This window comes from Monashia sp. NPDC004114, from assembly GCF_053603855.1.
This window is the reverse complement of the sequence record NZ_JBSGGK010000030.1, coordinates 1-51,628: the sequence shown is the minus strand read 5'-3', so window position 1 is coordinate 51,628 and position 51,628 is coordinate 1. Positions and strand designations below refer to the sequence as shown.

Annotated in this window: 44 protein-coding genes; 25 read left to right on the top strand and 19 right to left on the bottom strand. The window is 70.8% G+C overall.

Annotated elements, in window-relative coordinates:
- Positions 1–133 precede the first annotated feature (133 nt).
- Entirely contained in the window at positions 134–439 is a 306-nt protein-coding gene (locus tag ACWEOW_RS24195; protein WP_452271809.1) for a PqqD family protein, read from the bottom strand.
- On the bottom strand, positions 436–1,338 hold the full coding sequence (locus ACWEOW_RS24190) for a nucleotidyltransferase family protein (protein WP_452271808.1): 903 nt from the start codon (positions 1,336–1,338) through the stop codon (positions 436–438). The genes ACWEOW_RS24195 and ACWEOW_RS24190 overlap by 4 nt, the downstream gene beginning before the upstream one ends.
- Before the next feature lie 67 nt (positions 1,339–1,405).
- Here ACWEOW_RS24190 and ACWEOW_RS24185 point away from each other — a divergent pair, with 67 nt between their 5' ends.
- Positions 1,406–2,050, top strand: coding sequence for a hypothetical protein (locus ACWEOW_RS24185; protein ID WP_452271807.1), 645 nt, complete (start codon positions 1,406–1,408; stop codon positions 2,048–2,050).
- A gap of 45 nt (positions 2,051–2,095) precedes the next feature.
- Here ACWEOW_RS24185 and ACWEOW_RS24180 read toward each other — a convergent pair whose 3' ends face one another.
- On the bottom strand, positions 2,096–3,229 hold the full coding sequence (locus tag ACWEOW_RS24180) for a glycosyltransferase family 4 protein (RefSeq protein ID WP_452271806.1): 1,134 nt from the start codon (positions 3,227–3,229) through the stop codon (positions 2,096–2,098).
- A gap of 142 nt (positions 3,230–3,371) precedes the next feature.
- On the opposite strand from ACWEOW_RS24180, the gene ACWEOW_RS24175 reads away from it, so the two are divergent.
- Positions 3,372–4,493 (top strand): glycosyltransferase, encoded by a 1,122-nt coding sequence (locus ACWEOW_RS24175; protein ID WP_452271805.1) that lies wholly within the window; start codon positions 3,372–3,374, stop codon positions 4,491–4,493.
- On the opposite strand, the gene ACWEOW_RS24170 is transcribed toward ACWEOW_RS24175, so the two are convergent.
- Entirely contained in the window at positions 4,486–5,073 is a 588-nt protein-coding gene (locus ACWEOW_RS24170; RefSeq protein ID WP_452271804.1) for a hypothetical protein, read from the bottom strand. The genes ACWEOW_RS24175 and ACWEOW_RS24170 overlap by 8 nt on opposite strands.
- Positions 5,074–5,126: 53 nt before the next feature.
- Between ACWEOW_RS24170 and ACWEOW_RS24165 the strand changes: the two genes are divergently transcribed.
- Positions 5,127–6,218 (top strand): LCP family protein, encoded by a 1,092-nt coding sequence (locus ACWEOW_RS24165; protein ID WP_452271803.1) that lies wholly within the window; start codon positions 5,127–5,129, stop codon positions 6,216–6,218.
- 9 nt (positions 6,219–6,227) lie between these two features.
- On the opposite strand, the gene ACWEOW_RS24160 is transcribed toward ACWEOW_RS24165, so the two are convergent.
- The 5 genes from ACWEOW_RS24160 to ACWEOW_RS24140 all read right to left on the bottom strand — a co-directional run bounded on the left by ACWEOW_RS24160 (position 6,228) and on the right by ACWEOW_RS24140 (position 10,888).
- A complete protein-coding gene (locus ACWEOW_RS24160) occupies positions 6,228–7,175 on the bottom strand; it encodes a hypothetical protein (RefSeq protein WP_452271802.1) in 948 nt (315 codons plus the stop codon).
- A gap of 180 nt (positions 7,176–7,355) precedes the next feature.
- Entirely contained in the window at positions 7,356–8,015 is a 660-nt protein-coding gene (locus tag ACWEOW_RS24155; protein ID WP_452271801.1) for an arsenate reductase/protein-tyrosine-phosphatase family protein, read from the bottom strand.
- Complete coding sequence (locus ACWEOW_RS24150) at positions 8,012–8,623, bottom strand: dTDP-4-dehydrorhamnose 3,5-epimerase family protein (protein WP_452271800.1); 612 nt, start codon at positions 8,621–8,623, stop codon at positions 8,012–8,014. The genes ACWEOW_RS24155 and ACWEOW_RS24150 overlap by 4 nt, the downstream gene beginning before the upstream one ends.
- Before the next feature lie 13 nt (positions 8,624–8,636).
- A complete protein-coding gene (gene rfbA, locus ACWEOW_RS24145) occupies positions 8,637–9,515 on the bottom strand; it encodes a glucose-1-phosphate thymidylyltransferase RfbA (RefSeq protein ID WP_452271799.1) in 879 nt (292 codons plus the stop codon).
- Positions 9,516–9,556: 41 nt separating this feature from the next.
- Complete coding sequence (locus ACWEOW_RS24140; RefSeq protein WP_452271798.1) at positions 9,557–10,888, bottom strand: UDP-glucose dehydrogenase family protein; 1,332 nt, start codon at positions 10,886–10,888, stop codon at positions 9,557–9,559.
- A 235-nt stretch (positions 10,889–11,123) separates the two neighbouring features.
- On the opposite strand from ACWEOW_RS24140, the gene rfbB reads away from it, so the two are divergent.
- The 6 genes from rfbB to ACWEOW_RS24110 all read left to right on the top strand — a co-directional run bounded on the left by rfbB (position 11,124) and on the right by ACWEOW_RS24110 (position 16,741).
- A complete protein-coding gene (rfbB, locus tag ACWEOW_RS24135; RefSeq protein WP_452271797.1) occupies positions 11,124–12,137 on the top strand; it encodes a dTDP-glucose 4,6-dehydratase in 1,014 nt (337 codons plus the stop codon).
- A 92-nt stretch (positions 12,138–12,229) separates the two neighbouring features.
- A complete protein-coding gene (gene rfbD / locus ACWEOW_RS24130; protein ID WP_452271810.1) occupies positions 12,230–13,117 on the top strand; it encodes a dTDP-4-dehydrorhamnose reductase in 888 nt (295 codons plus the stop codon).
- Positions 13,118–13,252: 135 nt separating this feature from the next.
- Complete coding sequence (gene aqpZ / locus ACWEOW_RS24125; RefSeq protein WP_452271796.1) at positions 13,253–14,068, top strand: aquaporin Z; 816 nt, start codon at positions 13,253–13,255, stop codon at positions 14,066–14,068.
- Between the two features lie 108 nt (positions 14,069–14,176).
- Positions 14,177–14,836: a SatD family protein gene (locus ACWEOW_RS24120; protein WP_452271795.1), complete on the top strand. Its 660-nt coding sequence runs from the start codon at positions 14,177–14,179 to the stop codon at positions 14,834–14,836.
- Positions 14,833–15,651 carry a hypothetical protein gene (locus ACWEOW_RS24115; RefSeq protein ID WP_452271794.1) on the top strand — a complete coding sequence of 273 codons (819 nt, stop codon included), beginning with the start codon at positions 14,833–14,835 and terminating at the stop codon, positions 15,649–15,651. The genes ACWEOW_RS24120 and ACWEOW_RS24115 overlap by 4 nt, the downstream gene beginning before the upstream one ends.
- A 100-nt stretch (positions 15,652–15,751) precedes the next feature.
- A complete protein-coding gene (locus ACWEOW_RS24110) occupies positions 15,752–16,741 on the top strand; it encodes a malate dehydrogenase (RefSeq protein ID WP_452271793.1) in 990 nt (329 codons plus the stop codon).
- Between the two features lie 163 nt (positions 16,742–16,904).
- On the opposite strand, the gene ACWEOW_RS24105 is transcribed toward ACWEOW_RS24110, so the two are convergent.
- From ACWEOW_RS24105 to ACWEOW_RS24095, 3 genes are read right to left on the bottom strand one after another with little or no spacing between them, the layout of a single operon-like run.
- A complete protein-coding gene (locus ACWEOW_RS24105; RefSeq protein ID WP_452271792.1) occupies positions 16,905–17,990 on the bottom strand; it encodes a glycosyltransferase in 1,086 nt (361 codons plus the stop codon).
- A 4-nt stretch (positions 17,991–17,994) separates the two neighbouring features.
- Positions 17,995–18,315, bottom strand: coding sequence for a DUF3017 domain-containing protein (locus tag ACWEOW_RS24100; protein WP_452271791.1), 321 nt, complete (start codon positions 18,313–18,315; stop codon positions 17,995–17,997).
- A gap of 9 nt (positions 18,316–18,324) precedes the next feature.
- A complete protein-coding gene (locus ACWEOW_RS24095) occupies positions 18,325–19,179 on the bottom strand; it encodes a bifunctional methylenetetrahydrofolate dehydrogenase/methenyltetrahydrofolate cyclohydrolase (protein ID WP_452271790.1) in 855 nt (284 codons plus the stop codon).
- Positions 19,180–19,463: 284 nt separating this feature from the next.
- On the opposite strand from ACWEOW_RS24095, the gene ACWEOW_RS24090 reads away from it, so the two are divergent.
- Positions 19,464–20,318, top strand: a complete 855-nt coding sequence (locus ACWEOW_RS24090; protein ID WP_452271789.1) for a hypothetical protein — start codon at positions 19,464–19,466, stop codon at positions 20,316–20,318.
- Between the two features lie 376 nt (positions 20,319–20,694).
- Complete coding sequence (locus ACWEOW_RS24085) at positions 20,695–21,471, top strand: hypothetical protein (RefSeq protein ID WP_452271788.1); 777 nt, start codon at positions 20,695–20,697, stop codon at positions 21,469–21,471.
- Between the two features lie 13 nt (positions 21,472–21,484).
- On the opposite strand, the gene ACWEOW_RS24080 is transcribed toward ACWEOW_RS24085, so the two are convergent.
- A complete protein-coding gene (locus tag ACWEOW_RS24080; RefSeq protein WP_452271787.1) occupies positions 21,485–22,750 on the bottom strand; it encodes an NAD(P)/FAD-dependent oxidoreductase in 1,266 nt (421 codons plus the stop codon).
- A gap of 100 nt (positions 22,751–22,850) precedes the next feature.
- On the opposite strand from ACWEOW_RS24080, the gene ACWEOW_RS24075 reads away from it, so the two are divergent.
- The gene (locus tag ACWEOW_RS24075; protein WP_452271786.1) at positions 22,851–23,498 is read left to right on the top strand and encodes a DNA-3-methyladenine glycosylase family protein; all 648 of its coding nucleotides are present in this window, start codon (positions 22,851–22,853) and stop codon (positions 23,496–23,498) included.
- 346 nt (positions 23,499–23,844) lie between these two features.
- On the opposite strand, the gene ACWEOW_RS24070 is transcribed toward ACWEOW_RS24075, so the two are convergent.
- The 4 genes from ACWEOW_RS24070 to ACWEOW_RS24055 form a co-directional block, all read right to left on the bottom strand.
- Positions 23,845–25,815 carry an ABC transporter ATP-binding protein gene (locus tag ACWEOW_RS24070; protein WP_452271785.1) on the bottom strand — a complete coding sequence of 657 codons (1,971 nt, stop codon included), beginning with the start codon at positions 25,813–25,815 and terminating at the stop codon, positions 23,845–23,847.
- Positions 25,812–27,710, bottom strand: coding sequence for an ABC transporter transmembrane domain-containing protein (locus tag ACWEOW_RS24065; RefSeq protein WP_452271784.1), 1,899 nt, complete (start codon positions 27,708–27,710; stop codon positions 25,812–25,814). The genes ACWEOW_RS24070 and ACWEOW_RS24065 overlap by 4 nt, the downstream gene beginning before the upstream one ends.
- A 218-nt stretch (positions 27,711–27,928) precedes the next feature.
- On the bottom strand, positions 27,929–30,940 hold the full coding sequence (locus ACWEOW_RS24060; RefSeq protein ID WP_452271783.1) for an oxamate carbamoyltransferase subunit AllG family protein: 3,012 nt from the start codon (positions 30,938–30,940) through the stop codon (positions 27,929–27,931).
- The gene (locus ACWEOW_RS24055; protein WP_452271782.1) at positions 30,933–31,862 is read right to left on the bottom strand and encodes an oxamate carbamoyltransferase subunit AllH family protein; all 930 of its coding nucleotides are present in this window, start codon (positions 31,860–31,862) and stop codon (positions 30,933–30,935) included. Before ACWEOW_RS24055 ends, ACWEOW_RS24060 begins: the two co-directional genes overlap by 8 nt.
- A 125-nt stretch (positions 31,863–31,987) precedes the next feature.
- Between ACWEOW_RS24055 and ACWEOW_RS24050 the strand changes: the two genes are divergently transcribed.
- From ACWEOW_RS24050 to ACWEOW_RS24020, 7 genes are all read left to right on the top strand, one after another.
- Positions 31,988–33,700, top strand: a complete 1,713-nt coding sequence (locus ACWEOW_RS24050) for a helix-turn-helix domain-containing protein (protein ID WP_452271781.1) — start codon at positions 31,988–31,990, stop codon at positions 33,698–33,700.
- Between the two features lie 278 nt (positions 33,701–33,978).
- Positions 33,979–35,427 (top strand): uracil-xanthine permease family protein, encoded by a 1,449-nt coding sequence (locus tag ACWEOW_RS24045; protein ID WP_452271780.1) that lies wholly within the window; start codon positions 33,979–33,981, stop codon positions 35,425–35,427.
- Positions 35,428–35,675: 248 nt separating this feature from the next.
- The gene (locus tag ACWEOW_RS24040; protein WP_452271779.1) at positions 35,676–36,650 is read left to right on the top strand and encodes an FAD binding domain-containing protein; all 975 of its coding nucleotides are present in this window, start codon (positions 35,676–35,678) and stop codon (positions 36,648–36,650) included.
- A complete protein-coding gene (locus ACWEOW_RS24035) occupies positions 36,650–37,213 on the top strand; it encodes a (2Fe-2S)-binding protein (protein WP_452271778.1) in 564 nt (187 codons plus the stop codon). Before ACWEOW_RS24040 ends, ACWEOW_RS24035 begins: the two co-directional genes overlap by 1 nt.
- Entirely contained in the window at positions 37,210–39,660 is a 2,451-nt protein-coding gene (gene cutA / locus ACWEOW_RS24030; RefSeq protein WP_452271777.1) for an aerobic carbon-monoxide dehydrogenase large subunit, read from the top strand. Before ACWEOW_RS24035 ends, cutA begins: the two co-directional genes overlap by 4 nt.
- Positions 39,657–40,352: an SRPBCC family protein gene (locus tag ACWEOW_RS24025; RefSeq protein WP_452271776.1), complete on the top strand. Its 696-nt coding sequence runs from the start codon at positions 39,657–39,659 to the stop codon at positions 40,350–40,352. The genes cutA and ACWEOW_RS24025 overlap by 4 nt, the downstream gene beginning before the upstream one ends.
- A gap of 1 nt (position 40,353) precedes the next feature.
- Positions 40,354–41,277 carry a carbon-nitrogen hydrolase family protein gene (locus ACWEOW_RS24020; RefSeq protein ID WP_452271775.1) on the top strand — a complete coding sequence of 308 codons (924 nt, stop codon included), beginning with the start codon at positions 40,354–40,356 and terminating at the stop codon, positions 41,275–41,277.
- A gap of 6 nt (positions 41,278–41,283) precedes the next feature.
- Here ACWEOW_RS24020 and ACWEOW_RS24015 read toward each other — a convergent pair whose 3' ends face one another.
- Entirely contained in the window at positions 41,284–41,958 is a 675-nt protein-coding gene (locus tag ACWEOW_RS24015; RefSeq protein WP_452271774.1) for an RDD family protein, read from the bottom strand.
- 7 nt (positions 41,959–41,965) lie between these two features.
- Positions 41,966–43,102, bottom strand: coding sequence for a hypothetical protein (locus tag ACWEOW_RS24010; RefSeq protein ID WP_452271773.1), 1,137 nt, complete (start codon positions 43,100–43,102; stop codon positions 41,966–41,968).
- Between the two features lie 654 nt (positions 43,103–43,756).
- Between ACWEOW_RS24010 and ACWEOW_RS24005 the strand changes: the two genes are divergently transcribed.
- The 6 genes from ACWEOW_RS24005 (at position 43,757) to bar (ending at position 51,514) form a co-directional block, all read left to right on the top strand.
- Positions 43,757–45,925, top strand: coding sequence for a hydantoinase/oxoprolinase family protein (locus ACWEOW_RS24005; RefSeq protein WP_452271772.1), 2,169 nt, complete (start codon positions 43,757–43,759; stop codon positions 45,923–45,925).
- A 1-nt stretch (position 45,926) separates the two neighbouring features.
- Positions 45,927–47,885: a hydantoinase B/oxoprolinase family protein gene (locus ACWEOW_RS24000; protein WP_452271771.1), complete on the top strand. Its 1,959-nt coding sequence runs from the start codon at positions 45,927–45,929 to the stop codon at positions 47,883–47,885.
- A 21-nt stretch (positions 47,886–47,906) separates the two neighbouring features.
- Entirely contained in the window at positions 47,907–48,572 is a 666-nt protein-coding gene (locus ACWEOW_RS23995; protein WP_452271770.1) for an NmrA family NAD(P)-binding protein, read from the top strand.
- A gap of 53 nt (positions 48,573–48,625) precedes the next feature.
- Positions 48,626–48,871 carry a DUF6458 family protein gene (locus ACWEOW_RS23990; RefSeq protein WP_452271769.1) on the top strand — a complete coding sequence of 82 codons (246 nt, stop codon included), beginning with the start codon at positions 48,626–48,628 and terminating at the stop codon, positions 48,869–48,871.
- A gap of 511 nt (positions 48,872–49,382) precedes the next feature.
- Entirely contained in the window at positions 49,383–50,366 is a 984-nt protein-coding gene (locus tag ACWEOW_RS23985; protein WP_452271768.1) for a carbamate kinase, read from the top strand.
- 5 nt (positions 50,367–50,371) lie between these two features.
- Positions 50,372–51,514: a barbiturase gene (bar, locus tag ACWEOW_RS23980; RefSeq protein WP_452271767.1), complete on the top strand. Its 1,143-nt coding sequence runs from the start codon at positions 50,372–50,374 to the stop codon at positions 51,512–51,514.
- Positions 51,515–51,628: the final 114 nt, after the last annotated feature.

Genomic DNA, 51,628 nt, shown 5'->3' with positions numbered 1-51,628 from the left:
GCCGCCCCGTCCCACCCGTCACCGACGAACCCGCCCCACCATGTCGGGCGCGTGGGACGGGGCGGCCACTCGACCAGAGACGTCGGGCAGGGTGGTCGGGCCCGCCCGTTGGGCGGTGCTCTAGGTCGGTCCGCTAGCGCGAGGCGTCGTGGGACCCGGCGGGCTGCCCGGTCGCCGGCTCGACCATCCCGCGCGCCTCGAGGTCGGCGATGAACCGGCGCACGTCTGCGTCGATGTCGTCCTCGGTCTGGTCGAAGGCCGTCGCCACGCGGCCCACCCAGCCCTGCTCGGGCCCGGTCGTCGCCTCCGTCCAGATCGTCGCGGCCACGCCGTCAAGCACGAGCAGCGGCCCGTCGGGCAGCTGAGCGAGGTAGACGTGCTCGCCGTCTGCCGGGACGACGACGCCGACGCCCTTGGCGGCCCGGAACGCCGGGCTCATCCGGCCTCCCCCGAGCCCTTGGACCGTCGCCGGGACAGCTGCTCACGCACTCCGCGGAGCGGCCGGCCGAAGAACTCGGCGACCACCTCGCGGCGTGTGACGGGGTGCCCGCGCACGATGGTGAGGTGCTCGACGTTGACGAGCATCGACCGTCCCACGACGCCCGCCTTGGCGCGCAGCCCTTGCGCGGCGCGCACCCGGGCTCGCCATTCCTCGAACCGCGTGCCCCCGCGGGCCGCGACGCGCCACAGGTCGTATGCCGGGTCGTCCGAGTGCTCGTCCAGAGTGCCGGTGATGACGGAGAAGCCGAGACCCGCGTCGAGCCGGTCGACCCAGGTGAGGATGTCCGCCCGCAGACCGTCGTCGGCCGTGACCCAGACCGCATCGATGTCCAGGGCGGCCTTCCGGTCGGCGCCGCCCCGCGCGGCGTGCAGGAGCAGCAGCGCCGCCTGCGCGCCGCGGGAGGGGACGGGGCAGGGCACGCCGCCGAGGTCGGTGAGGACATGCTCAGCCCAGAGCGCCGCGAAGGCCGCCTCCGGAGTCGGCCCGATGCCGGGGTAGATCCGATGCAGGTCGACCAGCCCGAAGTCCGTGTGTCGCAACGTCGCGGAGTGCTCGAACGACGAGCCGAACGCGAACGAGCTGATCAGGACCCAGCCGTGGCGCTGCAGCTCGGACAGGAGCAGCTCGACCTGGCCCGGGCGCACGAGCACGTCGGCATCGGAGTACATCCGCCCCGGGCGCAGGGTCGGGTCGAGCGCGGCGCCTTTGACATGCAGCACGTCGACGCGCAGCGCGTCCGCCAGCCACTGGACGGCCGCGTGCGCGAAGCCGATACGCACGTCAAGGGGGACCGTTGGTCCGTCCGTGGCGGCGTCGGTAGCCTCGTGGGCTGCCATCGCGTGACCCCCATAGACTGCAAGTGGACTGTTCGATCGCACCCTAACAGCCCGGCAGGAGGCGCACGTGTCGCACCGCGATCGTCTGCGCTGGGCCCTCGTCTCGGCCGGTGCGTGCGTGGGGTTCGTCCTCACCGCGCTCATCGCGGTCCGCACGTCGCCGGGCTCCCGGGTCGACCAGCTCTTCGCTGACGTGGTGCACAACGGGCTGCCCGCGTGGCCGCGCCAGGCGCTCGACGCGTTTGCGCGGCCGATCGTCATCGTGGTGCTTGCGCCGGTTGCGCTGGTGCTCGCCCTGCTCGCACTGGCGCGGCGGGCGTGGCTCCGGGCCCTTGCTGGCACGGTGATCGCCGTCGCCTCGCCGCTGCTGGCGCTCGACCTGCGCGACCGGCAGGCGCTCGGCGTGCCGGGGGATGCCTTCCCGTCGAACCATGCCGCTGCCGCATTCGGGCTGCTGGTGGCGGTTGTCGTGCTCTGGCCGGTTCGGGTCGGCGTCGTCGGCCTGCGCGTCGCTCTCGGCGGGGCCGTTGCCATCGGGCTCGGCAACGTCAGCTGGTACGCCCACGCACCACGCGACGTGCTGGGCAGTGCGCTGATCGTGCTGGCCATCAGCGCTGCCCTGTTCGCGCTGCTCGGCGGGGACACCCCGAACGTCCGCGAATGGCGGATCCTGGGCGAGCGCCCAACGGTCGAGACCGACGCTTCGACCTGACCGCTCGACCGGTGGAAGCAGGCGTAGCCGTCGTCGCGCCTGGTCTCACGGCGCCCAGCCGAGCTCGGCGAGCGTGATGACCAGGGTGTCCACCGAGGCGTCCCAGGTGTACCGCTGGGCGTTGCGTCGCCCGCGCTCGACGAGGTCGTCCCGCTCCGCGGGGTCGTCGATGAGCCGCTGGACCGCCGCCACGATCTCGTCCGGGTGGTCCGGGTCGCACAGGACCGCACCGTCGCCTGCGACCTCGGGCAGCGGGTCAACGCGCATCGCGACGACCGGGCAGCCAAGGCGCTGGGCCTCGACGACCGGGATTCCGAAGCCTTCGTAGACCGAGGGGAACACGAGCGCGCACGCGTGCCGGTACAGCCAGACGAGCTCCTCGTCCGTGAGCCGCCCCGCGAAGAAGGCGCGCGTCCACCGTCCGGTGCCGATGCCCGAGAAGACGCGCCGGTTGCCCCTGGCGCCGACGACCACGGACCGGACTCCGGCCATCTCGAAGGCGTCGAGCGCCGGGCTGACGTTCTTGTGCCGGGCGAAGGTGCCGACGCAGAGCACCCATCCCGGCTCGAGGGTGCCCGGCACCGCTTCCGGCAGCGCCTCGCACGCGGGCCGGCCCGGGTCCGGGCCCTCGCCCTGCTCGAACGGCGGCAGACCCAGGGGCGGTCGCACCGCCGTGACGTGGTCCACGTGGTCCGAGCCGTTGGGAACGACCGCGAGCCGCTCGGGACGGACACCGAGCACGTCCTCGACCTCCCGGGCACTGAACTCGGACACGGTGAGCACGCGCTCGGCGCGACGCGCGAGCACGACGTACATGGCGCGATACCAGGTGCGAAAGGCGCGGCTGTACGTCCTTGGATGACGGAAGACCGAGACGTCGTGCACGGTCGCCACCTGGCTGCGCGCGGCGAGCGGGGCGGGGCCACCCAGGCTGACGAGCAGCTCGCGGCGCGCGGCCCAGGGCAGGGCCACCTGCTCGAACAGCTGACCGGCGGCCCACGACTCGCGGACCACCGCGCCCGCGGCGATCTCGGGCGGCACGACGGCGCCCTTGGGGACGTGGATCACGACCTGCCCCGGGAACCGCTGGACCAGGCGCCGGGTCAGCTCCAGGGCGTATCGCTGCGTGCCGGTCGTGGCCTGCGTGAAGAAGCGCCCGTTGACCGCGAGGCGCCTCACCGCGCGGCTCGAGATGTGCGACCCGTGGCGGGCGCGACCGTGAGAGGATCGCGCAGGGCGTGGGTCGGGACCGCCTGACTGACTCTCGGCACCTGCCTGAATCTAGCGTCCCGGATTGGACCCCATGACCCGACGTCCACGTGTGGCGATCGCACACGACTACCTGACCCAGCGGGGTGGCGCCGAGCGCGTCGTGCTGGCGATGCACCGCGCCTTCCCCGACGCGCCGATCCACACGACGCTCTTCGACCCCGAGGGCACGTATCCGGAGTTCAGTGACGCCCGCATCCTCACGTCGCCGATCAACCGCATCGCGCCGTTGCGCCGCGACCACCGGGCGGCGTTGCCCCTGCTGCCGTATGCCGTGTCGCGCCTTCGCGTGGACGCCGACGTCGTCATCGCGTCGAGCTCCGGGTGGGCCCACGGCGTGCCGACCAGCGGCCGCAAGCTCGTCTACTGCCACGCTCCTGCGCGCTGGCTCTACCAGACCGACGCCTACCTCGGCGGCCCGGCGTCGGAGACGACCCGGGGCAAGGCTCTGCTGGCCCTGAGCGGCTGGCTCCGACGGTGGGACCGCCGGGCGGCCGAGTCCGCCGACCGTTATGTGGCGAACTCCACGGTGGTCCGCGACCGGATCGAAGCGGCATACGGGATCGCGGCGGACGTGCTGCCCGCCCCGTACGGCATCGACCCGCTCGGCGAGCAGACCACCGTCGCGGCGCTGGCCGACTGGGCGGACGGGTACCTGCTCCTGGTGTCACGGCTGTTGCCGTACAAGAACGTCGACGTCGCCATGGCGGCCGTGCGGGACCTGCCCGAGCGGCTCGTCATCGTCGGGTCCGGGCCGCTCGAGGCGCGGCTGCGAGCCGAGGCGCCCGCGAACGTCCGCATCGTCACCGGGCTCAGCGACGCGCAGCTGCGCTGGACGTACGCCCGCGCGCTTGCCCTCGTCGCGCCGAGTCTGGAGGACTACGGGCTGACGCCGCTCGAGGCTGCGGCGTTCGGCGTGCCGACGGTGGCCCTGCGCGCCGGCGGGTACCTCGACACGGTCGACGAGGCGGTCAACGGACAGTTCTTCGACACACCCACCGCGGAGGACCTGCGGGCGGCGGTCGTCGCCGCGCGGCGCCGAACGTTCGACACCGACGCCGTGAGGGCGCACGCGGAGCATTTCTCCGAGCCCGTCTTCCACCAGCGGCTCCGCGGCCACGTGGAGCAGGTCCTCGGCGGCAAGCCGCCGGTCGAGTCGCCGGGCTTCAGCTGATCGAGTGGATCGCGAGGACCCACGCGACGACGGGGGCGCCGATGACGAGGATGATCGCCAGGACGCGGTATGCCGCAGCGTGGACGTAGACCTTGGCCAGCACGGCGGCGAGGATCCCCACCGCGAAGACGCCGAGGGAGTACGTCGCAAAGGTCGCGCTCAGCTCGACGATCTCGGGCGACTTGGTGACGTTCGCGATGGTCGCTGCCTTGCCGGCCGGTCCCCACGGTGCCGGCAGCGGGGCCTGAGCCATCAGCAGGACGGCGAGGGCGAGCACGTCGGTCTTGACATAGGAACGCTGCTGGGTCCCGGCCCCCCGCCGGCTGGGGATCGACGACACCACCGTCTGCCTCGGGGGCGTCAGGGCTCGCGGGAGGGTCAGCAGGATGCCGGGGAGGCCGACGAGGACGGCGAGCAGGGCCGCGTACAGCTTCGGCCGGTTGTCGGAGGCGAACGCGAACACGCTGACGATCGGCTCGGTCGCCCGGGTCAGCAGCCACACGTACCCGACGAACAGGATGACGGCGCCGATGGTGAGGGGTACGTCGGTGCGCAACCGTCGTCGTCCACCTCGAGCCATGGCGGAAAGTGTAAGCAGCAGTGCAAAGTGCTCCCGCCACCTACACTTGCGCCGTGGACAGCACCCGTGAGGTCGAGAACGACCTGTTCGAGCCCGGCCTCGATGGTGTCGACGGAGGGTCCGGCGACGGACCCGGGGACGACGGCCCAGGCGACGCCGAGGAATCCGGCTCGCGCCGGGAGCGCAAGCGCAACCGCAAGGTCCTCATCGCTGCGCTCGTGCTGCTGCTCGTTCCGGTCCTCGCCGTGGGCGGCTACCTCGTCTGGCTTAACCAGATCGTGACGAACAACGTCCGCCAGGAGCTGCTCCTGCCCGACGGTCCTGCCGCAGCGGCACCCACCGACTCGTCCGGCAAGACGATCGACATCCCGCAGGGCACGGGGACCAACTACCTCATCATCGGCAACGACGCCGGCCCCGACCGCGTCGGGGCGCGCTCCGACGTCATGGTGCTCGTGCACGTCCCGGACGACCACCGCGACGTCACCCTGATCCACTTCCCTCGCGACCTCTACGTCTCGATCCCGGGCCATGGCAAGAACAAGCTCAACGCCGCCTACGCGTTCGGCGGCGGGCCGCTGCTCGTCACGACGATGCAGAACCTCCTCGGCGTCCGGATCGACCACGTCGCGATGCTCGGGTTCGAGGGCTTCAAGAACATGACCGACGCCGTCGGTGGCGTCGACGTCAACGTCGAGGAGGCGTCGGTCGGCGACAACAACACGGTGTTCCGCAAGGGCGTGCAGCACATGGACGGGGCGACCGCGCTGATCTTCGTCCGGCAGCGGCACACCCTCAGCGAGGGGGACATCTCCCGTGGCCGCCGCCAGCTGGCCTTCATCAAGGCGCTGATGCTGAAGACCCTGACCAAGGACGTGCTGACCAACCCGCTCAAGCTCAAGGACTTCATCGACGCCGCGACCAGCAACCTCACCATCGACCAGCGGCTCGATGTCGGCCAGATGCGGTCGGAGGCGTTCGCGATGCGTGGTCTGCGCGGCGATGACATCCACTTCATCACCGCGCCGTTCACCGGCTTCGGGACGACCGCAGCGGGCGCTTCGATCGACATCGTGGACACCGTGAAGATGGCCCAGCTCGGCGACGCGATCCGCAACGACGAGCTGGAGTCGTACCAGCAGTAGCGGTCGCTGTCAGGCCTTCTGCCAGCTGCGCAGCCCGCCGTCGGCGGTCCACGTCTCGCCGCCGTTGAGGATCCATCCGGCGTCGGCGGAGACCCACAGCCCGACGTCGCCTTTCTTCGGGGTGGCGGTCCGGACGCAGGTCACGACGGTCGCGTTGCGTCCCTTGACCACCTTGACGACCTGCAGGCCGTCACAGGCGCTGACGACACGCACGGCATACGTCGTGAGCACGTCGCCGTCGAGGAAGTTGCTGAGCGCGACGGCACCCGGCGCGGAGCCGGAGTCGGACCACGTCGTCCCGCCGTCATTGGTGACCTTGACGTCGCCGGACGCGCAGAGCGCCTCCGCCTGGGTGGATGACGTGCGCGACAGGTCGACCACGGCCTCGGTGTCGCACGGCTTCGCGTGCGCGTCCTTGGGGGTGAGCACCTCGCTGGGGGCGTCCAGCTCGCGTGCCCAGCCGTTGGAGACGTTGGTCGGTGCCTGCCAGCTGTCGCCGGCGTCCGCGGTGGTGAACTGCTTCAGGTTGCAGTCGGCGCCGGCGCCGATGAGGAAGGCGCGCTTGCTGTCGAGGACCTGGACGCGCGACACGGCGCGCGCCGGCGGTTTGAGCGTGTTCCACGTCTTGCCGGAGTCGGTGGTCAGCTCCACGGCCGAACCGCCTGAGCTGCACGTGCCGCTCTTGACCCGCCAGGCGGTCTGCCCGTCGAGGGCAGACACCAGCAGGCCGACGGGGACTGCGCCCGCGGCGGCGGTGCCGGTCGTCGTCGCCGAGGCCGTGCTGGTCCCCGTCCCAGTGGACGAACCGCCGCTTCCCGTGACCGTCGTCGGCGTCGAGACAGGGATCGTGGACGGCGGCTCGCTCGGGGTCCGGTTGGGCCGCAGCGCCAGCGCCACGAGCCCCACGTCGACCGCGAGGAAGGCCACGAGGCCGATGGTCGCCACCCGGTTCTTCATGCCGTTCTACCCCTCAACACATGCATCCTTCGCTGGTCCGGGTGACATCGTACGAGGCGCACCCGGTTCCCGAGACACGCTGCCCGAACTGTCCGGAGCGCCCACGCGGGCAGCGCAGGCCCTGATCCCTGGCAGCCGGGGCCGATCCGACGCCTCGGGCCGACGCCTCGGGGCCGTTCGTCAGCGCGCCGGCGGCCGCAGCGCACTCGCGACGACGAGCAGGTACGTCTCCACCTCGCGGGTCATCAGGGCATAGGCCTCAGCGCCCCGACCATAGGGGTCCGTGATGTCGGACTCCCCCGCTGGAAGGGCCGGCGACTGCCCACGCTGCTGGCGTGCCGCCTCGGCCACCGTGGTGGCCCAGGGCTCGTCCCCGTCCGGCGCGAGCTCGGCGGTGCGCAGCAGGTCGGCGAGCTCTCCGAGGCTGAACGTCCGGCGCAGGGTGCGCGGGTTGAGCGAGACCACGTCCCGGCGGTGCCGCTGGGTGGCCGTGATGACCAGGTCTGCGTCGTCGAGCATCGCGTGGGTCAGCTGACGGGAGATGAAGCCGGAGGCATCCGCGCCGACCGACTCGAGCGCCTCGTGCGACCCCTCCTGCATGTCCTGTCCCACCAGGGCGCGAGTCCCCGCACTCTCGATGAGCACGTCGGTGTCGGCGAGCAGCTGCGCGAGGCGACGCTCGATGTACGGCGAGCGGCATACGTTGCCGGTGCAGACGACCATGATGCGGCCGACCCGCGATGTGCCCAAGGCGGCCGGCGTCGCCGGCGTCGCCGGGAGGGACGCGGGCGCGGGGGTCGCCGGAGTCTCTGGGGCGGCGGGGCCGCTGGGCTCGCTCATGAGCCGACGCGGCCGGCCAGCGAGCGCTGGTAGTCGGTGCAGACGTCGAAGTCGGGCAGGATCCCGGCGTCGCGCGCGCCGCTCAGCGTCGGCGCTGAGGCGTCCTTGGGTGACAGCAGCGGCGTGATGCCGTCGGGTAGGGCCAGCCCGATCTCTGGGTCGAGCGGGTTGATGCCCCGCTCCGCCGAGGGGTTGTAGGTCGCCGAGCACAGGTAGTAGGCGGTCGTGCCGTCCTCCAGCGAGCAGAAGGCGTGGCCGAGCCCCTCCCCGAGGTAGACCGCGCGCCGGTCGACGGTGTCGAGCAGCACCGAGTCCCAGGTCCCGAAGGTCGGCGAGCCGACTCGGAGGTCGACGATGTAGTCGACGAGGGCCCCGGACACTGCAGTGACGTACTTCGCCTGTCCTGTAGGGACATCCGCGAAGTGGATGCCACGCACCGTCCCCCGCGCCGACACCGACACGTTGGTCTGCTGCACGTCCAGCGGGTGCCCGATGACCTCGGCGAGCCGGTCGCCGCGGAACGCCTCGAGGAACACCCCGCGCTCGTCGGGGAACTGGGTCGGGGTGATCTCCCAGGCGCCCGCGATGGCGAGCGGTCGGATCTGCATGTGATGGTTCCCTTCAGGGGCCGTCGCGGCCTTCGGAGAGCAGTGCGCGCAGGTAGAGACCGTAACCGCTCTTGGCCTGGTCGTCGGCGTGCTTGCGCATTCCGGCGTCGTCGAGCCACCCGTTGCGCCAGGCGACCTCCTCGACACACCCGATCTTCTGCCCTTGCCGGGCTTCGACGACGTGGACGTACTGGCTCGCCTCGATGAGTCCCTCGAACGTGCCGGTGTCGAACCAGGCCGTCCCGCGGGGCAGGACACTCACGGTCAGCGCGCCCCGGCGGAGGTACTCGTCGTTGACGGCGGTGATCTCGAGCTCGCCGCGGTCGCTCGGGACCAGTCCCTTCGCGATGTCGATGACGTCGTTGTCGTAGAAGTACAGGCCGGGCACGGCGTAGCTGGACTTCGGGCGGGTGGGCTTCTCCTCGATCGAGATCACCCGACCCGCGCCGTCGAACTCCACGACGCCGTATGCCGTCGGGTCGGCCACGCGGTACGCGAAGACGTGCCCGCCATCGACCTCCGTGTGCTCAGCGAGGCGCGTGCCGAGGCCCGGGCCGAAGAAGATGTTGTCGCCGAGCACGAGTGCGACCCGGTCGGCGCCGATGAAGTCGGCGCCGAGCAGGAAGGCCTGGGCCAGGCCGTCGGGGCTGGGCTGGACGGCATACGAGATCGACATACCCCACTGCGAGCCGTCACCCAGCAGGCGCTGGAACTGCTCGGCGTCACCCGGGGTGGTGATGACGAGGACGTCACGGATCCCGGCCATCATCAGCGTCGACAGCGGGTAGTAGACCATCGGCTTGTCGTACACCGGCATGAGCTGCTTGCTGATCCCCCGGGTGATGGGATGCAGCCTGCTCCCCGTCCCCCCGGCCAGCACGATCCCCTTCATGACGGGCAGCCTAGGTGGTCGAGCCCGACGGGGTGGTGGACTCAGCTGGTGCGGCCCATGCCGCGGTACTCCCAGCCGGCGTCCGCCCAGGTCCGCGGGTCGAGGACATTGCGGCCGTCGATGACGCGCGGGACTGCGACGAGCGACTTCGCGTGCGCGGGATCGATCCCGAGGTACTCCTTCCACGCGGTGAGGAGCATGACCAGCTCGGCACCCTCGAGGGCCTCGTCGACGGTGTCCACGATGTGCAGGTCGGGTCGGAGGCGGCGCACCGCGTCCGCGCCGGCCGGGTCGGTCGCCACGACGTCGGCGCCACGGCCCCAGAGGCGCCCGGCGATGTCGAGCGCGGGGCTGTCGCGGACGTCGTCGCTGTCGGGCTTGAAGGTGAGCCCGAGCACCGCAACCCGGACGCCGACGAGGCGCCCGCCGGCTATGGCGGCCGCGAGGTCGACGGCATGGTCGCGCCGCCGCATGTTGATCGAGTCGACCTCGCGCAGGAAGGTCAGCGACTGGTCCACGCCGAGCTCGCCGGCCCGGGCCATGAACGCCCGGATGTCCTTGGGGAGGCAGCCGCCGCCGAAGCCGATGCCGGCCTGAAGGAACTTGGGGCCGATCCGCTCGTCGTGGCCGATGGCCGCCGCGAGCTTGGTGACGTCGGCGCCCGCCGCGTCGCACAGCTCGGCCATCGAGTTGATGAACGAGATCTTCGTCGCCAGGAAGGAGTTGGCGGCGACCTTGACCAGCTCGGATGTCGGGTAGTTGACGAGCAGGCGCGGGATGCCGGCCGCGAGGATCGGGGCGTAGACCTCGTCGAGGACGGCCCGGCCGTGCTCGGCGGACGTCGCGTCGTCGGGCAGCCCGTAGACGACGCGGTCGGGGGTCTTGGTGTCCGCGACGGCGAAGCCCTCGCGCAGGAACTCCGGGTTCCACACCACCACGGCATCGAGGCCGGACTCGGCGAACCGCTGCGCGATCGCCTGCGCCGTGCCGACCGGCACAGTGGACTTGCCGACCACCACGACCGGGCCGTCGGCGTGCGGCCGGGCGTGCTCGATGATGTCCTCGACGGCTGTCCACACGTAGGTCATGTCGGCGGCGTAGCTGCCGTCCCGCTGGGGGGTCCCCACGGCGATGAAGTGGACGCGTGCGTCGCCGATGCGGGACTTGTCGGTGGTGAACCTGAGCGTGCCGGCCTCGACCCCCCTGCGGAGCACGGGCTCGAAGCCGGGCTCGTGGAACGACGGGACCCCGGCCGCGAGCTTCTCGACCTTCTCGGGCTCGACGTCGACCCCGACCACCTCGTGGCCGAAGTCCGCCATGCACGCGGCGTGCACCGCGCCGAGATACCCACATCCGATGACCGAGATTCGCACGTGGGCAGCATACGCAGCGGTGGGGACGCTTCTCGACGTCCGGGCGAACGCCAGGTGACGGGTGGTGGCCGGGAGTCGACCGGCCGGTGACGGCTCGGTGACCGGGCTTCGTACGCGAACGGCAGGCGGAGACAGGATGCCGGCGTCGGGGGCCGGCGTCGGGGCCGTCGTCGCGTGCGGGGCCGCTTGAGCCAGGTCGCTGCCGGGCCGCTGGGACGCCACTACCCTTCACCCCATGCGGGTCCTTGTCACCGGCGGTGCCGGCTTCATCGGGTCGAACTTCGTGCTGCGCACGCGCAGCACCCGGCCCGGCTGGACGCTCACCGTCCTCGACTCCATGACGTATGCCGCGAACCGCCTCTCGCTGGCACCGGTCCTTGCGAACCTCGGCGGGGACGGGTCCGTCGAGCTCATCAAGGGCTCGGTCGCAGACGCCCGGCTCGTGGACGGACTCGTGGCTGACCACGACGTCGTCGTCCACTTCGCGGCCGAGTCGCACAACGACAACAGTCTCGACTCGCCGTGGCCGTTCGTGGAGTCCAACGTCGTCGGCACGTTCACACTGCTCGAAGCGATCCGACGCCACGACAAGCGGCTGCACCACATCTCCACCGACGAGGTCTACGGCGACCTCAAGCTCGATGACCACGAGCGGTTCACCGAGCGGACCCCGGTCAACCCGTCGAGCCCCTACTCGGCCACGAAGGCCGGCGCGGACCTGCTCGTCCGGGCCTGGATCCGGTCCTTCGGCATCAAGGCGACGGTGTCCAACTGCTCGAACAACTACGGCCCCCGCCAGCACGTCGAGAAGTTCATCCCGCGCCAGATCACCAACATCCTGCAGGGCGTCCAGCCGAAGGTGTACGGGTCGGGGCTCAACGTGCGCGACTGGATCCACGTCGATGACCACAACGATGCCGTCGTGGCGATCCTCGAGCAGGGGCGCCTCGGCGAGACGTACCTCATCGGGGCCGACGGCGAGCGGAACAACCTCGAGATCGTGGCCATGCTGCTCGACCTCATGGGCCATCCCGCCGACTGGTTCGAGCACGTCGACGACCGTCCCGGCCACGACCTCCGCTACGCGATCGACGCAACCAAGCTCCGCCTCGAGACCGACTGGCGCCCACGCTACGGCGACATCCGCGCCGGTCTTGCCGACACCGTCGAGTGGTACACCGCCAACCCGGCGTGGTGGTCCGCCGCGAAGGTCGAGGCCGAGCGGACCTACGCCCGGCTCGGACGGTGAGCGACACCGTGAACGACACCGTGAACGACACCGTGAACGAGACGGGGAGCCAGACGGGGAGCCAGACGGCGAGCGAGAAGGTGACGGGCACGGTGACCGAGGCGCGGGGTGAGGCGGCGGGCGGCGCGGCAGGGGTCTCCCTTCGCGTCCTGGTCACGGGCGCAGGCGGCATGCTCGCGCGCGACCTGGTGCCGGCACTGCGCACCGCCGGCCATGTCGTGACAGCGCTCGGCCGCGCCGACCTCGACGTGACAGACGCCGCAGAGTGCGTGGCCGGGGTCGCGGGCCACGACGTCGTCGTCAACACCGCCGCGTGGACCAAGGTCGACGAGGCAGAGACCCATGAGGCACAGGCGTTCTCGGTCAACGCCACCGGAGTGGCCAACCTCGCGGGAGCAGCGACCCGAGCCGGCGCCCGGCTGGTGCACATCTCGACCGACTATGTCTTCGACGGCACCGCCACTGCGCCGTATGCCGCCGACCAGCCGCTCGCCCCTGCCTCGGCGTACGGCCGCACCAAGGCTGCCGGCGAGTGGGCGGCACGAGCTCTCTGTGCCGACACCTGGCTCGTGCGCACCGCGTGGCTGTACGGCAGCGGCGGTCCGAACTTCGTCGAGACCATGCTGCGCCTCGCCGCCCAGCGCGAGACGGTCTCCGTCGTCGACGACCAGCGCGGTCAGCCCACCTCGACCGTCGAGCTCGCGTCCCTCGTCACGCGCCTGCTCGCGTCTGAGGCTCCACCTGGCATCTACCACGGCACGGCATCGGGCGAGACGAGCTGGCACGGGTTCGCACGCGCGGTCTTCGCAGGCGCCGGGCTCGACCCGGAGCGGGTGCTGCCCACGACGACGCACGCCTTCCCCCGGCCCGCTCACCGGCCGGCATACAGCGTGCTCTCCCACGACACACTGGTGGCGGCGGGGATCGAGCCGGTCGGCGACTGGCGCGCGGGCCTCACGGCATACCTGTCGGGGCGCTGAGGTCCAGACGCCGCGAACGGCGCGGCCACGCCGATCCGTGAAGTCCTGGGTGCGCGCGCACGGCTCCACTACGCTGCCGACCACGGGGCTTGCCCGCTTTGCCAGCAGCAGTCGTCCGTCTCGGAGGGGATCCCGATGTACACGCCCAGGTTGAGCAAGCGGCTCGCCGTAGAAGCGCTCGGCACGTTCTGGCTCGTCTTCATCGGCTGCGGCGCGGCCATCTTCGACGCCAAGTTCGTCGTGCGCTCGCTGTCCGACCCTGCACCGGTGCAGCTCGGCATCGGGCACCTCGGGGTCGCGATCGCCTTCGGGCTGGCGGTGACGACGATGGCGTATGCCGTCGGGCACGTCTCGGGGGCCCACTTCAACCCCGCTGTCACCATCGGCGTCGCGGTGGCCAGGCGGTTCGAGTGGCGCGAGGTGCTGCCCTACCTCGCGGCTCAGGTCGTCGGCGGACTCCTCGCCGGGGGTGCGCTGGCCGGGCTGCTGTCCTCGCAGGGCCTTGCCACCGCGGGAAACATGGCGGCCAACGGGTACGGCGTGCACTCACCGGGCGGGTTCGGCCTCGGCGCCGTGCTCGTCGTCGAGGCCCTCGTCACCGCGTTCTTCGTCTACATCATCCTCGGAGCGACCAAGGACGACGCTCCACAGGGCTTCGCCCCCCTTGCGATCGGCTTCGGTCTGCTGCTCGCCCACCTCGTCGCGATCCCGATCAGCAACGCCTCGATCAACCCGGCCCGCTCGACCGCGGTGGCGTTCTTCAACGGCGAGGGCGCGGTCGGGCAGCTCTGGGCCTTCTGGGTGGCGCCGATCGTCGGCGGCCTCATCGCCGGCGCGACCTACGCGTGGATCACCGGCGAGCGGCGCGACGACATGGACATCAGCGGGTCGACCGACTCGGTCGAGAACGCCGAGCTCGACGACCAGGGGCACCCGGTCCTGGACAGCTGACTCGCGCTGACTCGCGCTGACGTGCACCGACTCAAAGTGTCTCGTTCGTCGGACGATCCTCGTGAAGCCCTGAGCTACATGTGCCATAAATGAAGTTATGATCTTCATATGGCGACAGTGAAGGCTCAGGCTTCACCTGTTGACCCGGTCGCGTTGATCGGCGATCTCGTCGAGTCGCGCTCCCGGCCGGACCGGCAGGCTCTGCACGACGAGCTCGAGGCGGCCCTGCAGCGGGCCCAGGCCACCGTGCCGGCCCTGGACCCGCCCGTGGTGACGGTCGGCGACGAGTTCCAGGGCGTCTACCGGACGCTGGGCGACGCCCTTACCGCGAGCTTCCACATCAGGGCCCTGCTCCACCCCGGTGCAGACGTCCGCTTCGGGCTGGGCCGCGGCGCCGTGACAACCCTCGACCCGGTCCGCGGCATCCACGACGGGCCCGCCTACTGGGCGGCCCGCGACGCGGTGGTCACCGCGGAGGAGCGCGCCCTGCGGGCACAGACGCGCACGTCACGGACGGCATACGTCTCGGCGGTCGACCCGCCGGGCATGTCCGACGCGGTGCAAGCCGCACTCGACTGTCTGGACTACCTGGTTGGCTCGTTGACGACCACCTCACGCACCATCCTCGGAGGACTCATGCAGGGCCACAGCCAGCACGACATCGCCGCCCGCGAAGGGGTCAGCCCGTCGGCGGTGTCGCAGCGGGTGCGACGGGATGGCATCGGGGTCGCCCTCGATGCCATGGCCACGCTCGGCAGGCTGCCGTGACCTGGCTGTCCATCGTGCTCGTCGGCCTTGGTGTCGGCGACCTGGTGCGCGCCTCGTCCTGGCCGCCGGGGCGAGTCGTCGCCCACGTGGCCACGCCCGTCACGATGGCCCTGGTCGCAGTTCTCGCCGGGGTCGTGGGCTGGGCTGACGCGCTCGCGCTCGTCCTCGCTGCGGGCGGCTGCGCACTGTGGCTCGAGCTGTCGAGGGACACCCAGCTCACGGGCCGGCGCGCACTCGCGCCCCTCGCCACGTTCGGAGTCGTCGTGGCCGGGCTCATCGCGTTCTCCGGGGCGGCGACACCGCCGGGCGGTCCGCTCGCGACCTGGCTCGCGTGGGCTGACCTGCCTGCGCCCACCACACCGCCCACGACACCGTCCGCCGCGCGCGTCCTGCTGCTCGCCGGACTCGTCATGTTCAACCTCGCGACCGCCAACGTCATCGTCCGTCTCGTCCTGCTCGCGATCGGCGCCCTGCGACCCGAGGCGCTCACGGCCGCCCAGCGCACGCCCTCCTCCCCGCCGACCCAGCCGGCGGACCGGCTCAAGGGCGGTCGGCTCCTCGGGCCGATGGAGCGGCTCGTCATCCTCGGCCTCGGGGTCGCCGGTGAGCTCGGCGCCGCGGGACTCGTCATCGCGGCCAAGGGGCTGCTTCGCTTCCCCGAGATCCAGGCCGCCGCGCGGGGGTCGGGGCCGAATGCCGCAGGGACAGCGAGCTTCCCGGGCGGACCGGTCGGCATCGACGACGTCACTGAGTACTTCCTCGTCGGCAGCTTCGTCAGCTGGCTGGTCGCCCTGGCCTCGCTCGGCCTGGTGTGACCAAGCGCTCATCCCCCGGCCCCGTGGGCATCCGGGAGCGTGCTGGGGCACTGATAGCGTCGGAGCGTCCAGCACCACACCGATGTGAAGGGCCATCCTCGTGAGCACAACCCCCGTCAAGGTCGCCGTCACCGGCGCCGCCGGCCAGATCGGCTACAGCCTCCTGTTCCGCATCGCGAGCGGCGCGCTGCTCGGGCCCGACACGCCGGTCGAGCTGCGCCTCCTGGAGATCACCCCCGCGCTCAAGTCGCTCGAGGGCGTCGTCATGGAGCTCGACGACTGCGCGTTCCCGACCCTCGCCAAGGTCGAGATCGGCGACGACGCCACGAAGGTCTTCGACGGCGTCAACCACGCTCTGCTCGTCGGTGCCCGCCCGCGCGGACCGGGCATGGAGCGCGGTGACCTGCTCGAAGCCAACGGCGGCATCTTCGCCCCGCAGGGCAAGGCCCTCAACGAGGTCGCGGCCGACGACATCCACGTCACGGTGACGGGCAACCCCGCCAACACCAACGCCCTCATCGCGATGTCCAACGCCCCCGACATCCCCACCGAGCGGTTCTCGGCACTGACCCGCCTCGACCACAACCGCGCGATCAGCCAGCTCGCGGCGAAGCTCGGCGTGCCCGTCACCGACATCCGCAAGATGACGATCTGGGGCAACCACTCCGCCACCCAGTACCCCGACCTGTTCCACGCCGAGGTCGCCGGCAAGAACGCCGCCGACGCCGTCGGCGACCAGGACTGGCTCGCCAACACGTTCATCCCGACCGTCGCCAAGCGCGGCGCCGCGATCATCGAGGCCCGTGGCGCATCCTCCGCTGCCTCCGCCGCCTCGGCGACGATCGACCACGCCCGCACGTGGGTCGAGGGCACCGCGGAGGGTGACTGGGTCTCGATGGCCGTCCGCTCGGATGGTTCGTATGGCGTGCAGGAGGGCCTCATCTCCTCGTTCCCCGTGACCGTCAGCGGCGGCCGGTGGAGCATCGTCCAGGGCCTCGACATCGACGAGTTCTCCCGGGGAAAGATCGACGCCTCGGTGCAGGAGCTCGCCGAGGAGCGTGACGCCGTCAAGGCCCTCGGCCTGATCTGACCCGCGGCCTTCATCTGACCCGCGGCCTTCATCTGACCCGCCGCTTCACCCCGCAACACACCGAGCAGTCGCAAGATTCGACGGTAATAACCGTCAGGGTTTGCGACTACTCGGTGTGTTGCCGTTGGACCGGGGCCGGGCGTCAGCGGCCTGCGGGGCGGCGTCAGCGGCGCCAGCCGAGCCGGGCGGCGCGTGCCTTGAGCGCCTCGGTGAGGCTGAGGGTGCTCCCCTGCGGGCGGACGTGCGTGCCGCGCAGCCGCCAGTACTTCGCCTCGGCCCACTTGGTCACCTCGCCGGGGTGCCGCCACCACAGACGCAGCAGCCGGACGCGGTGAACTACCTTCTCCCGCAAGAGAGTCGGTGGGGACACATCGCGGCGGTAGACCAGCTCGAGATCGAACCGCTCGTTGACGACCCGCGGGGAGATGCGCGAGCCGACAGTCATGTTGAGCAGGTTGGTCCCATGGATCACCTGAACCCACATCGGCGGGGCGCTCACCTCGCGCAGGGGTCCCGACTGGCGGGCGCGGGCATGCCGCGCGGAGTAGACGGTCCGCGGCGTGGCTCTCGGGTGCCGTCGCTCGATGAGCGTGAGGAACGGGCTGGAGAGCTGGTCGTAGAGGTAGGTCGAGCCGGTGCGGTCGATCTGGACGCCGCGCGGGAAGTCGACGAACAGCCCGTCGGTCGGCGTGAACTCGCGCTGTACCGCGGCCATGAAGTCGCGGGCGATGGCGTCGTCGCTGTCGAGCCGCGTCGTCAGCAGCCACGGCGCGGGCCGGTCGCCCGAGCCGAGGTCCGGGTCGTCCGGCGCGGCGGCTGCGATCGCCTGGCCGAAGACCGACGCCGACCACGGTTGGTGCGTCCACACAGGCGTGAAGGTGTCGACCGCGAGCGCCTCGATGTCCTCACGGAAGTCGTCGGGACACCGGTCGTCGAAGAGCACGAGCCACGTGAAGTCGGCGCCCTGCTGGGCCCGGACGGACGACCAGCAGGCGTCGACGAAGAACCCGAGCCGATACCGGAGCCACTCCGGCTGAGCAGGCACCGATGTCAGCACGGCACTGAAGCGCGTGAGCAGGACATGGTCGAACTGGCCGGGCGCTCCCGGTGTCGGTAGAGCCACTGACGCTGCGCGCGACTCAGCTGCGGAGGCCACCTCGGGCACCGACGACGGCGACCCGGCATACAGCCGTTCGGAAGACGAGGGCTCGGAAGACGAGGGCTCGGACGACGCGGCGGGCTGGGTCATCGGCTCAGCCGGTGCTGACGTGGCTGGTTGTGCGGCTCGGGACGTCCGCGTTGACGTTGACGGTCGCCGAGGCGATGAGGACCCCGATGCCGAGAGCCAGCAGGATGATGACGTCGAGGCTGCGCGAGCGCACGTTGAGGCCGCCTGCCTTGCGGGAGGGCCGCGCGATGAGCCGGATGACCGCGCCGACGCCGAAGGCCGCCGCCATGATCCGCCCGCCCCATCGCACATCCGCGAAGGCCATGACGAAGACCCCGACCGCGGCGACGCCCGCGACGAGGTACCACCAGCCGAGGACGACGAAGCCGCTACCCCGCCACTGCATCGAGGACGCTCAGGCGTCGATGGCGGCCAGGGCCTCGGCCGCTTCGACGATGTTCGTGAGGAGCAGGGCACGCGTCATCGGACCGACGCCACCGGGGTTGGGGCTGACCCAGCCCGCGACCTCGGCGACGTCGAGGGCGACGTCACCGGCGATCTTGCCGTCGACGCGGCTCACGCCGACGTCGAGCACAGCGGCGCCGGGCTTGACCATGTCCTTGGTGACGATGTTGTGGCGGCCGGCGGCCGCGATGACGATGTCAGCCTGGCGCACCTCGGCGGCGAGGTCCTTCGTGCCCGTGTGGCAGAGCGTGACGGTGGCGTTCTCGGACTTGCGGGTGAGGATGAGCCCGAGCGGTCGACCCACCGTGAGACCACGGCCGATGACGACGACCTTCGCTCCGGCGATCGGGACCTCGTAGCGCCGCAGGAGCTCGATGCAGCCCATCGGGGTGCACGGCAGGGGCGCGTGCTTGCCGAGCACGAGCCAGCCGAGGTTCATCGGATGCAGCCCGTCCACATCCTTCTCCGGCGACACCCGGGAGAGCAGGGCCATCTCGTCGAGGCCCGTCGGCTGCTGCACGAGGAAGCCGGTGCAGGTGGGGTCGGCGTTGAGCTCGTCGATGACCGCCTCTACCTCTGCCTGGGTGGCTGTGGCGGGCAGGTCGCGGCGGATGCTGGTGATCCCGATCTCGGCGCAGTCGCGGTGCTTTGCGTTGACGTACCAGTGGCTGCCGGGGTCGTCGCCGACGAGCACGGTGCCGAGGCCCGGCACGATGCCCTGGGCGCGCAGCCGCGCCACGCGCTCGGTCAGCTCGACCTTGATCGCCTTGAGGGTGGCCTTGCCGTCGAGGATCTGTGCCGTCACGGGGAACATCCTGCCACGCAGGGGTATGCCGTCCCGACCCCGACTGAGGACGTCGCGACCGCCTCCGGCTTTGCTGCCTGGAACACCGGGTCTGAAGATCGCGGACCTGACTGCTACTACGGCTTCGCCGACATTTTATACGGCTTCAACGACACTAAGCGAGCCTTGGAGCGTCTCACCGGATGAGGGCAGCGGTGCCGACTGGCGCCGACGTCCTCGCCCGGCCGGTCATCGAGATCGGCGACAGGGGTCCATCACCCATTGGAGGGCATGTGAAGTGTTCAATGAAGCGGTCGGCATCGGTCCTGCTGGCGGCGTTCGTCGCATCCGGCGCCCTCGGGGTCGGATCGGCCCTAGCTGAGGGCAACTCAGGCACTGGTGCGAGCAAGACGGACGTGCCAGGGGTAACTGAGGTGGATATCCCGGTTGTCGACGACCCATCGGCGATGGATGCGCTGGGCAGGCTCAAGTACGAGTCCGACCGGCCGGGGACGGACGGCTGGGTCCCGAAGGGCCAGCGGAAGAACGAGCTGCGCAAGCCGGAAAGCATCAAGGCAGCCCTGGGCGCCAGCCCCCTCAGCCTCCCTCCGGACCCAGGCGGCTACCCGTCGTCGGCGTACGTGAAGGCCAACCAGCAGGGTCAGCAGAGGGACTACTGGTGCGGGCCGGCAACTCTCGTCGAGACCCTGGGGCAGCACCCCGGTGCGACGACCGGCTCGCAGTCCTGGGCGGCCAGCCAGCTCGGGACGACGACCAGCGGCACGACCAAGGACGCCATGAACCGAGAGCTGAACCAGTGGGCGGGCGGCTTCCTCTACGACCGCGTCGACCTGCCGTTCACCCCCTCCAGCACCGACGTCGCGAACTTCAGGAGTCACCTCAAGGAGGACATCAACAAGACCGCTGGCCTCGCGGGTGTCGCGATGGAGGTGCCCGGCGGGCTGCGCCTGACGGGTCACCCCAAGTTCTCCGACCGGACCATCTACCACTACTTCGACATCCGCGGATACAGCAACGACGGGTCCACGACGCACTACGAGGACTCGGCCACCACCGTGTGGTCGACCGTCCCGGCGTACTCATACCTGGGCACGTCCACGATCGTCACCATCATGGGTGGCCGCGGATACCACTGGTGACTGGCTGGATTCCATGACCGACGCACGCCTCGGGCGCCTGGCTGCCGCCATCATGGTCACGCTCGCGGTCGGTGCCTGCACGGGCACCGCTCGCCCACTCTCAGACCCCACCCACGCGACCCCATTCACGACGCACCAACCCATCGACCATCGAACCCCGAGCCCGCCTTCCACCGTCCCGACCATCGGCCCGGACGGTGAGCCGATCGCGGATGACAAGCCCGTCTGCCGCACGTCAATGCCTGCCGCATGGAAGGCGGCGAAGATCCCTGAACCGTGGATGGTCGTGACAATGTCCGCGTCTGGCTCCGCCCGCTGGGCCCGACCCGACCTAACCTGGGTGGCGGCCCGCGGGAAGCGCTCACATATTGCCTCCATGCCCGACGGCCTTGCCATGGCTTGGCCCGTCGGCCACGACGTCGCATACGAGAACTTGCGCTCCGATCAGAACTGGGGCGACTGGGAGCTGTTCCTCTGGGACTCCACGAAACGTAGGAGGCCGGTCAAGCTCGACGAGAGCGACGGCGAGGTCCCCAACGCGCCATTCCTGCTCGTCACCACCGACGATTCGCGCCTGGCCTGGCTGCACCCGCTCAAGGACGGGCGCCGCGAGGTCCGCCTGCACGACGCCACCACAGGCAAGACCCGGGTCGCCCATGTCGGCCACGAAGGGGCCCCGTTCTTCGCAGGGGATCTGCTCGTTTGGCCCGAGGCCTTCGCCCCAGACGCCCCGACGCAACTCGTCGCGGTGGACCGGACGACGCTGAAGCCGGCAGCCCTACCCAAGCCGCTGGCCGAGCTGCGAGACCCGCAGGAGATGTCGACCGACGGGCGCACCTACGCCTGGGCGACCAAGGACCGCACCCGGCTCATGGCCTGGCGTGCCGGATGGCCGGCCCCCCGGCTCATCCGCCACATAGGTGTGGGTGACCCAGTCACCTGGCCCAAGGTAAGCGGGGACACCGTCTCCTGGGTCGAGGACCGGACGTACACCGCCGACCTGCGCTCCGGATCGTATGCGCCCATGACCAAGCAGGCGGGTGGCGCCGAAGTGTGGGGCACATTCCTGCAGATCGGGCTCCCCAAGGGGGCCGGAGCGAGCTTCCATCTCGACACCTCGAAGCTCCCGCCCCTGCCGACCTGCAGCAAATGAGTGCCGGTCCTGCTCAGCGCTTGGCGAGCTGGTCGAGCGGGACGTTCGGGTCGGTGAGGCGGTCACGGTCGACGACGACCCGGTTGCGCACGAGTTCCTGGACAGCGTCGATCGTGTCCCAGATGTTGACGTGCATGCCCGCGAGCACCCGGACGCCTGCTCCGTCCGGGACGACCCAGAAGGCCATGAACTCGTCGCTCGACGGGTCACCCCGCAGCACGACTTCCGCGCCTGCGTCCCGAGGGACGTGGCCGGCATACTCCAGTCCCGCGTCGTACTGGTCGGAGAAGAAGAACGGGATCGGGTCGTACGTTACGTCCTGCCCCGCCATCGACCGCCCCGCGGCCAGCCCGCCGTCGAGCGCGTTGGCCCAGTGCTCGACGCGGACGTTGGTGTCGAGCGTGGTGCTGCGCCAGTTCGCGACATCGCCTGCCGCCCAGACTCCGTCGGCCGACGTGCGCAGGGCGCTGTCCGTCAGGATCCCGTTGTCGACAGTGATGCCCGCGTCCACGGCGAGCGACGTGTTGGGGGTGATGCCGACGCCGACGACCACCGCGTCCGCCGGGATCGTGTCGCCGGACCTCGTGACCACGCCGGTGACGGACCCGTCACCCTCGATCCGCTCGACACCCTCACCGAAGCGGAACTCGACACCGTGACGACGGTGGAAGTCCGCGAACCACTCGCCGACCTGCTGGCCCATCACCGCGAACAGCGGCGCCCGCTGCGGCTCGATGACGACGACGCGCGCGCCGGCCTGGCTCGCGGCTGATGCCACCTCGAGGCCGATCCACCCGGCTCCGATGATGACGATCCGGGAGTCCTTCGTGAGCCGCTTCTGCAAGGTCTGCGACTCCTCCATCCCGCGGAGGTAGAGGACGCCCTCGAGGTCCGCGCCCGGCACGTCCAGCCGTCGAGCCGTCGAACCCGTCGCCAGCAGCAGCCGGTCGTAGCCGACGACCTGGCCGTCGGCGAGGGTGACCGTGTGGGCTTCCGGGTCGATGCCTGCTGCGGGGTTGCCGAGCAACAGCCGTACGTCGTTGTCGGCGTACCACTGAGCGTCATGCGTGAACGCGGAGTCGTACGGGTCGTCCCCCTTGAGCGCGCCCTTGCTCAACGGGGGCAGCTCGTAGGGCAGCCGATCCTCCTTGGTGACCAGAACGATCGAGCCGCTGGGGTCGCTCTCGCGAATCCCCTCCACTGCCTTGGCGGCAGCGAGCCCGCCCCCGACGATGACGTATGCCGCCCGGTCTCCTGTGCTGCTCGCCTCCGTAGTCATGGGCCACACTCTCACACGGCCGGTGTTCCCCGTCGAGAGGCGCCTCGGTGGGTACCCTCCCTTTGTCGGCAGTGTCGCCAGGTGATGCCAGACTCGGGTCGTGCTGGACGAGCAGACGTTCGCTGAGGCGGTCGACGAGCTGACGTCGCGCGACGCGGACCTGGCCCGTCTCATCGCCGACCACGGCCGGCCGGCCCTGTGGTCGCGGCCTGCCGGCTTCCCAAGTCTCGTCCTGCTCATCCTCGAACAGCAGGTCAGCCTCGCGTCAGCGGCTGCGGCATACACCCGTGTCCTCGCGCGCATCGGCACGATGGAGCCCGACCGGCTGCTCACCACCACCCCCGAGCAGCTGCGAATCGACGGTGTCTCGCGACAGAAGGACCGATACCTGCGGGCGCTCGCGACCGCTGTGACGAGCGGTGACCTCGCCCTTGACTCCCTCGACCATGTCACCGACAGCGAAGCTCGGCGTGACCTGCTTGCTCTGCCTGGCATCGGACCGTGGACCGCCGACGTGTACCTGCTGGCGTGCCTCGGACGGCCCGATCTGTGGCCGGTGGGTGACCGTGCGCTTCAGGTCGCGACCGCCGAGGCCCTGGGTCTGGGCACAGTCCCCGATCGCACGCAGCTGGAGGTCCTCGGCGACCGGTGGCGGCCGTTGCGGTCCACCGCTGCCCGGCTGCTGTGGCACGGGTACCTGGCCCGCCGTGGTCGTGCCGAGACCCCGTCCGCCCTGCTCGGCTCCTGAGCCAGTCGCCGGCCCCGACCTGCCCCACCCCGTCGAGTGGGCGCTCCGTCCCACCCGCCCGTCACTCCCGTCGCAGGAGCCCCGTCGAAGCATGGCCCGTCCACCCAGTCGAGTGAGCGCCCCGTCACTCCAGACACATGGGTCACGTGGGTCACAGACGGGACACGTGACCGGTGGGGCGGAGCGCCCACTCGACGGGGGGTCTTGGGGCGGGTGGGGCGGGGCGCCCACTCGACCGGGAGTCGTGGGGCGGGCGGGGCGGGGCGCCCACTCGACCGGGGGTCTTGGGGCAGGTGGGACGGAGCGCCCACTCGACGGGGGGTCTTGAGGCGGGTGGGGCGGGGGGTCAGGAGGTCCAGGCACGCCAGAGGGCGGCATACTCCCCATCGCGCTCGACGAGCTCCTGGTGACTGCCGAGCTCGGCCACGCGACCGTCGATGACGACGGCGATGCGATCGGCGTCGTGCGCCGTGTGCAGCCGGTGCGCGATCGCGACCACGGTGCGGCCCGTGAGCAGGGCGTTCATCGAACCCTCGAGGTGGCGCGCGGTGCGGGGGTCGATGAGCGAGGTCGCCTCGTCGAGCACGATCGTGTGCGGGTCGGCCAGGATGAGCCGCGCCAGAGCGACCTGCTGCGCGCGTCCCGGAGTCAGGGCCTGGTGGCCCGATCCGAGCTTCGTGTCGATGCCCTCCGGGAGGCGCTCGACCCAGTCGATCGCGTCGACGGCACGCAGGGCCTGCCACACCTCGTCGTCCGTCGACCCCTCGCGCGCGAGCACGACGTTGTCACGCACCGAGCCGATGAACACGTGGTGCTCCTGCGTGACGAGGGCGACCTCGGTGCGCAGCACGTCGAGCGGCAGGCTCGTCAGCTCGACGCCGCCGACCTGGACCGTGCCGGTGCGCGGCCCGTGGATGCCGGCGAGCAGCCGGCCGAGCGTCGACTTGCCGGAGCCGCTCGGGCCCACGATCGCCAGCCGTTCGCCGGTGCGCAGGTCGAGGTCGATGCCGTGCAGGACGTCGTGGTCTGCGCGGTACGCGTAGCGCAGGTCCCGGCCGACGAGCTCGGCACCAGCAGGTCGTCCCGCGCCGGCCTCCCGGTCGGCCGGCACCGTGGCGATGCCGAGCAGGCGGGTCGTCGACGCGATTCCGACCTGCACGCGGTCGACGGTGTGGACGAGCATGTCGAACGGACCCCACAGCGCCTCCGTGTAGAGGATGGCCGTCGTGATCTGCCCGAGCGTTGCCCAGCCCTGGGCGTAGCCGATGGCGCCGACGAGCAGCACGAGCACGCGCGGCAGGCTGAACGCGACGTCCATGACGGCGAACAGCAGGTTGCGCAAGGTCATGGTGTAGCGCTCGGCCTGGCCGGACACCTCGATGTCGTCGTCGCCGCGCTCCAGGCGGTGACCGGTGAGCCCGAGCGCCTCCACGGTGCGAGCGCCCTCGACCGTCTCGGTCAGCGTCGTGTTGATGCGGGAGTACGTGCCGCCCTCGGTGAGGTATCCCTTCGGCGCGCGCGTCAGGTAGCGACGGATCTGGATGAGCGACAGCGACATCAGCACGATCGACGGGATCGAGAGCCAGAGCGAGTTGCTGACCATCGCAACGAGCGTCAGCACGACGGTGATGGCCGCGAAGATCGACTCCGGCAGCGCCCAGCGGACCGACTCGCTCATCGTCCCGACGTCACGGGTCACGCGGGTGACGAGGTCGCCGGAGCTCGCACTCTCGACGCGGGACAGCGGCAGGCGCAGGATCGCCCGCACGACGTACTCGCGTGCCTCGGCGAGAACGCCCTGCCCCAGCAGGGTCGAGCACAGCTTGGCGACGAACACGACGAGTGACTGGATCAGGACGAGACCGGCCACGACGATCGCCGCGGCGTTGGCCCCGGCGAGGGCAGCGTCGACCTTGCCCGCCTGCACGTCGTTGACCGTGCTGTCCACGAGGTTGCCGAGCAGCCGCGGGACCAGGAGGCCGGCGGTCGCCGCAAGCGCGTTGGCGAGGACGACCGCAGCGACCAGGCCTTTGCGGCCGGCGAGCATGCCGCCGACGAAGCGCACGACGAGCCGGCTGTTGGCGATGGGCAGGCCCTTGCGGGCGTTCATCGTGTCCGCGACGAACTCCTGCGCGCGCCGCTCGCGAAGCAGGTGGCGACGGTGCAGCGCGGCGACCCGCTCCGCCACGGAGGCAGAGCGAGGCGGCCGAAGCTCGTCGGGGACGGCTGGCGCGTGCGCGCCTGCCTGCCAGCTGCGCTCGGACTCGACTGCGAGATCGGGAGGCAGCGGCGACAGGGTGTTGTCGACCTGGGTCATCGCACCTCCTCCGTCTCGCGGCGCGCGAGAACTGACGCGTCGTCGTCGCCGCGCACGACGACCGATCGGTATGCCGCTGACCCGGCGAGCAGGTCGGCGTGACGTCCGACTTCGGTGGCCTTGCCGGCCTCGAGCAGGATCACCTCGTCGGCGTGGTGGAGCAGCAGCGGCGAGGCGGTCATGACCACCGTGGTGCGCCCGGAGCGATGGTCTCCGATCCGTTCGGCGATGCGCGCCTCCGTGTGCGCGTCCACGGCCGATGTGGGCTCGACCAAGACGAGCACCTCTGGGTCCGCGGCGAGGGCGCGGGTCAGGACGAGCCGCTGCCGCTGGCCACCCGAGAGGCCACGGCCACGCTCCTCGAGCTCGCCCTGCCAGCCTCCGGGCAGAGCGTCGAAGACATCCTCGGCGGCGGCCGTGTGCAGAGCCTGTTCGGCCTCCTCGCGGGTGAGCCGCCCGAGGGGGTCGACATTGTCACGCAGGGTGCCGGCGAAGACCTGAGGCGAGGTGTCGCTCACGAGCACCCGCTTGCGGACCTCGTCGAGCTCGAACCGCTGCAGGTCGATGCCGCCGACGGTGACGCCCCAGGGCTCCCGGGCGCGCGCCTCATCACGCCTGGCCTGGACCTCCCGGGCCTGGGCCCGAGCGGACCGCTCACGACGTGCGGCCCGGCCCTTGAGCTCCTCCGGGATCTCGTCGCTGACGAGCGTCCCCTCCTCGCTCGGCAGGTAACGACCCAGCCGGTCGGCGAGCGCCGCCGAGTCGTCCGGCACAGCGGACACGATCATCGTCAGGCGGCCCGGACGGATCGTCACGCCCGAGGCGTCGTCGACGATGGCGGTGTCGCTGGGCCACGACGCGGCCTCGTCGGGGTGGACCCACGGGGGCCGTTGTCCGAGGACGGCGATCGCCTTGCGCGCGGACACGACGGATCGGGTCCACTTCTGCGCGAACTCGACGAAGGTTCTCATCGGCTGGATGAGGAACAGTCCGTAGCCGAGGAAGCTGACGAGCTGTCCGACGGTGAGGCGGTCCAGGGCGACCTCACGCGTGCCGACCCACATGAGCGCAACGACGAAACCGCCCGACAGCAGGACGCCGACCGACTCGACTGCGGCGAGCCAGCGTCCGGCGGCGACGCCGGACTGCCGGACCCGCTGGGACTGGGTGGCATAGTTCCCGCCGAAGGTCTCCTCGCCGCCGATGCCGCGCAGGATGCGCAGGCCGGCGACGATGTCGGTCGCCATCGACGTGAGCTCGGAGTTGCGGGAGCGCTCGACTCCCTGCCAGCGCTGCATGGGACGCAGCAGCGGCATACCGAGCACGACGAGCAGCGGCGCGGACAGGAGGACCAGCAGCCCCATCCGCACGGAGGTCGTCAGCACGATGCCCGCCACGACGAGGTAGGCGACCAGCTGCGAGAACGCGCGCGTGCTGACCTCCATGAGCGCACCGAACTGGTCGCCGTCGCTGCCGGAGACCGACAGCACCTCGCCCGTCGGTGTCCGCCGCGTCAGCACGTGTCCGAGCTGGAGGGCCTTGCGGGTGACGAGCTTCGTCGTGCCGTAGAGGGCGATGAGCCACTCGCGGACGATGATCGTGTGGTAGACGATGCCGCTGAAGGCTCCGACGACGGTGATGGCGGCGAGGGCAAGGATCCACCGCATCGTGGCTGCGCTGTCGCCGGCGACGATGCCGGTGTCGATGGCACGGCCGACCATCCACGGCCCGAGTGTCTGCGGGACCATCCAGATCAAGGCCACGACGAGCCCGGCGACGAAGAGCGTGCCGTTCTGGCGGACCATCCAGAACAGGAAGGTCCGCGGGTTCCTCGTGTCGGGCGCGGTGGCGTCGCGTCGGAGGTAGGCGTCGGTGGGTGGCGGAAAGTCTCGCATGGCCCATCCACCCTAAGGTGCGGCACCGACAGCGCCCCAACGATTTTCGGCGTGCACGAGCCCCGCCGGGGGCTGCCATGGCGAGTGCGACCGCACCGCTTCAGGCGAGCGACACCGGTCCCCCGGTGCCGGTGCTGGTGTGCACCGAAGCGCCGATCGAGGCGAGATTGGGACCGGGCCGGATGACTCCTGGCCGGGGTCGAGTGAGCGTCAGGCGGTCAGGCGGGCACAAGACCCGCCAAGGTGGCCAGAGCCTGGGTGAAGCACTCCTGCGGCGGCGTGACGAGCCCGGCCCCGACCTGCCCGGTGCCGGCCACCTTTCCGGCCATACCGGTGTTGATCTGAGGCAGGATGCCCGTGCGCGCAACGGCGGCGACGTCGATCCCGGTCGGGGTGCCGCGGAACTCGAGGATCGGGACCTGGTAGGCCGTGTGCTCGCCGACCGTGATCTCGTACATCGTCTGGGTCGCCCGGAGCGCGAACGGCACATCCCCGCCGACGAACCGCACGATCGCCGGCGCAGCCGCCATCGCGAACCCGCCGATGCCGCCCGTCTCGGTGATGGCCGAGTCGCCGATGTCGGGGTTGGCGTCCTCGGGACCGTACGAGCCGAGGAAGAGCCCCTCGGGTGTGTTCGCCGGGCCGGTGAACCACTCGTCGCCCGTGCCTGACACGCGGATGCCGAAGTCGGTCCCGTTGCGAGCCATGGTCGTGACCACGCTGGATCCCGGGATCCCGTGTGCCGCAAGAGTGCTCAGCTTGCAGGCCGGCATACCGAGGTTGAGGAAGAAGTGCTCGTTGGCACCCGAGAACCGCACCGCCTCGGCGATGTCGGTGGACGAGGCGTCCGCGGTGATCATCGTCGGCAGGAGCTCACGCAGGAGCATGAGCGAGCCGGCGCGGTTGCGGTTGTGGCCCTCGTCGCCCATCTGGAGCATCTGGGCGATGATCGCCTTGATGTCGATGGCGCCCGAGCGGTCGACGCGCGCCCGAACCGCCTGCTGGAGGATCGGGCCGAGGACGCTGTTCATCCATCGGAGCCGGTCGATGACCTCCGGCCCGTAGGCGCCGTAGCGCAGCACCTTTCCGAGGCCCTCGTTGAGCGAGCACCACGAGGTGTTGTCGTGCACCTCGTCCCGCAGCTCGTAGACCCACATCGACGGGCTGATGACACCCGCCATCGGCCCGACCGCGTCGCGGTGGTGGCACGGCTCGAGGGTGATCCCGTCCCCGCGCTCGAGGCGCGCCTGCGCCTCCTCCGGGGTGTCCGCGAGGCCTTCGAACAGCATCGCCCCGATGAGCGCCCCACGCAGCGGCCCGGAAGCCCGGTCGAACGTGATCGGCGGCCCAGCGTGGAGGAACGTGCCGCTCTCGAGCCCGAGAGCGGCAGCGGCCGGCCGGACATCGACCAGGTCGGCCCCCGCCGCCAGCATCCGCCGAAGCGCCTCCGCGTTCGCCGCGTCGCGGCGCTCGTCTCCGAGCACCCGCGCGAGAGCCGCGGACGTGCCGGGCATCGGCGGCTGCCAGGCGGCCTCCGTGACTGGGACCGCCTGCGCGCGAAGGGATTCCGCGAACAGCGACACCCCGGCGCTCGCCACGGTCGGCTCCGTGACGAGAAGGTCATGAAGGGAGTCACCCGCGGGTGACGCCGTCCCGTCGTATGCCGTTTCGTATGCCGTTTCGTGTGCCGTGTCGTATGCCGTCCCGTCGGCCACGCTCGCGGGTTGCGTGTCGGATGCCTCAGGTGGGGTGTGACCGAGGAGCTCCAGGGCATGCCGGGTCGCCTCGGCGTTCGACAGCATGACGGTCGCACCGGCCCCCATGAGCAGACCCGCCGACCGCTCCAGTCCCTGCGGGTCGGCCGTGGTCCCGGTGACGGACACGACGACCGGCAGGTTGCGCCCGGCACTCTGGGCGGTCTCGCGCGCGGCCCGGATCGCGTCGGCCAGCTCGGGAGCGGGGTCCGGATGGGCACCGTGTCCGAGGACGAGGTCCAGAAGCAGCACGCCGCACGTGGGGTCCGCAGCCTCGCGGCCGATCCGCTCGATGCGCAGCGTCGGGTCGATCATCGGATGAGCCCGGCCCCGGGTCATGGAGTCGTCTCCGAAGTCGATGACGACATGGCCCTGGTCGAGCAGGTCGTGACCGAGCGCAAGATCAGGCCGCAACGGGGTGTTGGACCTGATGTCGCCGAGCACTCCTGCCGCGATGAGCATCGCCTCGTCGGCGAGGGTGCCCCCGCAGAAGAGCCCCCGCAACGCCCGCCCCGGGGCGGCCAGGGCCTCGTCGGACGAGGCGCCCCGCCACTGCGGCCAAGCCTGGGCACGACCGACGACGCCCTCCACCGCAGCCGTCAGGTCCGCACGACCCGGCCCGAGTGTCGCCCAGCTGACCGGCTTGCCGAGCGCGGCGGCATACGACTCGATGTCTGAAAGCACTTCCGCCGCAGGCGGTTTCGAGACAACAACGATGCGCTCTGTAGCGGGGTCCGCAGCAAGCGCGGCGAGCGCCTGCCGGGTCGACCTGCCTCCGACCGCGGAGGACAGGTCCCGGCCGCCGACGCCGAGGCAGTGGCTGATGCCCACGCCTGCGGCGTCGAGCAGACACATCACCTGCTGGGCCCCCGTGCCGGACGCGGCCACCAGGCCGACCGGTCCCGGGCGCACGACGTTCGCGAAGCCCAGGGCGGCACCCGCGACGACAGCCGTTCCGCAGTCGGGACCCATGACGAGGACCCCGGCCCGACTCGCGGCGTCCTTGAGCCGGACCTCGTCCGCGGTGGGCACGTTGTCGGAGAAGACCATGACCGACACGCCCGCGCGGACAGCGTCGAACGCCTCGGTCGCCGCGAACTCCCCTGGCACCGACACGAGCGCAACGTTGGCGCCGGATGCCCTGAGCGCACCCCCGAGCGTATGGGCCGGGGGTGCGTCGCCCAGCCCACCGGTCTGCGCGGCCGCGGTGCGCATCGAGGCCAGCGCCTCGTCGAGCGCCGCCCGACCGTTGGCCACGCCGTCGTCACTCCCCCGGATCGCGATGAGCAGGTCGTTCGGTCCGGCGTCGGCCGGCACGGCGAAGCCCATCGCGGCGATCAGCTCGAGATTGAGCTCGGTCGCCATCGCGACCTGCGCCGCCTCGACGCCTGCGGCCATGGCGACCGCGCGGGACACCTGCATCAGGCTCACGGAGTCGAAGTACGCGCCGGTCCTGCGCTCGAGGTGGTCAGCCACGTCGGGCTCCTTTGTGGGTCGGGTCGAGGGACTCGTCGAGCGCACGGAGGGCCCCCGCGACACCGGACACGAGGTCGCTGCCCGACGAGTGGCCGATCGCGAGTACCCGGTCGAGCACCGCGGCCGGCTCGGGTGACAGGGCGTTCGCCGGGTTTGCAGGCTCGGAAGCCGGTTCGTGCGCGTCAGGCCGGTCGGTCGACCCGTCGGCGACGGCGAGGGTGACCAGGCGCACGACGTCCGGGACGGCATACCCAGTGGCGGCCGCGACGAGAAGGGCAGCGGAGAGGCTCGTCGTCGACCGGACGCACGCCACCACCGAGGTGCGCAGTGCGGCAAGCGCGCGACTCGCCCGCTCGTCGTCGACCGCGGCCAGAGTCAGCAGGACACCGCACAGGACGTCGTCCCCGCTGGGCGTCAGCCCGCGACCGGCGCCGACCAGGCCCCGCACCCGCTGGTCCACCGGACGCCCAGCGAGCGCGTTCGAGGCCAGCTCGTGGGCGAGCTCGGCAAGCATCGCGTGGCCGGTGAGCTCGCCGTCGCCACGTGCGGCGAGCAGCGTGCCGAGTCCGCCCCGGGATGCCGCCCACGGAGCGGGCCGGACGCGCTCAGGCCGCCTGATCCGGGCAGCGACGATGTCGAGACGGGGCAGGTGCACGCGACCCGCGCCGACCACCACGTCGTGGCCCGGCTCGACTCCCCAGGAGACCTGCTCGGACCTGGCGGTCAGGTGCAGCCCGATGGGGAGCGCCACTGCGTCGGCCGCGAGCACGGCGAGGACACGGTCGTGGGCGCCGAGGTCGAGGTAGAGACACGCCGGGAAGGCGCCCAGCACCCGGCACCGGCGCGCCCGGCCCGAGACCGCGGCGGCGACGAGCGGCGATACCGAGGCCGGCAGCAGCGTGACGTCGAGCCCGTCACCCATGCCGCACCTCCTCGCCCCGCGGACTGCGCCGCGGTCTGGACGGCCCGTGTCGCGACGCTACCGAGGCTGGGTAGGGTGCGCTCATGGTGAGAGTTGCCAACGATCCGGCCCTGACGGACCGTGAGTTGCCAACCGATCGGGCGGAAGCGCCCGAGCCGGCGTATGCCGCGAGCTCCCCCGAGCGAGACGCCTCAGGGATCTCGCTGCGCCTCATCGCCGGGCTCGCGGCCACTGCCCACGGGTCCGTCCAGGCCTCCTCGCCGCGGCTCGACGTCAGCGTCGACGGGACGCTGCCCCTTCATGTCGCCCTGCGGGACGCCCAAGCCGGCGCCAGCCTGCGCCACCGGCTCGTCCTCGCCGACGCGGCCGCCCTCGCGGACCACGCCGGAGACCCCGGCACCGCCGTCGATGCGCTCGAGAAGGCGGGTGCGGCAGGCATCGTCGTGTCGGGCGTCGAGCCCGATGTCGGCACCGGGCGCGCCGGTCGGCTGCGCCAGGCGGCCCTGGACTCCGGCCTCCCGCTCATCGACATTGCCCTGGACCGAATCGGCACCTTCACGACCGAGGTCCTCAGCGCGATCCTCGACCACCAGACGGCCACCCTGCGGCGTCTCGAGGACGCGGACCGGGCGCTCGTGCAGATCGTGCTGGCGGGCGGGTCGCTCGACGACCTGTGCGAGCAGGTCGTCGGCTTCCTCGACGGTGCCGCGATGGTGACCACGACGGACGGCAGGGTCATCGCCCGCGCCGGGTCCGCCACCGAGCTGGCCCACGCCGAGTCGCGCGACTGTTTCGACCGGACCGGGAGGCTGCTCACGGAGGCCGAGCCGATCGGGCCTCGCCCGGACGGCCCCGGCGCGCACCGCGCTGCGGTCCGCATCGTCGCAGGCCACCTCGACCACGGCGTGCTGATGGCGTTCTGCAGCCACCGCCGCCTGACCGTCGACGACGTGCGCCTGCTGGAGCGGGCCGCAACGGTGGCCGCCCTCGCGATCACCAAGGACCAGGCCGTGTCTGCGGTCGAGAGCAAGTACCGCGCCGAGTTCCTGCGCGACGCTCTCGCCGGACGCGCCGGCACGCCCGCCGACGCCGTCGCCCACGCCGCCTCCCTCGGGTGGGACATCGACCGCACGATGGTCGTGGTGGTCGCGGAGACCGACGAGGACGACGACCGGTCGACGCGGGATGCGGAGGAGGTCCGGTTCCTCCAGCAGAGGTTCGCGCGGGCCTGGACCCATGCGGTGGCCGTGCGCGACCCGCGCACCCCGGTGGTGGGCTTCAGTCGTGAGGTCGTCGCTCTGGTGGGGGTCCCGCGCGACGCGGACACCGACCGCGTCATGCGCACCGTCGGTGAGCTGGTCCGTGTCGTGCGTGGCGACGGGGGCGGTGGCCGGCGCAGCTTCTCCGCGGGGGTCTCGCGGCCGATCACCTCGGTCGACCACCTCCCGCAGGCCTACGAGGAGGCGCTCTCGGCCGTGTCCGTCGGTCGCCAGATGCACGGTGACGGCGCCCTGACGCACGTCGACGGCTTGGGGATCTACCGGCTGCTCGCCCTCGTGCCAGACAGCGCCGACCTGCGCCGTTTCGTGCACGAGTCCCTCGGCGAGCTGGCGACCGACGACTCACCCGAGAACGCGGGGCTACGCCAGACCTTGTCGATCCTGCTCGACACGAACCTCAATGTCGCCGAGACGGCCCGCCTCCTCTTCTTCCACTACAACACGCTGCGGTACCGGATCGGCAAGCTCGAGAAGATGCTCGGCCCGTTCACGACCGACCCCGACCTGCGCCTGACGCTCGCGCTCGCCCTCAAGGTCCACCAGATGCGCGGCATCTGACCGCCTCCCCCGGGCCCCGTGGGGCTCGTCGGCGTGACCACTCGACATGGGGTGGCTGCCAGGGAACCGGGCTGGTCGGCATACGTCATGAACTGCCAGCGGGAGGCCCTCGGCGTGTATCAACGTTTGACGAACGCTGTCCCCGGCCGCGGGAGTAGTTTTCGCCCATCCCGGAGTGGGATGTGATCCACGTCATGCCGCGCCGAAGGGGTGTGGCAACCATAGGAGTCGGAATGGCTTTGGGCTTGGGCTGGAAACTTCACGGGGACGGCAGGACCATGGGCCCCGACGACGTCGTCGCACCCGACGAACGACTGTCGTGGGGCAAGACCGTCGGGCTCGGTGCTCAGCACGTCGTGGCGATGTTCGGGGCGACCTTCGTCTTCCCGCTCGTCATGGGCCTCAACCCGCAGCTCGCGATCCTGATGAGCGGTGTCGCGACGATCTGCTTCCTGCTCATCGTCAACGGAAAGGTGCCGAGCTACCTCGGCACGTCGGCCAGCTTTGTCGGCGGCGTTGCGGCAATCCGGGCCCAAGGTGGCGACTCGGCCGAGGTCACCGGCGCGATCCTCGTCGCCGGCCTCGTCCTGCTGCTCGTCGGCGTCCTGATCCACTTCCTCGGGTCGGCGGTGCTGCACAAGGTGCTGCCACCGGTGGTCACTGGTGCCGTCGTCATGCTGATCGGCTTCAACCTCGCACCGGTCGTCGCCAGCATCTACTTCCCGCAGGACCAGTGGGTGGCCCTGCTCGTCATGGTCTTCACGATCGTGTGCGCGGTCGCCTTCAAGGGCTTCGCCTCGCGCATCGCGGTCTTCCTGGCCCTGATCTTCGGGTTCGTCATCTCGTGGCTGTTCGACAAGATCTTCGGCCAGATCACGTCGTTCGACGCGGGCGCCGGCAAGGTCACGACGCACTTCCGCGTCAACTTCGACCAGCTCTCGTCGGCCTCGTGGTTCGGCTTCCCGCCCTCGACGGGGACGCTCGGCGCCGACGGCAAGCCGCTGGTCGGCATCCATGCGCCGTCCTTCTCGGTCGCGGCCATCCTGCTCGTCCTGCCGGCGGTCATCGCCCTCGTCGCGGAGAACACCGGCCACGTCAAGGCCGTCGCCGAGATGACCGGCAAGGACCTCGACCCGTACATGGGCCGCGCGATCGCCGCGGACGGCTTCGGCACCGCCCTCGCCTCCTCGGTCGGCGGCTCCCCGACGACGACGTACGCCGAGAACATCGGGGTCATGGCGGCCACCAGGGTCTACTCGACCGCCGCGTACTACGTGGCGGCGATCGTGGCGATCCTCTTCGGCCTGTCGCCGAAGTTCGGCGCGCTCGTCTCGTCGGTCCCGGGCGGCGTCCTCGGCGGCATCACCGTCGTCCTCTACGGCATGATCGGCCTGCTCGGCGCCAAGATCTGGAAGGAGAACGGCGTCGACTTCGGCAACCCGATCAACCTCGTGCCGATCGCAGCGGGCATCATCATGGGCATCGGCAACGTCAGCCTCCAGATCACCGACAACTTCACCCTCGGCGGCATCGCGCTCGGCACGATCGTGGCCATCGCCGGGTGGCACCTGGCCAGGGTGATCGCGCCGGCGGAGCTCCGGGAGAAAGCCGAGGCCGCAGGCGGCACGATGATCTCCCTCGGAGGACGCGAGGGCGACTACGGCGACGCCGACGGGGTCGACGACCTCTACCAGGGTGGTGACCAGCGGTCGGGGTCGCCCCGCTGACCCGCATCGGTCTTGCGCGGTGGGCCCCCGATGTCGCATCGGGGGCCCACCGGCTTGCCCGGGCGTGCACGGGCTTGACGGACGTGCTCGGGCGTGCTCGGCCGTGGCCGGGCGTGACGGACTCGGCGTCGCGCCGGCAGGCACATGGCCGAGGACGGCAGGCATGGGCACAAGATGCCAAAAGGCGCCGACCAGCGATGATCGACAATCCCTAGTCCGCGCGACAGACGAAAGGCAGGATCGGTTCGGTGAAGCCCGCCCCCTTCGTGCACCACGCACCACGCACCGTCGACGAGGCCGTCGCGACCCTGGCCGAGTTCGGCCACGACGGCAAGATCCTCGCGGGTGGGCAGAGTCTCGTGCCGATCCTCAACATGCGCCTGGCCACGCCGGGCCACATCGTCGACATCAACCGCATCGCCGGCCTGGACACGATCGAGGTGTCTTCCGCGTCGGTTCGGGTCGGTGCGCTCGTGCGGCACACCGCGCTGGAGCGCTCCGAGGAGGCGTATGCCGCATCGCCGGTCCTGCGCGAAGCGCTGGGCTACGTCGCCCACCCGGTCATCCGCAACCGCGGCACGACGGTCGGGTCGCTCGCCCACGCGGACGCGGCGGGCGAGCTGCCTGCCGTCCTCGCTCTCACGGACGGCTACGTCGAGGCGGTAGGGCCGACCGGCATACGTGACGTCCACTGGCCCGACTTCTTCCGCGGCCCGCTGGAGACCGCACTCGGCCACGACGAGCTCGCGGTCGCGGCCCGGTTCGGGCGCTTCGCCGGGGGCACAGGGACGGCGTTCGAGGAGGTGGCCCGCCGCCACGGCGACTACGCGCTCGCCGGGGTTGCCGTTGCGCTGACGGTGACCGATGGCGTGGTCACGGGCGCACGAGCCTCGTTCGTCTCCGTCACCGAGGTCCCTTCGGTGCTCGACCTCGGCCCGGTCCTCGGCGAGGTCACGGCCGAGCCGGCGTCCGCGGCCTGGGTGGCCGCGGTCGATGCGGCAGCCGAGGCCGTGCGTGGCCACGTCGAACCGGAGTCGGACATCCATGCGACCGCCGAGTATCGCCGGATGCTGGCGGGCGAGCTGACGCGGCGTGCCCTCCGCAGAGCCGTCGAGAGGGCCACCGACCACCCTGCACCGAACGCGGGGTTCGGTGCCGAAAGCGGTGTCACACCGATGAGCTCGACACCGAACACCGTGTTCGGGCAGGAAGGGAGGTCGTGATGGGCGGCTATGAGGCCGAGGCGACGGCGGAGACGCTGCACGACGTGAGCGTCACGGTGAACGGGGTCCGCCACTCTGCGTCCGTCCCGGCCAGGCGCCTGCTGTCCGACTTCCTGCGGCACGACCTGGAGCTGACCGGCACGCATGTCGGCTGCGAGCACGGCGTATGCGGTGCCTGCACGGTCCTCGTCGACGGGGCGCCGATGCGCTCCTGCCTCATGTTCGCCGTCACGGCGCAGGACCACGAGATCACCACGGTCGAAGGGCTCGCGTCCGCGCCGGACGCCCGGGAGCTGCCGAGCGGGCACGTGATGAGCCCGGTCCAGCAGGCCTTCGCCGAGTGCCACGGGCTGCAGTGCGGCTTCTGCACTCCCGGTTTCCTCACGACGGTCACGGCATACCTCGAGGAGAACCCGTCGCCGACCGCGGAGGACGCGCGTGACGCCATCTCGGGGAACCTGTGCCGGTGCACCGGCTACCAGAACATCGTCAAGAGCGTCCTGCGCGCTGGGGAGATCCGAGCCGAGCGGCATACCCTTGTCGGAGAAGGGGACCCGGCATGACGACACAGATGTTCGGGGCGCCGGTCAAGCGCAAGGAGGATCCGCGGCTGGTCACCGGCGGCGGGCGGTTCCTCGACGACCTCGGCCACCACGCCCTGGCCGCCGCGTTCGTCCGCAGCCCGCACGCCCACGCGCGGATCGTCGACGTGGACGCGACGGACGCGGTCGATGTCGAGGGCGTTGTCGGCATCTACGTCCACGAGGACCTGCCCGGACGCGTCGGTGAGCCCCTCCCGCTGCTCATCCCGCACCCGACGCTGACGCACGGCCGCACCGGCTACGCCCTGGCCAAGGGCGAGGTCAACCACGTCGGCGAGCCGGTCGTCATGGTCGTCGCAACGGACCGCTACGTCGCGGAGGACGCCTGCCAGCGGATCCGCGTCAGGTACGCACCGCTGCCGGTCGTCGTGGGCATCGAGGCGGCGCGCGACGCGGAAAGGCTTGTGCACGAGGACGTTCCGGGCAACGTCGCCGCCCACATGACGCAGGAGGTGGGCGACGTCGACGCTGCGATGTCCGCCGCCCCGCACACCCTCACCCTCGACCTCGACATCGAGCGCAGCGCCAGCACGCCGCTGGAGGGTCGCGGGGTCTACGCCCGATGGGACGACGAGAAGGGCGAGCTGCGGATGTACTCGTCCACGCAGACCTCCACGGGCGTCCGCGCGGCGGTCGCCGCCAAGCTGGACCTGCCGCTGGCCAAGGTCGAGTGCATCGCGCCCGACGTGGGCGGCGGCTTCGGGGTGAAGATCGTCCACCCCTGGCCGGAGGAGGTGCTGGTCCCATGGGCAGCGCGGCTGCTCGACCGTCCGGTGAAGTGGACCGAGGACCGGCGTGAGCACTTCGTCGCCGCCGCGCACGAGCGTGGCCAGCTCCAAAAGGTGACAGTGGGATTCGACGACGACGGCCGGCTGCTCGCCCTCGACGTCAAGCTGTGGCACGACAACGGCGCCTACACGCCCTACGGCATCATCGTGCCCATCATCACCTCGACCCAGCTGCTCGGGCCGTACAAGCCGGGCACCTACCGGTGCGAGTTCTGGTCGCTCTACACGAACACCGTCCTCGTCACGCCCTACCGGGGCGCCGGCCGCCCGCAGGGATGCTTTGCCATGGAGCGCACCATGGACGCCATCGCCGACGAGCTCGGCCTCGACCGGGCGGAGGTCCGCTCCCGCAACTTCATCCTCCCGGCCGAGATGCCCTACGACCACGGGCTGCTGTTCCAGGACGGGCGGCCGCTCAAGTACGACTCCGGCGACTTCCCCGCAACCCTGGCCAAGCTCAAGGAGCTCGTCGGGTGGGACGACTTCGCCGAGTACCGCGCCGCGGCGCAGGCGCAGGGGCGGCGCGTCGGCCTCGGGATCGGCTGCTACGTGGAGGGCACGGGCGTCGGACCCTACGAGGGCGGTCACATCCAGATCGAGACGAGCGGCCGGGTGAACGTGTCGACGGGCCTGACCTCGCAGGGCCAGGGCCACGAGACGGTCTTCGCGCAGATCGTCGCCGAGGAGCTCGGTGTCCGTCTCGAGGACGTCTTCGTGACGACCGGTGACACCCGGAAGATGGCGTATGCCGTGGGCACCTTCGCATCGCGAGCCGCGGTCATGAGCGGCAGCGCGATCGCGCTGGCGGCGCGCAACGTCCGCGCCAAGGCGCTGAAGATCGCCGCTGACGCCCTCGAGGTGTCGCCGGACGACCTCGAGATCGTGGAGGGGACCGTACGGGTCAAGGGCGCGCCGTCGACGTCGATGTCGCTCGGGACGGTGTCGGTGCTGTCCAACCCGCTCCGGTACGCGTTCGACGAGGCCGCGCAGGCCGCCACCCAGTTCGCTGGGACCTTCGACCCGGACAAGCCGCCGGTCGCCGACGACGAGGAGCCCGGTCTCGAGGGCAAGGACTTCTACTCCCCCACACAGGCGACGTTCGCCAACGGCATGCATGCGGCCGTCGTGGAGACCGACCCAGTGACGGCAGAGATCCGGATCCTGCGCTACTGCGTCATCCACGACTGCGGCCCGATGATCAACCCGATGATCGTCGAGGGCCAGGTGCATGGCGGCGTGGCCCAGGGCGTCGGCGGCGCGCTCTACGAGCGGATGAACTACGACGGGTCCGGGCAGCTGCTCAACGCGTCGTTCATGGACTTCCTCATGCCCTACGCCTCCGAGGTGCCCACCATCGAGACCGACCACCTCGAAACCCCGTCACCTCTGAACCCCTTGGGGATCAAGGGAGCCGGCGAGGCTGGCTGCATCCCCGTGACGGCGGTCATCGCTTCGGCGATCGAGGATGCCGAGGGCTTCCCGATCACCCGGATGCCGATCTCGCCCAACGACCTGTGGGAGCTGCGCCGCCGCCACGAGGCCGGCGACATCCCCTCCCTCCACCGTGCCACGACCGGCCCGAGCGGCAGCGACGCCGCGAGAACGAAGGAGCCCTCATGAAGATCACTGGATCGGCCAACCTCGCCGCCGAGCCGCAGCAGGTGTGGGACGCCTTCCACGACCCGGCCGTCCTCGCCCGGTGTCTCCCGGGGTGCAACCGCCTCACCGAGCTGGGACCCGACCGCTACGCCATGACGGTGACCGCCGGCGTCGCGGCGATCAAGGGTACCTATGACGGCGAGGTCGCGCTGCTCGACCCACAGCACCCCGAGATGTTCACGATGAAGGCGTCGGGCGCCGGCGCGCCGGGCACGGTCGACGCAGACGTCGTCGTGCGGCTGGCCCCGGCCGCGAGCGGAGGCACCGAGCTGACGTACGACGCCGACGCGGCCGTGGGCGGCATGATCGGCGGGGTCGGGCAGCGGATGCTCGCAGGAGTCACCCGCAAGATGGCCGGTCAGTTCTTCGCTGCGGTCGACGCCGACATCGCGGGCGTCGCCGCACCGTTCGCCGTCGTCGGTGCCGCGTCGCCCGCTACCCCGGTGGCGACCGTCGGCACCAGCGCGCCCGGCGCGGCGAACGGCATACCCGCCGCGGTGAGCGCGCCTGGGGGCGGGGTGGGGACGGTGTATGCCGGCCGGTCGGCCACGCAGGAGAGGTCGCGCATGCGCGACTACGCCCTGGGCGTCGTCTCCGGCGGGGCCGTCGCGATCGTCGGCGTCGTCGTCGGCTGGGCGATCGGGAGGGGCTGACATGCGTGCCTTCACGGCTGCAGCCGTCCAGGTGGCCCCCTATCCGGGCCCGCTGACCGAACGCTCCGTCCGCGAGAACGTCTCCCGGTGTGTGGAGCTCACGCGGCGGTGCGTCGACGCGACGGGTGCCGAGCTGGTCGTTCTCCCCGAGACCGCGACGACGGGCTTCACCCCGGGGCGCACCAAGGACGAGCTCTGGGACCTCATGACCGAGCTGCCCGGCGCGTTGCTCGAGCCGTTCCAGGAGGTGGCCCGCGAGACCGGGGCGCACGTCTGCGTCGGCACCTACGAGCGCGGGCCCGAGCGGGGCATCGTCTACAACTCCTCCGTGCTGGTCGACCCCTCCGGTGCGCTGCTCGGGGTCTATCGGAAGACCCACCCGTTCTGCTCCGAGATCGTGACCAACGGCGGCTGGGTGACACCAGGCGACACCGTCACCGTGTGCGACACGGACCTGGGCCGGATCGGGATGATCATCTGCTTCGACGGCGACTACCCTGAGCTCTCGCGCATCCAGGCCGTGCAAGGCGCGGAGGTGATCTGCCGGCCCTCGGCCCTGCTGCGCTCGGCCGACATCTGGGACCTCACCTCGCGGGCCCGAGCCTATGACAACCATGTCTACGTCGTCGGTGCGAACGCCGTCGGGGCCGACCCGGCCGGTGCCCTCTACTTCGGCAACTCCCACATCGTGACGCCCATCGGGCACATCGTGGCCAAGGCCGCCACGCACGAGGGCTGGGTCTCGGCCCGCCTCGACCCGGCAGAGGCTCTGGCCTCGCTGACTCCCGGATCCAGCGTCGGGCAGGCCTTCGACCATCTGCGCGACCGCAACCTCGACCTCATCCGCAAGCACCGGGACGAGCTCGAGCGCCCGGCGGAGACGTCGTTCGCCCATGCCCCGATCCACCGCGGCGACGCAGGCTGAGTCGCGTCAGGGGGCGACCGGCCCGGGTTGTGCCTCCGGGCTCGGCGTCCCAGGGTTCGGCGTCCCGGGGTTCGGCGTCCCGGGGCTCGGCGTTTCGGGGCTCGGCGCCTGTGGGGTGGTGGCCCGTGGGGCCGCGGCGGCGGCTCCAGTGGCGGCTGCCCCGGTCTCTGGGACCTCGGTCGCGGTGGCCGCCCAGTCGTAGACGACGGAGGTCCGGAAGAGGATGTCGGCCGCGGAGCGGTTCTCGGGGCTGACCACCACCCAGAACAGGACAAGTGGGACCAGGACGCACAGCGCTGCCCGCAGCAGAGCGACCCCCGGCCGCACCCGGCCGCCGTGCGCATTGACGACACGCAGCCCGAGCAGGCGCGCGCCGTACGTGCGCCCCGTCGTGGCCCAGGCCAGTGCCAGATAGATGATGAGCAGACCGAGCAGGGCTGCGAACAGCACCGCGAAGGGCACGTCGATGAAGCTGAACGTGCGCGGGTCGACGACGAAGACGAAGCCGACCACAGCGGCATACCCCATAGCGACGCCGAGGATCCCGATCGCGAGGTCCACGCAGGCCGCGAGCACGCGGGTCACGATGCCGGCGCGGTGCCCTTGGACCGAACGCAGCCCCTTGGGCACGATGAGCAGCGCGGTGGCGTCGTGCGGTGGAGTCGGCGATGGTGTCTGCATGGCGCCCTCACTCCGTCGCCGGCGGAGGGCCGGCGTCCGTTGGGCTGGAGTCTGCTCGGCCGGAGTCGGCGCTGCCGGACTCTGCTGGAGCGGGCCCTGACGGGCCGGACGCGGGCGGTGCGTCCGGTGCAGGCGCGGCCGCGGAGACGTCCGCGCCATTGGGGCCCGAGCCGGCGATCGCGGCTGGGATCGGCTCGACGGTCACCAGCAGGGGGACGTGGTTGACGGACCCGGGCGCGCGGTTGGGCCGGCGCAGCAGCCGGTCGACGATGTGGGCCACCCGCTCGTCCGCGCTGATCCCCTGGCGCCGGACCTCCCGAATGCCCTCTGAGGCCATCGATCCCGTCGAGCTGCGGATGATCCCCGGCAGGTCGATGCCCTCGACGATGAACTCGGCAATCTCGATGAGGTCGACCTTGGCGATGATGGCGTCGATGTCGAGCCGGTCGACGATCGCGCCGATGTCGACCCGCGCCACGATCGCGTCGATGTCGAGCCGGTCCACGATCGCGTCGATATCGAGCCGGTCGACGATCGCGCCGATGTCGATCCGGTCGACGATCGCATCGAGGTCGACCCGCGCCACGATCGCGTCGATGTCGAGCCGGTCGACGATCGCGTCGATATCGAGCCGGTCGACGATCGCGCCGATGTCGACCCGTGACACGATCTCGTCGATGTCGAGCCGGTCCACGATCGACTCGATGTCGACCCGCCCGACGATCGCGTCGATGTCCACGTCCTCGACGATGGCGTTGAGGTCCACGTTGCTGCGGACGATGTCAGTGAGGTCGACGAGCCGAAGCGCCCTGTCGACGACGATCGGCGCGACGTGGAACGCAAGCAGCCGGAGGCGGTCGGTCGACTGCCACCGCCACATCGTCCCGGTCTCCACGAGGTCGGTGGCCCATCGCTGCCCCGCCACACCCTGCACCACGCCTCGGGTCAGCTCGAGCGGCAGCTCGAGCAGAGGCGTCAACGGAGCCGCCACGGAACGCAGGGTCAACCGTGCGATCCGGGCCTGGTCAGCAGCCACCACGACCACGCCCAGCATGGCGTCGAGGAGGGCGGAGGCGGCCTGTGCGAGACCCTCCGCGGTCGAGTGCCTGTCCGAAGGCGATGGTCCCGAGGGTCCGGTGGCCACGTTGGCACCTCCTCGTCAGGGAGGATCGTGTGAGAGGACTCAATCGTGCGGGTCCGCTGGACCACGCCGCGTCATCCCCCACGGGTGATCCCGACGACGGGTCTCGGTGTCGGCCGAGAACGTCCCTGGACATCACGCCCAGCGGACCCTGAGCCCGGAACGCGAGGCGTACTGTGGGCGAGTCCCGCCTCGGCCAGCGCGGGCACGTCGGGCCGTGCCACAAAGTCCATGAGATCACTCATGCCTGCTGGCACACGCGGGGCAACCGGCGGGACGAAGCCCGCCTTGTGCGGCACGTTCTCAGTGCCGCTCCACACCTGGCCGTCTCGATAGCTGCCGGCGCCCGCCGGCTCGGTGTCGCGCATCAGCGCCCACCCATGCCCACCGTCGAGTGGGCGCCCCATCCCACCCGTCCCAGCGGAAGCCGGCATTCCGCTGGAGCTCGTGGGACGGAGCGCCCACTCGACCATGAGGGGCTCGAGATCCAGAAACACTGAGCCGATGGTGGGCTCCCGGCCCGCTCGGCTGGCGGCTGCCACCCGAGGCGCCATGCCTGGGCGGTTTGCGGGATGGCGAGGGTTGGCACCAGGACCTCGATCCGTTGGCAGTTTGTGACAACGCAGACGTCGCCGGAGCGCCGGTTGAATCCTGACCATGACTGGTGGGCTGACTGGTGGGCTGACAGATGGGCTGACTGACGAGGCGACGGGTGGGCCGAGGGAACCGCGGCGGATCCGCATCGGCATCGACACGGGCGGGACGTTCACCGACGTCGTCGCCCTCGACGAGGACTCCGGCGAGCTGGTGACCACCAAGACCCCGTCGACCCCGGCCAACCCGGCAGACGGTTTCATCAACGGCGTACGCAAGGTGCTGGACCTGATGGGCGCCTCGGGTGAGGACGTCACGGCCGTGTCGCACGGCACGACCGTCGCGACCAACAAGCTCCTCGAGGGCAAGGTCGAGGCGCTGGGGTTCATCACGACCGAGGGCTACGAGTTCGTGCTCGAGATCGCCCGCCAGGCGGTGCCCGACGGCTACGGCAACTCGTACTTCTGGGTCAAACCCCCGCGGATCGTCCCCGCTGACCGCGTCAAGACGGTAGGTGGCCGGATCGACTTCGAGGGCAAGGAGATCCGCCCGTTCGACGCAGAAGACGCGGTCAGGGCGGCGCGGTGGTTCCGCGACCGCGGGATCACCACGATCGGAGTCTGCCTGCTCCATTCCTACGCCAACGACGCCCACGAGCGCGCCCTGCGCGACATCCTGAGGCGTGAGCACCCGGACGCCGTCGTCTCGATCAGCTCGGAGGTCCTGCGCGAGTACCGCGAGTACGAACGCTCGATGACGACGCTCGTCGACGCGGCGGTGAAGCCGAACGTCTCGCGGTACGTCTCGAACATCCACGCGCGCCTCGACCAGTTCACGGGTGGGTCGCCGATCCCGTTCTACGTCATGAAGTCCAACGGTGGCGTGCTGTCCGCCGACGAGGTCGTCCACCAGCCGATCACGACTGTCCTGTCAGGGCCGGCCGCGGGCGCGCTCGGCGCGGGCCTCATCGCAAGCCGAGCCGGGTTCGACAAGGTCCTCACCTGCGACGGCGGGGGCACGTCGACGGACGTGTCGGTCGTGCTCGGCGGGGAGCCCACGCTGACGACGGAGGGCACGGTCGGGGCGTACCCGAGCAAGATCCCGATGATCGACGTCGTCACCGTTGGTGCCGGAGGCGGGTCCATCGCGTGGATCTCACCCGAGGGCACCCTCAAGGTCGGACCGCAGTCGGCGGGTGCGGACCCAGGGCCGCTGTGCTACGCCAAGGGCGGCACCGAGCCGACGATCACCGACGCCCACGTCACGCTCGGGCGCATCCCGCCGCACCTGCTCGGCGGTGAGATCCCACTCGATGTCGAGGCCGCACGCTCCGGGATCAGCGCGCTGGCCGAGCGGCTCGGACTCGACTTCGAGCACTGCGCCACCGGCATCCTCGAGATCTCCGCGTGGAACCAGGCCAACGCGCTCCGCCAGGTGTCGGTGAAGCGCGGGCTCGATGTCCGCGACTTCATGCTCGCGACGTTCGGGGGGTCGGGCTCGCTGCTCGCCTGCCGCCTCGTCGACATCCTCGGGCTGGCCGGCGTCGTCGTCCCGCAGAACCCCGGAAACGTCTCGGCCTTCGGCCTGCTCACGGTCGACGTCAAGAACGACTACGTGCAGACGGCAGTCGCCAAGCACCGGTCCCTCGACCACGCCGCCGTCCAGAAGACCTTCGACGAGCTGACCGACCGCGCAGCCAAGGCCCTTGATGCAGAAGGCTTCCCACGCGAGTCGCACCGTTACGTGCGCACCGTCGACCTGCGGTACTTCGGCCAGGCCTACGAGGTCCGCGTCCCCGCCCCCGACGGCCCTGTCGACGAGCGGTATGCCGCTGCCGTGGCCGACCGCTTCCACGACGAGCACCGCGCGCTCTACGGCTACGACTTCCGCGGCGACGACACGCAGCAGGTGGAGTGGGTCAACCTGCGCGTCACCGGGATCGGCCCGATCACACGCCCGGAGCTGCGCGAGATCCCTTCTGCCCCGGACGGTTCCGCGGCGATGCCGGACATCGAGCGGCGCGCGCTCCGGAGCCGACGGCCCGTGTGCTTCGACGCGGCCGACGGCTACATCGACACGGCCGTCTGGTGGCGGGCGGACCTGCTCGCCGGGGACACCGTGAGCGGCCCCGCCATCATCGAGGAGTTCGGCTCCACGGTGCCTGTCCACCCGGGTTTCGGCGTACGTGTCGACACCTTGGGCAACCTCGTCATCACGAAGGAAGGGGTCTGAGATGAGCTTCTCCCCCGTCAACCCGGCTGGGCTGCCCACGGCATACGAGCACGGCAACCGGCTCACCCCCGAAGGAACGACCGTCGACCCGATCCTCGTCGAGATCGTCGAGGGCACGCTTGCGAGCGTCGAGATGGAGGTCGAGACGGCCATCGCGCGCACGTCACGGTCGCCGATGATCCGCGACGCACACGACTTCCGCGCCGGCATACACGACCGGCAGCTGCGCAAGCTCACGGGCCGTTCCTACAGCGCGCTCGTGCACCCCGTCGTGCGCGACTTCCCCCTCGCCGAGATGAGCGAGGGCGACGTGTTCTTCCACAACGACGTCTACGAGTCGGAGGGCGGCATCGGACACCTGCCCGACCTGTGCGTCACCGTGCCCGTCTTCTCCGACGGCGAGGTGGTCGCCTTCGTGCAGGCGTTCGGACACCACGACGACATCGGTGGAGCGGTGCCTGGGTCGATGCCGAGCAACGCGACGACGGTGTTCGAGGAAGGCCTCTCCGTCCCGCCGATCAAGCTGTGGGACAAAGGATCTCCCAACCAGGCGGCTCTACGGATCATGACGCGCAACAGCCGGATGCCCGACAGCCTGGCCGCCGACCTCGATGCCGAGTGCTCCGCCTGCCTCATGGGCGCGCGGCGGCTCTCCGAGCTCTTCGAGCGCTACGGTCACGACACCATCGAGGCAGCCTTCGACGCGATCCTCGACAAGACCACCGAGACGTACCGGCGGGAGATCCTCAGCAAGATCCCCGACGGCACCTACGTCTGGGAGGACTACGCCGAGCACGACGGCGTCGACGAACCCAAGCTGCACACGCAGCGGATCACCCTGACGAAGAGCTCGACCGGTGGTCCCGGCCGCTCGGACCTCTACCCCGACGGCGGCCCCAGGCTCGTCATCGACTTCACCGGCACGGCTCCGCAGGCCAAGGGCCCGATCAACCACTGCGGCGACTACGTCGGCGGCAACTTCCTCAAGAAGTGGCTCGCGCCGATCCTTCGCAACCTCGCCGACACCCCCGAGCGCATGGCCGAGCTCGACGTCAACGAGGGTGTGGTGCCGCTCATCGAGATGCGGTTCCCCGAGAAGGGCACGCTGCTCACCCCGATCTACCCGGCACCGACGAACGCCCGGACCTTCGTCATCCTTCGCCTGCTCGGCGTGCTCGCCGGCGTCGTGGCCAAGGCCGTCGACGGACGCATGCCGGCCGACCAGGAGACGATCCGCTACACCGGCGTCTACGGCAAGGACCGCGACGGCAACGACTACCTCATGCGCGAGGTGCTCGGCGGCGGCTCGGGTGGTCGCTACTACGCCGACGGCGAGGACACCATCCACGTCGTGCCCGACAGCCGGAACCTGCCGACCGAGTTCACCGAGAGCCGGTTCCCGTTCCTCGTCGAGCGTCTCGGGCTCGCCGTCGACTCCGGCGGCGCGGGCCGGTATCGCGGCGGCCTCGGCTACGAGAAGCACATCCGGATGCTCGAGGATGCACACTTCATGTCGATCGCCGACCGGTCGATCCTGTCGTGCTGGGGCGTCAAGGGTGGCCGGGCGGGTCGTCCGTTCGAGGTCACGATCGACGTGGGCGGGCCCGACGAGCGGGTCGTCGACGCACTAGCCAACGCCGAGACGGTCCGGGCCGGCCAGGTCATCCGGATCCGCACCACCGGCGGCGGCGGCTGGGGCGACCCCCTCGACCGGCCGTACGACGAGGTGGAGCGCGACCTGCGTTGGGGCAAGGTGTCGTTCGAGGGCGCGCGCAGCGACTACGGCGTCGTCGCGAGCGGAGACCGTGACGCGCCGGTGGTCGACGTCGAGGCCTCCGAGGCGCTGCGGGCCTCCCTGCGCTCAGCACGCGATGCCGAGCCGCAGCCGTTCTTCGACCGAGGGCCCGGCTACGCCCGGCTCACCGACGGAGCCCGATCTGCGGAGTACGACTGGCTGTGACCCCGTCTGCCCGACGCGGCGATGGACGGGGTCGGCGCCGTCTACCACCTGGCCCCGAACGTCCACCCGGACGAAGTAGTCATCGCATCGAGAGTTGTCGAGTCTGCCTGTGCCGCAGGCGTTTCGCGGTTCGCCTTCCACTCCGTGCTGCATCCCCACGACACGTCAATGCCGCACCATCTGCGCAAGGCGGAGGCGGAGCGGGCGGTCCGCGCCCGACTCGGCGCGGCCACGGTCCTGCGCCCAGCGGCATACCACCAGAACCTCGTCGAGGCTGCGCTACGCGGCCGGCTCGAGGTCCCCTACTCGGTGGACACGCGCTTCACCAACGTCGACCTCGACGACATCGCCGAGGTGGCCGCGCTCGTCCTGAGCGACCAGCGTCACGCGGGCGCGACCTATGACCTCGCCGGACCCGAGGCACTCTCTGTGCGCGAGCTCGCCGGCACCGCGAGTGCGACGCTCGGACGACCGGTCGATGCCACCACGCAAGCGATCGGCGACTGGCTCGCAGGCCCCGGTGCCGGCCTTCCCCGCCAGGCCCGCGACGACCTCGCCGCGATGTTCCGGGCCTACGACCGCGACGGCCTGGTCGGGGACTCCACCACTCTCGCGGACCTGCTCGGACGCCCTCCGCACACCTGGGGCGAGGTGCTCAGGACCGCCTCGACGGCCTCGGCGAGATAGGCTCGAAGGAGGGCGGGTCCAGGTCGAAGCCGGAACCGGCAGAAGGAGTCACCGTGGGACTGGGAGTTCTCCTGGCAGTGATCGGCGCGATCCTCACCTTTGCGGTGCGCGCCCACACCTCCGTCATCAACATCACGGTGGTCGGCATCATCCTCATGGTCGCGGGAGCCGGGCTGATCATCCATGCCCGCCGCGGCACTCGTCACGAGCGCATCGTGACGCGCGAGGAGGTCCAGCCGGGCTCGTCGACGCCGACACAGACCGTGACCAGGGTCATCGAGGAGCGCGAGATCGAGTAGCGGTCCCGAGGCCTGGAGTCGTCTCTGACCTCAGGTACGTCTCACCAGCTCGACCGGCACTCCGAATCCGCCGTCACCGCTACATAGCTGTCGATTTTGACAGTTCTCTCAGTGAGTCGGCACGGCTGGGCAACGCCATCTCAGTCGCTTCCCCAGCGATGGCCACGGCGGCCACCGATCCGACAATAAGTGCGAGTTTCCTGCCCCTCATGGTCGTCGACGTGCCTTTCTGGTGCGCTGTCGGGCCCGATGACCCGAGGCAACACTGACAGGAAGTGGGGGAGGCGTCAAGCATATAGCACGTACCGCTCATCATACTTGCGGCAGGTAAGGCAGATTCGACAGATTCAGCACCAGGCAACGCACGAGCCCTGGCTCATCCAACGGGGACAAGTGACAACGAGGCGGGCTCGGTTGGGCAGGAGGTGACAACGCGCGCGCTCGACGCGGCTCCCTACGCTCTCGTCATGACGAGCGATGCCCGCGGGCGCCACCTGGACGGAGACCCTCGATGAGGGTGCTCGTCGCGCTGGGGGGCAACGCCATGACGGGCCCCGACGGCAGTGCCACGCCGCTGGCGCAGCGCACCGCCATCGCTGCGGCCATGGAGCACGTCGCCGAGCTCGTCGAGGCAGGACACGAGGTCGTGCTCACCCATGGCAACGGGCCGCAGGTGGGCAACCTCCTGGTCAAGAACGAGCTCGCTGCCCACGTCGTCCCGCCCGTCCCGCTCGACTGGTGCGGCGCTCAGACGCAGGGGACGATCGGCTTCACGATGCTCGACACTCTCGAGGCGTCGCTGGCCGCCCGCGGCATCTCACGGCCTGTCGCCGCGCTCGTCAGCCGCACGCTCGTCGAGGCCGACGACCCCGGGTTCACCCACCCCACCAAGCCGATCGGCCGGTATCTCACCCGGGAGCAGGCGCAGCAGCTCATCGACCACGGCGAGCGCTGGGAGGACCGCGGCGAGAAGGGGTGGCGTCGTGTCGTGGCGTCCCCCGAACCCGTCGAGGTGCTCGAGACGTCCACCCTGCTCACGCTGCTCGACGCGGGCTACATCGTGGTCGCGGCCGGCGGTGGCGGCATACCGGTCGTGCGCGGCCCACACGGGCGGGTCCACGGCGTCGAGGCGGTCATCGACAAGGATCTGACCGCCGCACTGCTCGCCCGGTCGGTCCACGCCGACGTCCTCGTCATCGCCACCGACGTCGCCCACGCCGTCGCCGCCTACGGCACCCCCGAGGCTCGCGAGCTCGGCCACGTCAGCCTCGAGGAGATGGAGAGGTATGCCGCCGAAGGCCACTTCGCGTCGGGCTCCATGGGACCGAAGGTCGAGGCCGCTCTCCGTTTCGTGCGCGCTGGCGGCAGCCGCTCGGTGATCACCGCTCTCGAGCTCATCGCCGAGGCCGTCGACGGGCGGATCGGCACCGTGATCGAAGACTCTTCTGCCCCAATCGAACCCAGCACTCCAGCAGACCCAGCAGCAGAAAGGTGAGTCCCGTGCCCGACGCCATTGAGGTACGCAAGGTCCCCATCCACTCGGTCGCCGACGCGAGCGAGCTCGCCAAGCTCATCGACGACGGTGTCATGGAGGCCGGGCGGGTCATCGCCATCATCGGCAAGACCGAGGGCAACGGCGGCGTCAACGACTACACCCGCATCATCGCCGACCGCGCCTTCCGCGAGGTGCTCGTCGCCAAGGGCGCACCGGCCGAGCAGGTGAAGCAGGTGCCGATCGTCTGGTCCGGTGGCACCGACGGCGTCATCAGCCCGCACGCCACGGTCTTCGCGACGCTGCCTCCCGAGCGGGCCGAGCAGTCCGACGACCTGCGGCTCACGGTCGGCTTCGCGATGAGCGAGCCGATCAAGCCGGAGGAGATCGGCTACGTCGCGATGATCGAGAAGGTCGCGGACGCCGTGAAGGTGGCCATGGAGCGCGCGGGCATCACGGACCCCGCCGACGTGCACTACGTGCAGACCAAGACGCCACTGCTCACGATCCACACGATCCGCGACGCGAAGTCGCGCGGTCACCAGGTCTGGACCGAGCACACCCACGAGTCGATGGACCTGTCCAACGGGACCACGGGCCTCGGCATCGCCGTGGCCCTCGGCGAGATCGAGATGCCCACCGACGCCGACGTCATGCACAACAGGTCGCTCTACTCGTCCGTGGCCTCCTGCTCCTCGGGAGTCGAGCTCGACCAGGCGCAGGTCGTCGTCGTCGGCAACGCGCGAGGCGTCGGCGGTCGATACCGTATCGGCCACTCGGTCATGCAGGATGCCCTCGACGCCGACGGCATCTGGGCGGCGATCAAGGACGCCGGGCTCGACCTGCCCGAGCGGGCGCACTCGACCGACATCGACGGCCGACTCGTCAACGTCTTCCTCAAGTGCGAGGTCAGCCAGGACGGCACCGTCCACGGCCGCCGCAACGCGATGCTGGACGACTCCGACGTGCACTGGCACCGCCAGATCAAGTCGTGTGTCGGCGGCGTCACCGCATCGGTCACCGGTGACCCTGCGGTCTTCGTGTCCGTATCGGCCGCTCATCAGGGTCCCGACGGTGGCGGTCCGGTAGCGGCCATCGTCGACCTCGGCGAGGGCGAACCGACCGGCTACCGCTGGACCCGCACCCCCTGACCCGGCACGCAATCCCCGGCAACACACCCCCTGACCTGCACCCCTGGCCCGGGCGCACTCCTCGGCAACACACCCGGAAACCGCGAGCTCCTGCTGGTTGCAACCAGCAGGAGC

Coding starts and splice junctions, on each gene's coding strand:
- ACWEOW_RS24195 (WP_452271809.1), bottom strand. CDS start 439: ATGAGCCCGGCGTTCCGGGCCGCCAAGGGCGTCGGCGTCGTCGTCCCG.
- ACWEOW_RS24190 (WP_452271808.1), bottom strand. CDS start 1,338: ATGGCAGCCCACGAGGCTACCGACGCCGCCACGGACGGACCAACGGTC.
- ACWEOW_RS24170 (WP_452271804.1), bottom strand. CDS start 5,073: ATGGCTCGAGGTGGACGACGACGGTTGCGCACCGACGTACCCCTCACC.
- ACWEOW_RS24160 (WP_452271802.1), bottom strand. CDS start 7,175: ATGAAGAACCGGGTGGCGACCATCGGCCTCGTGGCCTTCCTCGCGGTC.
- ACWEOW_RS24155 (WP_452271801.1), bottom strand. CDS start 8,015: ATGAGCGAGCCCAGCGGCCCCGCCGCCCCAGAGACTCCGGCGACCCCC.
- ACWEOW_RS24150 (WP_452271800.1), bottom strand. CDS start 8,623: ATGCAGATCCGACCGCTCGCCATCGCGGGCGCCTGGGAGATCACCCCG.
- rfbA (WP_452271799.1), bottom strand. CDS start 9,515: ATGAAGGGGATCGTGCTGGCCGGGGGGACGGGGAGCAGGCTGCATCCC.
- rfbB (WP_452271797.1), top strand. CDS start 11,124: ATGCGGGTCCTTGTCACCGGCGGTGCCGGCTTCATCGGGTCGAACTTC.
- aqpZ (WP_452271796.1), top strand. CDS start 13,253: ATGTACACGCCCAGGTTGAGCAAGCGGCTCGCCGTAGAAGCGCTCGGC.
- ACWEOW_RS24120 (WP_452271795.1), top strand. CDS start 14,177: ATGGCGACAGTGAAGGCTCAGGCTTCACCTGTTGACCCGGTCGCGTTG.
- ACWEOW_RS24105 (WP_452271792.1), bottom strand. CDS start 17,990: ATGACCCAGCCCGCCGCGTCGTCCGAGCCCTCGTCTTCCGAGCCCTCG.
- ACWEOW_RS24100 (WP_452271791.1), bottom strand. CDS start 18,315: ATGCAGTGGCGGGGTAGCGGCTTCGTCGTCCTCGGCTGGTGGTACCTC.
- ACWEOW_RS24090 (WP_452271789.1), top strand. CDS start 19,464: ATGAAGCGGTCGGCATCGGTCCTGCTGGCGGCGTTCGTCGCATCCGGC.
- ACWEOW_RS24085 (WP_452271788.1), top strand. CDS start 20,695: ATGCCCGACGGCCTTGCCATGGCTTGGCCCGTCGGCCACGACGTCGCA.
- ACWEOW_RS24080 (WP_452271787.1), bottom strand. CDS start 22,750: ATGACTACGGAGGCGAGCAGCACAGGAGACCGGGCGGCATACGTCATC.
- ACWEOW_RS24070 (WP_452271785.1), bottom strand. CDS start 25,815: ATGACCCAGGTCGACAACACCCTGTCGCCGCTGCCTCCCGATCTCGCA.
- ACWEOW_RS24065 (WP_452271784.1), bottom strand. CDS start 27,710: ATGCGAGACTTTCCGCCACCCACCGACGCCTACCTCCGACGCGACGCC.
- ACWEOW_RS24055 (WP_452271782.1), bottom strand. CDS start 31,862: ATGGGTGACGGGCTCGACGTCACGCTGCTGCCGGCCTCGGTATCGCCG.
- ACWEOW_RS24045 (WP_452271780.1), top strand. CDS start 33,979: ATGGGCCCCGACGACGTCGTCGCACCCGACGAACGACTGTCGTGGGGC.
- ACWEOW_RS24035 (WP_452271778.1), top strand. CDS start 36,650: ATGGGCGGCTATGAGGCCGAGGCGACGGCGGAGACGCTGCACGACGTG.
- cutA (WP_452271777.1), top strand. CDS start 37,210: ATGACGACACAGATGTTCGGGGCGCCGGTCAAGCGCAAGGAGGATCCG.
- ACWEOW_RS24025 (WP_452271776.1), top strand. CDS start 39,657: ATGAAGATCACTGGATCGGCCAACCTCGCCGCCGAGCCGCAGCAGGTG.
- ACWEOW_RS24020 (WP_452271775.1), top strand. CDS start 40,354: ATGCGTGCCTTCACGGCTGCAGCCGTCCAGGTGGCCCCCTATCCGGGC.
- ACWEOW_RS24015 (WP_452271774.1), bottom strand. CDS start 41,958: ATGCAGACACCATCGCCGACTCCACCGCACGACGCCACCGCGCTGCTC.
- ACWEOW_RS24005 (WP_452271772.1), top strand. CDS start 43,757: ATGACTGGTGGGCTGACTGGTGGGCTGACAGATGGGCTGACTGACGAG.
- ACWEOW_RS24000 (WP_452271771.1), top strand. CDS start 45,927: ATGAGCTTCTCCCCCGTCAACCCGGCTGGGCTGCCCACGGCATACGAG.
- ACWEOW_RS23995 (WP_452271770.1), top strand. CDS start 47,907: ATGGACGGGGTCGGCGCCGTCTACCACCTGGCCCCGAACGTCCACCCG.
- ACWEOW_RS23985 (WP_452271768.1), top strand. CDS start 49,383: ATGAGGGTGCTCGTCGCGCTGGGGGGCAACGCCATGACGGGCCCCGAC.